Below are 57671 nucleotides of genomic sequence, written 5' to 3'. Positions count from 1 at the left end.
CCCAGTCTTATAGGCAGGTTGCCCACGTGTTACTCACCCGTCCGCCGCTAATCTCAGGGAGCAAGCTCCCATCGATTCGCTCGACTTGCATGTATTAGGCACGCCGCCAGCGTTCGTCCTGAGCCAGGATCAAACTCTCCGAAGAAATGTTTGACTTGCTCATTTGCTTTTTTGATAGTGTGTGCTCACTTAAAATTTAACGTTGGCGCTTTGTTTTGTTCAGTTTTCAAAGAGCAATGTCTTTCGGAACAGCTTATTTATAATAACATTTTCATTACTGCAAGTCAACAACTTTTTTAAAACTTTTTAAAGTTTGTAATCTGTTTGCAACTCGTTCGTAACGACAGATATAAATATAACACCATTACGTTAACTGTGCAATACCTTTTATAAAGTTTTTTTGAGATAATGTTGTTTTTCTTTTAAACCCTAGAATCCACTCTATTGAAAGGCATGAAATTATAATTAAAAAACAAAAACCGAATTGGACTCACCAGGATCAGGAGCTACGCCCATGATCCCAGCCATCCGAATTCGGCCCTGCAATCAAAACTCATTTTGCTTATATTTAGCGATGTCTCATTAAAGGGAATAACAGGACGTCACGTATGGAAGGAGAATTGGTCAATAGCATAACCAAACGGTCAACACCAATTCCAAGTCCGCCAGTCGGCGGCATTCCGTATTCTAACGCCTCCAAGAAATCTTCATCCATTTCATGAGCTTCATCATTACCTTGCTCTCGTTCTTTCAATTGAGCTTCAAAGCGTTGACGTTGATCAATAGGATCATTAAGTTCAGTGAAGGCATTTGCGTGCTCCCTACCTACTATGAATAACTCAAAACGATCTGTGAAACGGGAATCTTCCGGATTTTTCTTTGCTAAAGGAGAGATTTCCACTGGATGCCCATAGATGAATGTAGGTTGAATTAACTTATCTTCGACCTTTTGTTCAAAGAATTCATTTACGATATGGCCGAACTCCATGGATTCCTTAACTTCAATCCCATTTTCTTTAGCAAGCTGCTGGGCTTCTTCTTTACTCATTTCAGTCCAGAAATCCACACCGGTATATTCTTTTACAGCGTCAACCATGTGAAGTCGTTTCCATTCCGGTTTTAACTCTATCTCATACTCCCCATACTGGATGGTAGTCGTCCCAAGAACTTCTTGAGCTATATGGGCAATCAAGTTTTCCGTTAAGCTCATGATATCTTGGTAATCCGCATAAGCTTCATACAATTCGATCAATGTGAATTCAGGATTATGCCTTGTGGACACCCCTTCATTTCTGAAAACCCGGCCAATTTCATAAACTTTCTCCAATCCGCCAACGATCAAGCGTTTTAGATGAAGTTCAATGGCAATCCTTAAATTCAAAGGCATATCCAAAGCATTATGGTGAGTAAGGAAAGGTCGAGCAGCTGCTCCACCAGCAACAGAGTGCAATAGCGGCGTCTCCACTTCAAGGTATCCATGATCATCCAAATACCTTCTCATGGCTTGTACAATGCGACTGCGCATGATCAACGTATTTTTGCTTTCTTCATTTGTAATTAAATCGACATAGCGTTTCCTGTAACGCTCTTCAACATCCTTCAAGCCATGAAATTTATCAGGCAACGGGCGAAGCGCTTTAGCAAGGAACACATATTCTTTAGCTTTAATGGAAAGTTCCCCGACTTTCGTTTTGAAGATAACGCCAGTTACCCCTACAAGATCACCAAGATCCGTTTGGTTGAAAATTTGGTAAGAATCTTCCCCTATGTTATCCAAACGGACGTAGATTTGGATTTGGCCGCTAATATCCTGGATATGGGCAAATCCCGCTTTTCCTTTTCCGCGCTTCGTCATGACACGGCCAGCGATCGTAACTTCAATTTCTTTTTCTTCAAGATCTTCTTTTTCTAATTCACCATAAGCACTGATTAACTCTTGCGTGTTATGTGTGCGCTCGAATCTGCTCCCGAAAGGGTCTAGTCCATTATCCATCATCGCTTGCATTTTATCGCGTCTTACCTGCAGTTGGTCATTCAATTCTTCATGACTCACGAAAATCATCTCCATCTTTATTAATAAATGCCTTATATAATTAATCAGAAATTCTTTTGCATACATATTTATTCTTACATAAAGTAAAGGAATTCAACAGCTTTTTATCATAAAACATTGTTTATGTACATATAAAAACTGCCAGGATTACTGGCAGTTTAAGATAAGCGTATTATAGGAAAATAGGAAGGTAATGTCAAACATCAGACCATTTGGATATTTTGTTGCTTCGCTTCAATATCATCAACAAGTCCATAGAGAAGCTTCACAACATCTTCCCTTGTTTCACAATCATTAATTCCTTTGCGTGCCGTAGCATTCCCTTTAACACCCTTTAAATACCAAGAAGCATGCTTACGCATTTCACGAACGGCGACATTTTCATTTTTCAACGCAATCAGACGATCCATATGAAGCACGCAAACATCCATCTTTTCACGAACTGAAGGCTCATCCATCAGTTGACCGGTTTCAAGATATTTTACAGTCCGGTAAATCATCCACGGGTTACCTAGAGCTGCACGGCCGATCATGACTCCATCAACACCCGTTTCCTTCAGCATTCTTTCCGCATCCTGTGGAGTTTCCACATCACCGTTACCGATAAGGGGAATATTAATTGATTTCTTCACTTCACGGATGATGTCCCAGTTAGCTTTTCCTTCATACATTTGAACACGTGTTCTGCCATGCATGGAAACAGCTTTACCACCTGCGCGTTCAACAGCCTGAGCATTTTGAATCGCAAAAACGTGTTCATCATCCCAGCCTATGCGCATTTTTACCGTTACCGGCTTTTCAACAGCATCAACCACCGCTGAAACCATCTCATAAATTTTGTTTGGATCGAGAAGCCACTTCGCACCCGCATCACATTTAGTGATTTTAGGGACAGGGCAGCCCATGTTGATATCAATGATGTCAGCAGTTGTATTTTTATCTACAAATTGCGCAGCTTCAACCAAAGATTTCTTCTCACCGCCAAAGATTTGCAAACTTAACGGCTTTTCTCTTTCATCTATATAAAGCATATTCATCGTTCTAGCATTTTTAAGAACGATTCCCTTGTCACTGACCATCTCCGCACAAACAAGACCAGCACCAAATTCCTTGACGGTCAAGCGGAATGCCGAGTTACAGACTCCCGCCATCGGGGCCAGCACTACCTGGTTCTTCATTTCTATATCGCCTATTCTTAACACGTTGTGCCCCCCTATAACATTCTTTCATTTATCCTCAGGTGGCTGAAGCTCCTCAATGGAAATATGAAGAATTTCCGCCACTTCCAGTAAAAATGCTTCTGAAGGGTTACGGTTCCCTCGTTCAACTTCTCCCAGCAAGGAAACGGAAACACCTATCTCCCTCGCAAACCCTTCCTGGGTATAACCCTTTAACTTTCGAAAAGCGCGAATACGCCTTCCCCATTTTTCACCTTCCATAATCGAACTCCTTCTTTATCCGAAATCTGTCCAAGCAGGTCGCTCAAAGGTGCACGCATTTGCGGAAGTGATATATCTGGGTCCACTTCCATTAAAGGCACGATAACAAAAGCCCTCTCGCGCATACGAGGGTGCGGGACTGAAAGAATCTCTGTCTCAATATTTTCATGATTATATAACAAAATGTCAAGGTCTAAAGTACGAGGACCCCACCTGATTTCCCTTTTTCTCCCTAAATCCTGTTCAATTTTCATACAAGCGTGAAGTAATTGTTCGGGTTCTAAATCGGTTTTCACTTTAAGGACAGCATTTAAAAAACAGTCCTGGTCTTCATATCCTATCGGGTCCGTTTCATATAAAGAGGAGCATGACACCAATTTGATATGCGGACTTTCAGACAATAATTGGAAAGCCTTTCGGAATGTTTCAAGGCGATCACCTAAGTTCGACCCTATTGAAAGGTAAGCAATATTTCTCACAATCAGCGTCCCCTTACAATCTCTATAGCAACCGAATCATAGTGACCTGCTATTGGAGGATCTGGTTTATAAACCTTGACGGTGCATGTCTCGATGGAAGAATATTTATTAAGCAATTCAGAGGCGATTTTTTCAGCAACAGCTTCCACTAACTTAAAAGGTTCTCCCTCAACAACATTTTTACACACTTCATATAACTCGCCATAGTTGATTGAATCTTCAAGTTTGTCACTCTTTCCTGCCTTGGCTAAATCAGTCTGGACGATTAAATCCACTTTAAATCGCTGACCAAGCTTCGTTTCTTCCGGAAAAACTCCATGATAACCGTAAAACTCCATTTTATTCACATATATCTTATCCATATCATTCACCTTTTCCTAATAGAGCATCCATCATCTTTGCAGTCCGTGCCATTTCCTTCACATCATGTACGCGAACCATTTGACAGCCTTGTTGAATGCCATGACAGATTGTGGCGGCCGTTCCTTCCATTCGCTCACTAGGCGGCAGGTCCAGAACATGTCCAATCATGGACTTTCTTGATGTGGCTAACAGAACTGGATAACCTAACGATACCAGCTTATCAAGATTCCTCATCATTTCTAAATTTAACTTTAAATCTTTCGCAAAGCCAATTCCTGGATCGAGTATGATGTTTTCATCCTTGACACCTGCATCCTTCACCAACATGATGCTTTCGAATAAATCTTGAAGTACATCCCGAACAAAATGTCCATATTCCATATTCCCCCTGTTATGCATCAAGATGATCGGCACCTTATATTCCGCAGCAACCTTCGACATCAATGAATCGGCTTTACCTCCCCAAATGTCATTTAATATATGGGCTCCTGCTTTTACCGCCGCTTCCGCCACTCTTGATTTATACGTATCGACCGATATTGGAACCTCAATATTACGGGATATGGCCTCTATAATCGGGGCGACTCTCTCTATTTCCTCTTCCTCCGATATCCTCTCATAATTAGGTCGGGTGGACTCTCCGCCTACATCCAATATATCCGCTCCATCGTTGACCATCCGTTCGGCATGCTTCAAAGCAGCATCTATCCGATTATATTTCCCGCCATCCGAAAAGGAGTCCGGCGTAACATTCAAAATCCCCATAATTAAGGTTTTATTGCTGTAATCCAAATCAAATGAACCGCATTTTATTTTTGACGCTCCAGCTAATGACATCCAACGTTCTCCTTCACTTAAAGAAATCTATATATACGAGTTTACCCATTTACACAGGCATAGTGCAAGCTCCTGAAGATTCGGAACACTTCTGCAAACATTACTGCAAAAAGAAAAGCAAAGCCCCTAAGGAACTTCGCTTCTCATTTTTAGCGTCTTGTCTTACTCAAAGTTATATAATGGCGTACTTAAGTACCGTTCACCATTACTTGGTATGATGGCAAGTACCTTTTTGCCTTTTCCCAGTTTGTCAGCCACTTTGACGGCAGCTGCGATTGCACCTCCAGAAGAAATTCCGCCAAGGATTCCTTCTTCTTTTGCTGCGCGGCGTGCATAATCAAAGGATTCCTCTGTATTGACTTGAATGATTTCGTCATAGAGATCTGTATTCAATATAGTTGGAATGAAGCCTGCTCCGATTCCTTGGATTTTATGAGGTCCCGGAGTCCCTCCCGATAATACTGGGGAATCCGCAGGTTCAACAGCATAAATTTTAATGTCAGGGAATTTCTCACGCAGGACTTCACCGGCACCTGTAATGGTTCCGCCAGTACCGATTCCGGCAACGAATGCATCCAGGCCTTCATCTTCAAAGGCTTCCACGATTTCAGGGCCTGTAGTGTTCCGATGTACTTCAGGGTTGGCTTCGTTTTCAAACTGCTGTGGAATGAAGTAACCTTTTTCTTTAGAAAGCTCAGTCGCCTTTGCAATTGCACCCTTCATTCCTTCAGGCCCAGGAGTAAGAACTAATTCTGCGCCATAAGCACGAAGCAAGTTACGGCGTTCCAAGCTCATCGTCTCCGGCATAACCAGAATTGATTTATAGCCCTTTGCCGCAGCTACCATCGCCAGGCCTATTCCAGTATTTCCGCTTGTAGGTTCAATGATCGTATCACCTGGCTTAAGGGTACCATTTTTTTCTGCCGCTTCGATCATCGCAAGGGCGATACGGTCTTTTACACTGCTGCCTGGGTTAAAATACTCAAGTTTCAAATAAATATCTGCACTGTTTTCATTTTGAAGCTTGTTTAACTTAACAATAGGTGTTTGTCCAATTAAATCGATTACAGAATTAGCTATACGTGCCATTTTCTCCACTCCCTTATCATTTCAATGCCGAGTATGTTTATTGGTTTTATAATTTTAAAGTTACCAGTTTTAATAGTTCATTGTCAATGATTATATACTATATTCTAAATTTTCTCACACAACCATTGACCTACTTTTCTTCCTTCAATCCATAAAACCATTCTACATCAAATTCGTCCCAGAAAATTTTCCCTGAGACCGGTGCCTGAATCTGTTCAAGAGCTATTTGGCGGCGAATCTTGTCTTTAACTTCGTCATATTCATATTGCTTGCCCTCTATTCTTTCATGCAGGTAGAGAACGGCCCAGCCATCCTCCGTTTGGATTGCATCACTCCACTTTTTAACCTTTAATTTCTCGGCAGCGGTAATGTATTCCTTGGATACTTGCTCGTTATCCTGTGATATATAACCCATGTCGCCCCCTTGATTGGCAGTAAATTCATCAAGGGACTTTTCCATCGCCAAGACTTCAAAGGAGACACCTTTCTCCAGTTCACGTATGACTTGGTCTGCCTGCTTTTTTGTAGACGTGGTAATATGGGAAATATGGAAAGCAGTAGGGATTCTATAGATATCCTTATTATTATCATAATAATTCCGCATTGCCGTTTTGGAAACCGAAACGTCCTTGGTGAGGAGCTTCTCGAGGAGGAGACTCGACTGAATTTCCTGCCTCAATTGATCGTTACTTTTATTAAGGTTCTGACCTGCAGTCCCATACATCGTTTTCATCATTTTAAGTTCACGATCTAGCTCTTCATCCGAAATTTTCACTTTGTATTTTTCAGCTGCCTGTTTCACTACCTCTTTATCGACCATTTCCTCAAGTACATCTTCCCCATATCTTTTTTCGAGCTCATTCATCCATGCGTCCCGGGAAATATCCTTCGACCCGACCTTCGCGGCCGTTTCTTCCCCAATGACGGTTTTTGAAATGATTAGTGGTTTTATGACAAAGATAATGATAGTCAATAGGTTCAACAAGGCAAGGCCAGCAATAATCGCCCGAAGCTTGTGTTTTGGCAAACCCTTATCCCCCGTACATTATTTTTTGGTTTCCGCTTCCAGTTCCTCAAGTTCTTCCTTAGAGAATTGGTAGGTCTGATTACAAAAATGACAATGCGCCTCCGCTTGTCCGTCTGTATCAATAATATCCCGAATCTCAGCCTGCCCCAGGCTGATCAATGCAGTCGCAATTCTTTCCCTTGAACATTGACAGGAGAATTGGACATCCATTTTTTCTAATATATTCACATTGCCCTCACCTAAAATTTCGGTTAGGATTTCTTCAGGAGTCATGCCGTTTTGAATCATCTTGGAAACAGGAGTAATCGTGCTTAGTCTTTTTTCGATTTTCGAAATCGTATCTTCGGATGTACCCGGCATCAACTGAATGATAAATCCGCCCGCTGCAAGGATTGAATTATCCGGATTCACCAGGACCCCAACCCCCACTGATGAAGGCACCTGTTCGGAAGTAACAAAGTAATAAGTGAAATCTTCACCCAGTTCTCCCGATACAAGCGGTACTTGCCCTGAAAAGTAATCACGAAGACCAATATCTTTCACAACAGTCAACAAACCATCGGTACCCACCGCTTTCCTGACATCCAGCTTACCTTGCTCATTCAAATCAAAATGGGTTTGCGGATGAGTGACATATCCGCGGACTTCCCCCTTTGCATTGCTGTCGACCAGGATGGACCCAATCGGACCACCGCCCTCGATTTTAATCGTCAGCTTTTCTTCACCTTTTAACATTCCACCCATCATAACGCCTGCCGTCATAGCCCGTCCAAGGGCAGCCGAAGCAGTGGGCCATGTATAATGGCGTCGCTGAGCTTCTCCTACGGTGTCTGTTGTTGAAACAGCATATGCACGAACCTGTCCTTCATAACCTAATGCCTTTATTAGATAATCCTTCATTTATATTGCTCCTTTCATGCTTTGTGTTACTTCTTCACTTGCTCACGATTACGTTTATAAATCAGCTGCAAACCCTTCAAGGTCAAAAATGGCTCCACAACGTCAATAACTGTAGACTCATTAGCAATTAAGGTAGCCAGTCCGCCTGTCGCTATTACCGTTGGTTCTAGATTACTTTGCGCTTTAATTCGATTAACGATTCCTTCTACCTGCCCAACATACCCATACAAAATGCCAGCCTGCATGGCGGACACCGTATTTTTCCCAATAATCCCTTCCGGACGGCTGATTTCTATTCTCGGAAGTTTGGCTGCCTTTGAATAAAGTGCCTCGGTAGAAATATTTATACCCGGGGCAATGGCTCCGCCCATGTATTGTTTATCCTCATTTATGTAGCAATATGTAGTTGCCGTACCAAAATCCACGATAATGAGAGGGCTTCCATATTCCTGAATGCCAGCAACAGCATTAACGATTCGGTCCGCTCCCACCTCACGGGGATTTTCGTATTTAATATTCAATCCAGTTTTTATTCCAGGCCCAACTATAACCGGTTTAATTCCAAAGTATTTTTTGCACATGCGTTCAAGCGCAAACATAATTGGCGGAACTACCGAAGAAATAATGATTCCATCAAATTGATCAAACGCAAGACTTTCATGCTGCAGCAAAGACTTTATGATCATTCCATACTCATCTTCTGTCTTGTGACGGTTAGTCTCAATTCGCCAATGATATTTTAAAATATCTTGATCGTATACGCCTAATACGGTATTCGTATTCCCAACATCCAATACAAAAATCATCGTTTCATCACTCCGGTAAATTATTCTCCAACATCATACCACACTGTTATTTCCCACGCTATTAGTCGCACTTTTCGGAAGGTATCCCAGGAACTTTATCATAATTAATTTAAGAGTTAAGAAAAGGGTATTTCCGAGGCGGAAATACCCTTTTGAATTTAGTCGATTAAGACTTTTTATTGTCGTCTTCGTTCGGGAAGGAAAGCGGCTGATCTTGAGGTGCACCTTCTTTGATTGGAGGAGTATTCAAACCTTCCTCCGTTATTTCAAGGTCCTCAGGTCCTCTTTTATCCAATGGATCTAATAGGGCCTCTTTTTCTTCCTTCTTCTTATTGATGTTCACCTTGACATTCTCATCAGTGGTTAAATTCCCATTCAGTGCCGTATAATCACGTTCTGGCAATTTACCATTTTGGAATAAACTTTTGATTTGTTCCGCATCAAGTGTTTCCACTTCAAGCAGGGTTTTTGCAACCAAATCAAGTTTTTCACGATTTTCAGTAAGGATCTTCTTACATCTTTCGTAAGCTTCCTTGATGATACGTTGAATTTCAAGATCGATTTCATATGCTATTGCATCTGAATAGTTTTGATCATTGTTGAAATCGCGGCCTAGGAAGACCTGACCTTGAGAATTACCGAATTGAAGCGGTCCAAGCTTACTCATACCATATTCCATAACCATGCTCCGAGCTATGCCCGTTGCACGCTGGAAGTCGTTATGCGCACCGGTACTCGCTTCTCCGAATGTAACTTCTTCGGCAACACGGCCACCCAGTAGTCCTACGATTTTATCTTTAAGCTCAGGTTCCGTCATGAAGAAACGATCTTCTTTCGGCAGCATAACTGCATAACCGCCAGCTTGACCACGAGGGACAATCGTTACTTTATGAACGACCTCGGCATCATCCAGAACCAATCCAATAATGGTATGGCCCGCTTCATGCCACGCTACGATATTTCTTTCCTTTTTGGAAATGACACGGTTTTTCTTGGCAGGTCCGGCGATAACACGATCCGAAGCTTCATCCAAATCGGACATGTCGATCTTCTTCTTATCTTGACGGGCAGCAACAAGCGCCGCTTCATTCAGTAAGTTTTCAAGATCTGCACCAGAAAATCCTGGAGTACGCTGAGCGATCGCTTTCAAATCGACGGTTTCTGCTAATGGTTTATTGCGTGCATGTACTTTCAGCACTTCTTCACGGCCCTTGACATCAGGGCGGCCTACCGTTATTTGACGGTCAAAACGTCCCGGACGCAATAATGCCGGATCCAATACATCAGCACGGTTAGTCGCAGCGATGATTATGATTCCTTCATTACCGCCGAAACCATCCATTTCCACCAGTAGTTGGTTCAATGTCTGTTCACGTTCATCGTGACCGCCACCAAGACCTGCGCCACGTTGACGACCGACTGCATCAATTTCATCGATGAAGATGATACAAGGTGCATTCTTCTTAGCATTTTCAAACAAATCACGAACACGGGATGCACCGACACCCACAAACATTTCAACAAAATCAGAACCACTGATTGAGAAGAAAGGAGTTCCGGCTTCACCAGCTACTGCTCGTGCAAGTAAAGTTTTACCTGTACCAGGAGGACCGACTAAAAGTACCCCTTTAGGAATACGGGCTCCAAGCTCGGCATATTTGCGAGGATCTTTCAAGAATTCAACGACCTCGACAAGTTCCTGCTTTTCTTCGTCCGCTCCGGCAACATCATTGAAGCGAACTTTTTTCTTATCATCATTATACAATTTCGCCTTACTTTTCCCGAAGTTCATGACGCGGCCACCACCGCCGCCCTGAGCTTGGTTAAGTAAAAAGAAGAAGAGGATAAAAATGATTACAAATGGAATGATGGAAGTGAAAAATGTCACCCAGCCACTTGTTTTTTCTGGAGGTTCCACAGTGATGATGTCCTTATCCAACTTGGTTACGGCATCATTTATCCGACTTTGCGAATATTCACTGAAAGGCACGTACGTCACAAAGAATTTGTTTTCCTCATAACCTTTGAGCTTTCCTGTGATTTCAAAAACACTGCTTTCGGGCTGCATCGTCAGTGCAGTAACGTCCCCATTCTCCAAATGCGTATAGAATTCATCTTGGGTCATTTTCTCCGTTGGTTCATTGTTATTATTAAAAATGCTTACAATCCCAATGATGACCAAAAAGATCAGTAAATAAAATATCGTATTACGGAAGATCCGATTCATCCCTTACCTCCTCCCACGGGTAAACAAACTATAGTAAATACTATCATACAAAATTAATGAATTACAATAATTTAACACCGCTGTTTTTATCTGGTCTTCCCTTTCAAACAGGTACGATTAATTCGAGTAAATTTCAGGCTTCAATATGCCAATATACGGGAGATTACGATACTTTTCCGCAAAATCAAGACCATATCCGACAACAAATGCATCCGGAACGATGAACCCGGCATAGTCCGGAGTGATATCCGCTTTCCTGCCTGTTGGTTTATCCAATAAGGTAACGATTTTAATTGATTTTGCTTTTCGATAACGGAAAAGTTCCGCAAGATAGCTTAGAGTCAAACCGCTGTCGATAATATCTTCGATGATTAAAATATCCCGGCCTTCAACTGATGTATCAAGATCCTTGATGATTTTCACTTCACCGGAAGATACAGTGGAGTTACCATAGCTCGAAACATCCATAAAGTCCATTTCAAGATGTGTATCCACACGTTTAAGTAAATCTGACATAAATGGCATGGCGCCTTTCAGCACTCCGATGGCCAATGGGAACTTACCTTGGTAATCAGCTTCAATCTGCGCACCCAATTCCCTGATTTTCAATTGAAGTTCTTCCTCTGTTATTAAAACCTTTTCAATGTCGTTTTGCATGGTCATTGTAATTAATTGCCCCCCATGAAGAATTAAGCTTTTTTATATTCTAAGTAAATTAAAGATTTTTCATCAGAAATTATATCCGGCTCAACATTCGACTTCTTTAAACCGGGCAGCCAAATCGCCGTACCCGTTTGATCGATGATGACCGGCCATACATTTCTTTCTAGCATCGGGATCTTTTCATTAATAAAAATATCCTTTAACTTTTTAGTTCCACCTAATCCCTTGACGGCCATCCGTTCGCCTTCATTCCTGGTTCGGACAGTAAGCGGAAACTGAACAGCTGATTCGGGAAGAATAAAAGAATGATTTCCCCTAAGTACCGGAATTTCTTCTTTTATATAGTGCGCTTTAATCTTATATCCATTCGGAAGAATAGTCTCACCGGGAATTTGTAATTTTAGGGAATATTCACGGCTTTTTTGCCGAAAAAATCTAAACGTGCAAGTTTGATATGATTTTTCCGCAATAAGGCCCTCCGGAAGATGCAATTCTGCAGATGGTTGAGGATTCAAAAACAAAACTAAAAGTTGGTCAATATGTAATGCCGAAAGCGATGAAGGTCTCTCCAAATAAAGATAGTTTAATATTAGTTGAATCGCCCTTCTTTGTAAAGGTTTAGGCATCGCGAGAACCTTATCAATCTGAATAACCGCTTGATCTTTATCCTGCTGGATCCAAACCTCGGACATTTTGCTTGAAACCAGGTTCAAAAAAAACTCTTCATCTTCATATAGCTCTTCACTGAATCGTTGAAAATGCTCATGAACTTTTCTATTTTCTTTCTTTAAAAACGGAAGAACTTCATGTCTAAAACGATTTCTTGCATAGACACCCGTTTCATTGCTCGGATCAAACCTTGGTTCAATATCATGAAGGCCCGCATATTCGATTATTTGGCTTTTCGTGATTTCAAGAAAAGGCCTGATCAGATCCCCTGTATGAAAACGTCTCTTTATAGGAATACCCGCTCTTGCCTTGCCTGTCGCCCCTCTTGTTAAACGCATGAGCATCGTTTCTATTTGATCATCTCCATGATGCCCCAGGACAAGCGTGGAGGCTTGATGCTTATCCATCACTTCCTCATAGAAAGCAAAACGCAGCTTTCTTGACGTTATTTGTGAACTTTCCCCCGTCTGTTCCATCCGGGCAGGAACATCGATCCTTTTTCCTTCAAATGTAATGCCCCACCGTTCACAAATATGCTCGACATATTTATAATCCCCATAGGATTCTTCACCACGAAACATATGGTCAACACTTGCTACGATCATCTCGTAATGAAAAAGAGGTTGAATTTCCTTAAGGATATGGAGAAGCACCAGCGAGTCCGGTCCTCCGGAAACGCCTATTAGCAACTTCGAGTTTTCCTTAATCAATTCGTTTCTATAAATGGTGCTCAGAACTTTTTCCTTTAACATACAATCTTCCTTCTTTATGGACAGGCATTAGTTTTATACGATTGAATCCTGAAATGGTTTCAACCATTTCATGGCATTCACCTAATAACTATATCATAACAACTGTTCATATATGTAAAGAACATAGAGCATCGATATGATGGCAACCAGCAAAAACGTTTCAAAAAAACCGCCGCTTTTCTTTTTTGATTGGTTTTGGGACCTTCTTGCTTGTCTTGTTGAAGGCTGCACGGTTTGCTGCTGACCCGTCGCTGTCTGGTTCGGGCCCTTTTTCATCGAATGATTTTGCTTACTTAGCACCGTTACCAGATCCTCCCGCATTTGGATGGCTGAGTCATACTGTCCGCGGAGCGCCTTATCCAACATCTTCCTGTATGGATGCAATTCCTTTTTCTGCTTAATTAAGTCGTTAAGCTGTTTATACCCCTCCCCTTTCTTCTGGAAACGTCCGGGATAGGCAGAATTGATTATAATCATTGCTACAGCGAACAAGTCATATTGCGGTTCGGCCTTTCTTGATCCAAGTCCCCAGTACCCCCTGTCAAAAAACTCGGTGAATTCTTTAACAGACCGCCCGATCAAGGTGGTTCCGCCAACATCCACGCACCGTACCTTATAGGCTGGTGATGTCACGATCAAATTCTCGGGTTTCAAATCACCGAACACCCAGCCATTTGAATGTAAGGAAGACAAGCTTGTTAAGAGCTGAAGCATCAAGACTCCAATCCATGACGACCCTTTCTTATCAATGAAACGCAAAAAATCGTGTCCATGGATATATTCCATGACATAAAAAGGGAGCTGCTTTCCTGTTTTCATGAAATCATCCGCTTCCAAAAAGGAAGGTCCAAGGGTAGACCCCTGGACCTTTGAAAAGGATTTTAGAATATTCATCTCCGAAATAATGGACGTCCCATTATCACTGAGCTTTAAAGCATAATGACGATTTCCGCTTTCAACCAAATAAACGATCCCGTTCGCTCCACACCCCAATTCCTTAATTATTTTGTACTGGTTTTTATTCCATTTTCCAGTGACCAAACTGCCAGGCAGAAGTTTACATTGATTCCTCAAAGTATTGTTCATCATCATGTGATAACAATCCCCTCAATGAACGTTTTTTATTGAAATGAGTTAAAGCTTCACGAATGGCTGGACCTGTCGGAGTGAGTCCCCCTGTACTGAGCTTAGGAAAAGTTGCCGTCAAGGCTTCGAGGTTCGGGGTCCAATCCAGTAACTTTTCAACGTCATTTCTTTTCCCAGGAAATACGAATACGGAAAAACGGCTGTCACCCATCCTTGCATTCATACTAAGGGAAAGATCTAATAAGGAATCTTTTACTGTAGGCAGTTTATGTTTCATGCTTGCACTGGTATCAACAAGAATCAGTACTTCGAGCTTGCTTGTTTCCCCAAGCTCATCGACCACCTCCATCACTTCTCCCCGTTTATCCGGCGGAAGATCCTCCATCGTTTTTGAATCTCCGAGTATTTGTTGAAGTTCACGATTGATAACTCCCTGTATCGTTTGAGTCATCGCCTTTTGTGTCACCATCTGGACGGTTTGGGACAACTGCTGCGAATAGACTACTTGACTTACGCCACCTCCTGAACCAGCAATCTTCTCGATTTCCTTAAGTCCCTTTTCATCTATCACATCATTTTCCATTACACCTATGACATTGATGGTTATGCCTTGCTCCCTTGCTAATTCAGCCATGGCAGACGGCTCCTCACCATGATTTGAACATCCGTCGGTTATAAGCAAAATCTGTCTTAATGTTCCTGCTTTCATGTTTTGCTCTCCCTTCCTATCAATTTGTTACCATAATTGACTAAAAAAGGGGAAATTATACGCAAAAGACATTACATCAAGTCATATCATGGAGCGGAATGATTGAAAAGAGTTCATCCCTTTACCTTTTATCCTTCTTCCATTTACACCACCTCATTTTGGGTTTTATTTATTTTATATATAAACGGCCCCTACTGGGCCTTTTTGCGTTTTGGGGAAACGGGAATGGATGCCCATTTCGGTGTGTTATGCTTAATTTTCGATGTCACCACTGTCATGTCATCATCTATGATGCCTTTCGTTCGGATGACCTCTTCCAATATTAAATCAGAGATTTCCTGCGGATCGTCAGTTTCCATTTCCTTGATTTTTCGTTTTAGCCAGAACTCGATATTTTCGACATGTGAAGGGCCATCGAACACTCCATCGCTCATCATGATTAATATATCCCCTGCCTTCAGCTCTTCTGATACTACATCAACATCGAAATCCTGGATGATCCCCATGGGGAGGTTACTTGATTCAATTTTTATTATCCTATCCCCCCTTTTAATGAAACTCGGTATCGAACAGATTTTTAAAAACTTAGCCCTTGCGTCCTGAAGATCAATCATTGCCAAATCAAGAGTCGAAAATATTTCATCGGTAGTGCGTAGAGATAATACGGAGTTTACGGATTTAATGGCTATTTTTTCTTCTATTCCCGATTGTAAAAATTTTTGTAGCAGCTTCAATGTTTCTGTACTTTCAAAATGGGCCCTTTCCCCATTTCCCATTCCATCACTAATGGCTATCGCGAATTTGCCGCAGCCAATTTCCATGGTCGTAAAACTATCTCCTGATACAAGCCCTCCCCCCTTGGCAGCATGAGCCACACCCGTTTCGACCGTGAATTTTTTTGCTGACCTAAATATCACCTCACATTGCCCGCTTGGATACGTTGCACACTCTTCTGAATGTACGACTATCGTTTCCCCTAAAATGTCTGACAGCATAGGTGCAATCAACTTTTCACATTCCCCTCTGCCCTGGCAGTATGGGACACTCATCTCTATATCAACATTTCCCTGTTCTAGACTGTATATTTCCACATGGCCTATGTGCAGGCCAAAATCCTGGATGGCTTCCAAAATGGATTCTTCATGTACATGATGATTCTTCCTTTCCCTTTGAATTTCTTTTGCAAAATCATCCATTACTGCCGAAACGCCCCGCAGTTGATCCGCCACTAGCTTCCGACTTTCCTTCACCTGCCTTTTTAATTTTTGGTTAGCTTCAAAATAAGTGAGCTCCTGTGATATCGCCCCAATCACCTGAGGCCCGCGACTGCAATATTTCCCCCATTCTTTCGAAGTTTTTTGGGGGAGCTGACCATTATTTTCACTTAATTGAAGCATAATTTCCTGCATGCCGTCATAGGTTGTATTAAAGTTCTTGGACCAGCATTGTTCCTTTTTAAAACAAAGCTGGCACGTCTTTTCCGTTACATTACTTAAGAAGTAGTCGAATTCTTTCTCATCTTCCTCCAATCTTCCCCTTTCATCCACTTGGGAAAAGCTATTAGAGAGCGCCTCAAATACATGTGAGAATTGCTCCACCCTTTGAGCGGTGACATCCCTCACTTTTCGGGCATACTGCTGCTGTTCATCAGAATTCTCGACTGTTCCCGGTATATGTTTCGCTATTTTGTTGATGATGGATGACGGTGTCAATATAAATAGGGCCACAGCTATAAGTGATTCATAAAGGGTCACCATAATATTATTGGTGCCCTCACCATATAAACCTATCAGTAATGTAGCAATCAAGAGGCCGCTAGCAACCCCTATCTTCCTTCCCTCCTTCAACAGTCCGCCCAGAAGCCCTGAAAATGCGAGAAGGCTCATCTGATATAGACTGGCAATACTCGCCAAGCTGAATATCAATCCAGTAACTACACCTACAGTGGAGCCTATGGCGGCCCCTCCCGCCAGCCCGAAGAGGAGGACCAGGTATCGCGAGAATATATGGTCGAGTGATAAATCGTATATCATCCAGCCGATGGTTCCGGTCATCACCGAAGCAAGCAAGATGATGATGCTGACAATTTCCTCCGTCTTTAATGACTGGGACTTTGTCCTAACGGTCAGCATCGGGATGGACTGTATGAAGATTAAAGTTAAAATCATCGCGAGTCCCGCCTCTACTCCTATCATCATCAAGTCGTACAGCTGAATCGTTCGAAATACCAGATATTGCTCGGCCAGGTTGACCAGGAATAGTGAAGCGAAGACGTACATCGACATCGTCTTGAATTGTCCTTCCACGGCGGGCTTCTTGATCTTATGAAATAACAGGAGCAGGAACGCCGATGCAAAGATGACTAAACTATTCGAATAGTGAACGGTCAGCCCACCTGCAATCAATCCGAATAAAGCCAGTGGAGCCCTATCACGTCTCATGAGAAAAACGGCTGCGAAAAACGGAAGTCCAAACGGTGCCAGCTGCGAAAGTATTAAAGCCCTTCCTAATAAAAAACCGATGATTGCTAAAGAGATACCTTTTTTTATGAATATGTCTTCACTCTTCATTTGCAGTTGTTGGATCCAATTGATGGCCCCTGCCTTCGCTTCTTTTAACTGAACATCTCCAAGAGGTTCCATCATAGGTCTTTCCACTTTTTCCATTTCAACACCCCATTCGTATTAGTGATTTTTATTATAAAGAGGGCTTGTCTATTTTTTTGTCAGAATTTTATAAGCGGATAAGAAAAACGTTCGACGAAATTCTTCTTGAATAATCATTTGTATACAGGTTTTTGTGCCGTTTTTCCCAATACAGAAACGGGTGTTCTTTTTTTTTTGAAGAAAAGCAAAGTTTTTAGGTTATTTTTGCGGAAAATAACCCGAATAAATAATCAGGAAATGGAAACCGACAAACTTTAATATTTTTATTGACATTTTTTCTTCACGAATGTAAGATATAACTTGTGCTTCAGTAGCACTTACCATTATGGCGGCGTAGCTCAGCTGGCTAGAGCGTACGGTTCATACCCGTGAGGTCGGGGGTTCGATCCCCTCTGCCGCTATCTTTTATCATGAAACTTTTGGCCCGTTGGTCAAGCGGTTAAGACACCGCCCTTTCACGGCGGTAACACGGGTTCGAATCCCGTACGGGTCATCAAATACCAAAAGCGCCTCTGCACACTTATATCAGTAAGTGTACAGAGGCGCTTTTTTCATGTCGTACTATAATAAAAGAAGACAAGCCGGCAAGCTTGCCTTTATCTACACTATGAATAATTTCACAGGAAAAGTTGCTAAACTATTATTTTTCAGCAGCAGTTTTATCCGCGTCTTCCTCCTCGACCTCCCCGTTTCGTTTCGGTGCTACGTTTTAGGGTCGTTAAGCGGTCTTCGCTATCTTTTAAGAATTTAGCCATTTTTTGCTCAAAGTTTTCTTTCGGTTGGAAACCATTGCCTTTCGAGCGGAAGTCTTTGGAACGGCTGTCATTCCCTCTACCTTGGCGCGGACGTGGTGTGTATGCAGGTTTTTGCTCAACTTCAGGACGGTCTATCGCTTTTTTTATGGACAAGCCAATCTTGCCATCTTTAACGTTGATGACTTTCACCTCAACTGTATCGCCCACTTTTAAATGATCATTGATATCCTTGACATAGTTATCAGCCACTTCACTGATATGGACAAGACCGGTTGAACCTTGAGGTAGCTCTACAAATGCACCAAAATTAGTTATGCCTGTTACTTTACCTTGTAACTTGCTGCCTACTTCGATTGACATAAAAAAAATGTTCCTCCTTAGAAATGTTAAAAAAATCTCTTCACCCTATATTATAACGAAAGTAAAAAAACAGTGTCAATATTAGTCACTATCTTCCTTCCCTTTTGGAAGGGTAAAAATGATTTCACCTTTTTCAGACAAGAAATAATCCCGTCTTGCTATTTTTGCTATATAGTCGTCATCATTAAGCTTTACGATTTCTTCTTTAAGAAGGGTCTCGTCTTTTTTCAATTCAGCTAACTTTCCCTTCAATTCTTGCTTTTGCTGAACTTTCTCATCCAGTGCAACATTTTGCGTTATGAGGGTGGAAACGGCAAAAATCAAAAAGACAGCGGCGAAAACTGAGTAAAGGGTTAATCTACGCATTAGACCACGCTTCTTTTTTTCTACGGTTTGTACTTTTTTCTCTTGTTGAGCGACGTAGGGATTTTCTATTTTTGCCACTTTCCTTTTACGCAGGCTACTCATTTTTTATCGCTCCTCATTTCTTTTTATTTCTCCATCCATTTAGCGTTCTAAATATAGAATTCTTTATTTTCAATAAAATCCCTTTTCCTTTATTATAAAACTTCCCGACGTTTTTCGTAACAAAAACCGGCAATAAATTCCATATATAAGTCAGAATCCATTTTAATGGTCTCCAGAATATATTCAAAATAAAGAGAAGTATTTTCCCCGCCCATTTTAATAAGGACAAAACGAACTTACCTATCCCGATGATGATGGCCAATATGGATACTATTACCCATTTTATCGGTAGAAATATCAGCATGTGAACCGAATTCGCTATAAATCTCGCCAACTTTATCACAAGTATTATCAAAAACTCCAAAAAACGTTGATAGAATCCTTTGAAAAGTGCTTGATAAGCTGAAAAACCGCATAATAAGGCCAAAAATAAATAGAGGCGAAACTCTCCCTCATTCACTAAAAACAAAACATAAAAAATAAGGAGACCCTGAATGATCCAGAAAAGGAAGTCATGGATGAATACAATCCACCTTTTCCTTTCTGAACGATTCAGGAACCGGCTATACGTATCCAGGGCAGCTCCAAAGCCACTGCCCATGCCTATCATCGCAAGCAACGTATAAAATTGGATCGTTAAGCTCATTTGAACAACTTGCCAAAGAATCCTTTAGCTTTCTCCCCTGATTGCTCATCTAAATAAACAAGGTCGAAAATCTTTCCCTTAATGGAAACGATGCCTTTATCAACATCCAAATTCTTCATTTGCAAGTTTTGGCCCCGGATAGATAAGAATCCCATTGACGTTTCGAGCAGAAACTCTTCATTATCAAAGCTTTCGACTTGTTTGACACCAGTAATATCAAGTAAACGGCGGCCTTTCATCGTTACATCATGCTCTTGGGTCGTTCCCTTTGTGTAACCAGCATTCGGATCAATATATTGGCTCATTTTATCATCCCTCACAGTACCACTGATTTTGTACAAGTGTATGTCCGTAAGAGTGGAATTAGAACCAAGCCTGTCCTTACTCCTCCGCTAGCTTTTCTTCCTTTACGATGGTATACATATCTGCAGCCGCTTCCTTTTTCGTCGTTTCTTGAATTTTATCGACACGTACCGTAACAAGCTTTTGACCGAATCTTACTGTCAGCTCATCGCCATCTTTCACATTCGAACTTGCTTTGGCCTGTTGTCCGTTAATCGTGATTCTCCCTTTATCCGCAACTTCTTTAGCAAGTGTGCGGCGCTTGATCAATCTTGAAACCTTTAGGAATTTATCCAATCTCATCGACATTCAAATCTCTCCCTTAATTAAAGTCCTTTTGCTTTTGCTTCATCCCAATATGAATCCAATTCTTCCAATGTATAATCCTCAAATTTTTTGTCTGCCCTTTGAATGCACTCTTCTATATATGTAAAACGCTGGTGGAATTTCTGGTTTGCTTTGTAGACGGCTTCTTCCGCTTGTATGTCATAATAACGTGAAATGTTGACAAGCGCAAAAAAGAGGTCGCCCAGCTCTGATTTTATTCTTTCGGCATCCCTGTTCGGACTTAATATTTCCTCTTCCAATTCCTGCACTTCTTCCCTGACCTTCTTCCAGGCTTCGGAAACCTCATCCCAATCAAATCCAACCTTCGCAGCCCTTTTTTGATACTCTTCGGCCCGAAGTAAGTTTGGCAGCGATTTCTCAATACCATCCAGTATGGATTTCAGAGCTTTTGATTCGCCCCCCTTTTCACCTTCTTTGATTTTTTGCCAGTTCACCAATACATCTTCCTCACCGTTCACTTCAACATCTCCGAATACATGAGGGTGGCGCCGAATCATTTTTGCCGTAATGCCTTCAATCACATCATCTATCGTGAACATGCCCTCATCTTCACCGATTTGTGAATGAAGCATCACCTGAAGCAGGACATCCCCAAGTTCACCAACCATACCCTCATCGTCACCTTCATCGATGGAATCAATCAGCTCATATGCTTCTTCTATTAGATATTTCTTCAAGCTTTCATGAGTTTGTTTCTTATCCCACGGACATCCGTCAGGACCTCTAAGTTCTGCGATGACCTGCCGCAGCTTAGAAAACTCCCTATACCGTAAAGCTTCATCTTTAACGGGCGGAACATAAACACTCGTCAAGTTACTTAACTCCATCTGACGGTCGAGTTCGAAGAGGGCGCATTTTGTCACTTTTTCCTGACTGCTGCCTGCCGCAGTTACGATATATACCTCGTAGTCATCCGGTAGCTTTTCCATCAAAGTCAGCTTCACATCGGATGCACTGAATGCGTCATACACCTGACCGATTATCATATGCTGGGTAATGTGTAAATCATCCGGTGAAAGATCTGTTCCATCCAATAGCTGAAACCCTTCAATCGGATCGATCCTAACAGCCTGAAACAATGGGTCAAGGAAACTTTGCCCGCCTTCGAGCTTAATGGCTATTCCAAGAGCCGGACCCTTTTCAAGCAAAAGCTGTACCGTTTTTTCCGCAACCATCGGATGCCCCGGAACTGCGTATAAAACGGAACGGTTCGAGGCCTCGTCTAATAATGTTTCGGCAATTTCTTCATATACGTCTTCAAATTGGTCGTGCTTTTCATATATCCCGTCAAACGCCGTGAAATTTATTCCTTCCCTTTTCAAATCCCCGATTACCGGATGATCAGCCGTTCTGACATAGCATTGTCCCGTTTGAATCAATTTTTTATAAATCCCTAGTGGAAGCTGCTCTAAATCCCCAGCACCAAGGCCTATTATCGTAATCTCATTCATGATTTCGTATACTCCTATTCGTTATTATTAATCGTTTAAGTTTTGAACCTGCAGGTATAAGTGAAAGTTCTTCTTCACCAAATAAGCCTGCACGAATGGCGGTCATCACAAACACGGCTGCACCGATCCCTACACCGGTCAAAGCTTGGACCGTAGCTAACAACCGGCTCTCGCCTGAGGTCATCCATTCGAATAAACAATTGAATAAAACAACCGCCGTACCCATGTACACCGTACTCTTCAAGATTATTAGCACATGTCGCTTTTCAATTAATGTCTTTTTGATATGTACTCTCAATACCACATAAAATAATACCGTCATGATCATATACGCAAGTACTGTTGCCGAGGCTGCCCCCGCGATTTTGTAATGCGGCACCAGGACAAGGTTAAAAGCCCACTTGCTGCCCACCCCCACAATCGTGATGATCACCGGCACGAACGAATGGCCTAAACTTTGAATCACTGCCGCTTCCGCCATTATGAGGGATGTGAATAAAATCGATAAAGAGAAAATTGCTAAAGTAATCGTCCCTTTAACATCAGTGAACAGCATATGATTGACAGGCTTCATCGTCACCACCAGCCCGATCGCAGCAGCGACCCCGATCGTCGCACTTACACGAAGCGCCAATTTGATCTTATTCAATAATTCAAATTGACTTTTACTCTGAACGAATCCGGATATGACAGGTACCAGCGCCAATGCAAAAGAATTAGCCACGACTGTACCTAGCTGAAGCAATGGCTGTCCTCGATCATATACCCCTTTCCATTCTTTGGCTTCCCTTTCCCCCATCCCCGTTTCCCTTAGCAGGGAGTACAGGTGCAGTGAATCGACAAACTGAAACAAGATAAGGATCAAACCCGTAATGCAAAAGGCCAACCCTTGGAAAACCAGGGCTTTGGAAATTTTGATGAAATTCAACGGTTTGATTCTCATTCGTAAAAAAAGCTTCCATTCTTCTCTTAAAATAACGAAAGCAATAAGCAGTACCAGGCCAGTTATGCCGCCTGTTATCGAACCGAGGACCGCCCCCTTGCCGACAATATAATCAGAGTAGCCCTGATGCACGAATATTGTGGAAAGGACCAGTATCGTCAATACCCGGATGCATTGCTCAGCTACCTGCGAACTTGCCGACGGTAACATATCGTTTATTCCTTGAAAATAACCTCTTAATAGAGAAGAAATGGGCATTAATAAATAGGAATAGGCAACGATTCTCAGCAGACCGGCTAAATGCGGATCCTTCATCCAGCCTGCAATCCAATCGGCGCCTAGGAATAGTACAGCAAACATCATGACACTTATCGAACTTAAGACGACGAATGATGTCACCAATATATCCTTGACCGCAAAGTTATTTTTGGAAGACTCCCGTTCTGCAATAAGTTTGGATATGACTACCGGAAAGCCGATTGTCGATAATGTAAAAGCAACACCGTAGAAGGGATAAACCTGTTGATAGATATAAAACCCGATGTCACCCGCAATGTTTTGATATGGTATGCGATAGGCCGCGCTCAAAACTTTTACGATAATCGCTGCAACGCTCAAAATCAGCGCACCTCGAAAAAGTTCATTTGATGTTTTATTAGGCTTTTCAGCCATTCTTTTTCCCCTTTTCACTCATATGTGGTAGTTATTATAGCATAATTCTAATGGTTATTTTTCAATCCCATCCATACTGTTAATTATTTTCCATTTCCGTTTCTTTTTTAGAAAGTGCAAAAAGGACAGCGCGAATGCTGCCCTTTCCATCTTTTAAGATATAAATGCATGTCCAAGGTTACTGTTCCATTTGTCTAGCTAGGAAGCTTGCTGCTGTTTCAACCGATTTCTGTTCCACTTCACCAATGGTGCTGTCTTTAGAGAAAATCAAGACGGCACCAATCGGGTCGCCACTCGCAATGATCGGAGCTGCAGTATAAGATTGGACCTCTTCATCGTTGGAATCAACGAATGAGACTTGTCCGTTCGGAGACTCCAAAACAGGATTTCTTTCTTCCATGATTTTTTCCACTAGTTCACTAACACTTTTGTTTAAGTATTCTTTTTTGGAGCCGCCTGCCACCGCAATGTAAGTATCCCTGTCACAAATCATAACTGGGTTTCCAAGGCTATCATATAGCGCTTCTGCATATTCCCTTGCAAAATCGCCTAATTCACTAATTGGAGAGTATTTCTTTAGGATGACTTCACCATCTCTATCCACGAATATTTCCAGTGGATCTCCTTCACGAATACGGAGTGTCCTGCGAATTTCCTTCGGGATGACGACTCTTCCTAAATCATCAATTCGGCGAACGATACCAGTTGCTTTCATCTAATGTTGCCTCACTTTCATCTAATTGATTTGATAAATCCTCATTTTGTAGCAAAATCATCACCAGCTATTGTACTTAGTATTTTTCTAATGGTAAGTTCTATGCACTTTGAAAAAATTTTTCTTTTTGTTGCATTTTTTTACCATGGTACCTAAAAAAATTTCTTCAAGAGGACAATCATCAATTCTAGTTTTTAGTGGCTTGCGTCTCTTTTTTTACATACTGTAACCCCTTGGCCATCTCAAATAAGATATTGAGCCATTTGCTTTGTTCCACGCCTTTTATGTGCAGGACCAGCTTCATTCGATTGCCGTCCATGCCGAAGCCCACCATACGGCCATACTTCGATCCCAGCTCGAACACTTTTTGTCCATCCACATCGCTGCTGACCTTTTCCCTAAGGAGAATGCTGATTTCCTGCTTTAATTGTTTAATGCTTTCAATTCCGGCCTTTTCAGCATATACCTTCATTTCGGCAATCATGAATAAGTAGGAAACCTCTTCTGGATACTCTCCGAAACGATCGATCATTTCATCCTGTAATTCTTCCACTTCTTCAAGTGAAGCGACACCTCTGAACCTTTTATACATTTCTATTTTCTGATGTCCATCCATTATGTAGGCATCAGGGATATAAGCATCCACTTCAACGTCAATTTCCAGTGTGTTCTTTTCTTCAGCTGGTTGGTCATTACGTTTCGCATCCACCGCTTCTTTCAGCATTTGTGAATACAGATCAAAACCAACCGAATCGATGAAGCCATGTTGTTGAGCCCCTAGAATGTTTCCAGCTCCCCTGATGGATAAATCACGCATCGCGATTTTGAACCCTGAACCCAATTCTGTAAACTCCTTAATGGATTGAAGACGCTTTTCTGCCACTTCCGTCAACACTTTATCTTTCCTATAAGTGAAGAATGCATATGCCACCCGATTGGATCGACCTACACGGCCACGCAGCTGATAGAGCTGTGAAAGTCCCATTCTATCCGCTTCATTCACGATAAGCGTATTTACATTCGGGATATCAACACCCGTTTCTATAATGGTTGTACTTACTAAAACATCATATTCGCCTTCCAAAAAGCCGAACATGACGGCTTCCAATTCTTGCTCTGTCATTTGCCCATGAGCATAGGTAACACGGGCATCGGGCACAAGCATGGAAATTTCTTCTGCTTTTCTTGCTATATCCTCTACCCGATTGTAAAGGAAATAAACCTGACCGCCCCTGGCCAATTCCCGTTCTATCGCTTCCGTTACCAATGAGCCATTATACTCCATGACATAAGTTTGGATCGGAAACCGGTTCTCAGGCGGTGTTTCGATGACAGACAAATCCCTCACGCCCAACATGGACATATGAAGGGTTCTTGGAATCGGCGTCGCAGTCAAAGTCAGTACATCCACATTGGTTTTTAACCGTTTGATCTTTTCCTTATGTGTAACGCCAAAGCGCTGTTCTTCATCAATGATTAGCAATCCCAAATCGCGGTACACCATATCTTTGGATAAAATCCTATGCGTGCCAACCACGATATCCACCGTGCCGGCCTTCAATCCTTTAATCGTCTCGGTTTGCTGCTTTTTAGTCCGGAAGCGGCTCATATGGCCAATCGAAATCGGATAATCCTGAAAACGCTCCCTTAATGTTTCATAATGCTGTTGGGCAAGGATTGTGGTCGGAACTAGAAACGCAACCTGCTTCCCATCCATTATGGCTTTAAAAGCGGCCCGGATGGCCACCTCTGTCTTCCCATATCCAACATCGCCGCATAATAAACGATCCATCGGCCGTTCCCGTTCCATATCCTTTTTGATTTCGACTATGGAACGTAATTGATCTTCCGTTTCGTTATAAGCGAATGATGTTTCGAATTCTCTCTGCATATCACCATCAGGTGAAAAGGCATAGCCCTTTGCCGCTTCTCTTTCTGCGTATAACTTGATTAAATCATCGGCAATGTTCTCAACGGATGATTGAACCTTGCTTTTGACACGTTTCCATTCCGTACCGCCTAGCTTATAAAGCTTCGGCTCTTTTCCTTCAGAACCGACATATTTTTGGACAAGATCAATTTGGTCGACAGGAACATACAATTTGTCATCCGCTTGATAACGAATATTCAGGTAATCTTTATGGACCCCATTTATTGTAAGGGTTTCAATACCCAAGTATTTACCGATACCGTGGTTAACATGAACGACATAGTCACCGATCTTCAGTTCGGAATAACTCTTGATTCGTTCAGCATTCGATAGTTTCTGTCTCCGTACCGATTTCTTTGACTTCTTATTAAACAATTCCGTTTCCGTGATGATACTGAATTTTTGCATAGGCAATTCAAAGCCGCTATTCAGACTGCCGCGTAAAATCTGTACTTTACCTGGAAGGATGCTGTCAGCATTAAACAGTTCTGCTGCCTCTATATCATAATCGGCTAAAACCGAATGCAGCTTTTTTACCCGTTCTTCATCCTGTCCAAGTATGACGACTGTGTATTTGCCCTTTTTCCAACGTTCCAGTTCAGCTTTGAACACATTCATCTGTCCATGGAAATTTTGCATTTGTTTACTGGCAAAATTCAGGATATTCTGAGGATTCGTATGCGGTACATGCCGTAAAAACAATGAAAGGTATACAAACGGCCTGCTGGATTTCATTATTAATTCCTGCATGGGATGAGCCAATTTTATATCATGGATAATTTGTCCCTGACTTAAAAGGTCCGTGTACCAACCAGCCTCTTCCTTTTCCAAAGAATCATTGATTTCCTGGATTCTACTGATTTCATCTAAGAAAACCAAACCATTTACCGGTAAATAATCTATTAAACTAGCTGGATCTTCATACGCTAAACTTAAGTATTTAAAGATTTTGTCGGGTATATTTCCCATTTTAAGCTGTTCAAGTTCATAACTGATCGTTTGGACCATCTGTTCCTTGGTTTTCTCGTCTTTAAGTTTCTTCAAGCTTTTACTTAATCCGCTCTCGAGCTTAGTTATGATTCTTTCGATATGCTCCGTCTCTAGCAAAGCCTCACTGACGGGACCAATCGTCACTTTCTTGAGTTTTTCGATGGAGCGCTGATCTTCACTTGAAAAAGTCCTTATTGAATCTATTTCTGTATCGAATAATTCAATTCGTATTGGATTAGGTTCGGTGATCGGGTAAATATCGATGATACCGCCCCTGATACTGAATTCACCTGGAGAAGCGACCATTTCAGACCGGTTATAACCCATGGCAATGAATTTATTAAGCGTTGGTTCAAGCTCGATGTCTTCCCCTAGATTAAACGCTAGCTGATGTCTCTTCCAAATATCCTTTGGAGGAAGCACACGACGCACCCCAGGAATCGGGGCAATGACAATCCCTTTCTTTCCGTCTGCCCAAAAGTTCAATGCCTCAACACGTTGAGCCCTTAATTCCGGGCTGGCAACACTCAAATCAGCCGCAATCAATTCATTGGCTGGATATATATATAATTCTTCTTCGGGAATGAAACTGGATAAGTCCTCATGGAATTTTTGTGCTTGCAATAAATTATGGGTAACTAATAAAATAGGCCTATTCGTCTTTTCATATACGGAAGCCAGCAGTAGCGATCTCGAGGAACCTGTGAGACCAGAGACGATTTGCTCCTTAAGCCCTTCATCGATGCCGGCTATTAACGAATGAACATCATCTTGTTTGGAGAACAAGTTCTGCAATCCATTCATTTTCTTTCCCCCCTCTCTTTAACGTGCGAAAAACCATTTGCTGTATTTGAACTTGGCCATCACCAAGATCCTCTTTATTAACGGCAACTTTTATGTGCCCTGGTATTCCAGACAAACGGAAAAATGCTTTGGATTTTGTCCAAAGCCCTCTTCCGCTAATGAATAATATAATCGTTTTCATATAAATCAGGGTTTCTTTGCAGCGATTCATGGCAATCTTCACATATCGCCCTTACATGCATATCCCCTTCAGAATCATAAACGATCATCTCTTGTCGCTCTTCATCGGTAAGTTGATTAAAACCTAACTGCTCCGTACTCAGTGAGTGTGCCTCGATTGAGCCCAGCTTAGTTCCGCAATGTCGGCATCGATAATGGAGAGCCATTTGGTAACCCCCTATTTTTGTAATAGTGTTAGTATGTACAAAAGTAGAGGGTTTTTATTCAGCGAAACAGGAAGATATTATTCTTTACTTATATCTACTCTCTGCTTATTGGTTATATTCGTTCATGACCTGTATAAATGGTTTTTCCAACCAGGCTTCACATGATGCTGCGCTTTTTTCGATCGTTGCTCCGACATGATCCCATTCTTCAGGCGAAAAACGCCCTAATACATAGTCAGATACCGGAATGCGGCCAATCGGGCGGCCAATGCCTATTCTGATTCGATTGAATTCCTGTGTACCCAAATGGGCAATTGAAGATTTTATCCCGTTATGACCGCCTGCACTTCCTTTTTGACGAAGGCGAAGCTTTCCTGGAGGCAAATCAAGGTCATCATATATTATGACCACATCCGCGATATCCACCTTAAAGAAATGCATGACAGCCGAAATGGATTCTCCTGACAAATTCATATAGGTTAAAGGTTTAAGCAATAAAACTTTTTCTCCCTTTACCATTCCTGAACCATATATCCCCTTATGTTTTGCTTGATCAAGAGGGATCGACCATCTCCTGGATAACTCATCTATTACTTCAAAACCGACGTTATGCCGGGTTTTTTCATATTGTTTACCGGGGTTCCCTAACCCTACAATAATTTTCATGATTCACACTCCGTCATTACGGTTATTTAAGGAGTTACACTGGGACGAAGTTTTTCCAAGATCCATTGACCTTAGAAAAATAGTACCCTAATTTCAAGCTGGACTGCAAGCGACCGGAGAACTAATTAGGTAAAATCCAAATTAAAGGATTCCATTTCGAAAAAAATCTGTCCGATTTAAATGGATGCATCCAGAGATTGAAAAGACGTAACTCGTTAAGAGCTACGCCTATTATAACACGATTCACTTGTTTAATCCCGGCATCATGACTCTGGTGATGCCTTGGTTTCCCTGCCTTCTTCATTTTCAGGGATACCGCCATCCTGCTGTTCACCTGTACTTATTTCCTCTTCCTGGCGAGGAGCCAAAACAGATGCAACAACTTCTTCACCATCGTTGCCGATTGTAACTTGCTTATTCGTTTGGATATCCGATATGTAGATTGTATCCCCTACCTGAAGTTCGGTAACGTCAACATCGATGGAGTCAGGAATGTCATTAGGTTTAGCCGTGACCGTCACTTCATGAAGAGACTGCTGGAGGACCCCACCGTCTTTCACGCCTTTACACACACCGACAAGATTGATGCGAACTTGTGCCTGTAATTGAGCGGACATATCCACAATTAAAAAGTCTGCATGATAAATGGAGTTTTTTAGTGGATCCTTTTGATAATCGGAGAGCATGACTTCATAACTCTTACCTTCCAAGTCCAAAGAAATGATCCCATTACGGCCTATTTCCTTGATTGTCTTTTGAAGCTCGATATTATTGACGGAAATGGCCGTACTGTCATTTTTATTGCCATATACTATCGCTGGGATTTCGCCGCTTTCCCTCAAATTCCTTAAATTAGAGTGTTTTGAATCCGTACGTTCTTTTGCAGCTAATATATTACTCATACATCCTCCGCCTTCCTAATATGAATTACAAGTTTCTCTATATTTAACATTTCCCTAAATGGTGAATCATTAAACATGAAAGGTAAAATCCGACGGGAGCAAGAAGGCGATAAACATATGGTAAACTTAGGAATTCCCTGTAAAATCTTTTTTCATTCTTTTTCTCTAATTCAAGCGTGAATCGCTTTTTTTTCCATTTCCCCCTCAACTTGCATCACTCGGTCAAGGATTTGGGCTGCTAGTGATGAGTATTGAATACTATCCTTTTTCCGTGGTCTCGGCAGATTGATTTCCTTATTCATGACGACTTTGCCTTCTTCGATTAATATGACACGGTCGGCAAGCATTACAGCTTCTTCAACATCATGTGTAACGAGTAAGGCAGTAAAGCCCCTTTTTCTCCATAGTTCTTCAATCAGCCTTTGCATGCCAATCCTCGTTAAAGCATCCAATGCCCCTAGCGGCTCATCCAAGAGGAGAATGTCAGGTTGGTTCACCAATGCCCTCGCTAATGCAACCCTTTGTTTTTGCCCCCCAGATAAAACGGACGGCCAATCATTTGCTCGATCTGCAAGGCCCACTTGCTCCAGTAATTCCATAGCGTTTGATTTCCAATCCCCTTTCAAGCCTACGCCAATATTTTGAAGGATTTTTTTCCAAGGAAAAAGCCTGCCATCCTGAAACATCGTACGTGATGATTTATTTAGCCCATTCAATGGTTTTCCATTCACCAGTATCTGCCCGCCCGTCGGCCTTTCCAGTCCTGCCACAAGACGAAGCAAGGTGCTCTTTCCACATCCACTCTTACCGACAATGGCTATGAATTCTCCCTTTTTAAATGTCAGGTCCAGCCCCTTTAATACTTCAAACTCCCCAAAATCCTTTCTTACACCCTGCAACTCCAACGAATTTCCATTTTTCATGTTAATGACCTCCTCATTGGTATGACGGATGCCATTTTAAGCATCTTTTTTCAATTAATTTGGCCGCAACGTCCGATATTTTGCCTAATAAGGCATATAAGAGAATACTAAGAACAACAATATCCATCCTCATGAATTCACGGGCATTCATAGCCATATATCCAATTCCGGAATTAGCGGATATTGTTTCTGCGACGATTAATGTGACCCACATGATTCCAAGGGAGAAGCGGATACCCACCAAAATGGATGGAAAGGCCGCAGGGAGAATCACATTCCAGAATAAAGAAAAACCACTTAACCCATAAACCCTCGCCGCTTCGATTAATCCCTTATCCACCGATTTCACACCATGAAATGTATTTAAATAGATAGGAAATAGAACCCCTAAAGCGACAAGGAAGATTTTCGCTTCTTCTTCTATACCAAACCATAGAATCACAAGCGGTATTAAAGCTAAATGCGGAATATTACGCAACATCTGAAGCGAGGTATCGAATAAGGTTTCAGCAATGGATGATAATCCATTTAATAAACCTAGTACAAAACCAATGATTCCACCTATTAAAAAGCCGATGAAGGCTCGCTGAGCACTGATACCGATATAATCAATAAGTTCCCCCGTCCCCAATAAAGCGACACCTGCTTGAAACACTTCAGTCGGGGCAGGCAATATCCGATCCGATAAAATTCCCCACAAGGACAGCAGCTGCCAAGTTACCAAAAGGAGAATGGGCACAATCCATGATATGAGGTACAAACTATTGAACTTTTTGTTTAACTTCATCTTCAATTTCACTTCCTTTTGTAGGGTAGTGGTCATTAGCCAATATTTCCCCGAATGGGCTCGTAGCTTTTGAAACGGGTCCTTGCAGCCTTTCAACAGGGAGTAAGGGGAATAATAATTCCGCAACTCTATACGCTTCTTCAAGATGAGGGTATCCAGATAAAACAAAGGATTCTATTCCGATTTTTTCATATTCCTTCATTCTGGCAGCAACATTTTCTGCACTCCCTACTAGTGCCGTACCGGCGCCCCCGCGCACTAGACCAACACCCGCCCATAAGTTTGGACTGATTTCGAGTGAATCCCTGCTTCCTTTATGAAGTTGCGACATCCTCTTCTGACCCACTGAATCAAATCGTTCAAAAATCTTTTGTGAATTTTCAATCATTTCATCATCCACATATTTAATGAGTTCGTCCGCTGCCTGCCAAGCTTCTTCTTCCGTTTCTCTTACAATGACATGCATTCGTATGCCAAATCTGACCTCACGTCCATATTCTGCTGCCTTTTTACGCACCTTTTCAATTTTCTCAGCCACTTGCACCACGGGCTCACCCCAAGTCAAGTACACATCAATATGCTTTCCTGATATATCAATGGCCGGGTCGGAAGAACCTCCGAAATAGAGTGGTGGATACGGTTTTTGTACAGGCGGCAACAGGATATTCCCGCCCTCAACCTTTAGGTGCTTCCCTTCAAAGTCCACTTTATCCCCGGACATTTCCTTTCTCCAGATATCAAGGAATTCATCTGTTTGCCCATACCGTTCCTTATGATTCAGAAATACGCCATCACCTGCCAATTCGACCGGGTCCCCCCCAGTTACAACATTGATCAAAAGACGGCCATTCGACAACCTGTCGAAGCTTGAAGCCATACGCGCAGCCAAGGTTGGCGACATTAAACCTGGACGGATAGCAACTAAAAATTTCATTCTTTCCGTTGCAGAAATCAATGAAGAACCAACTACCCAAGCATCCTCACAGGATCGTCCCGTTGGAAGCAAAGCCCCTTCAAATCCCAAATGATCAACCGCCTGTGCAATTTGTTTTAAATAAGGAAGTGTAATCGCTCTCCCTCCCTTTGTCGATCCTAAATAGCGACTTTCCCCATGTGATGGCAAAAACCAAAATACTTTCATTTTATTTCCCCCTTAATTTTTATTAACATCTGCAGATGCATCTAGAACATTAATTTTGCTTGGAATTAATTTAAGATTGTAAAATGTATCGGCAATCTTTTGTTGATCATCCAAAACCGTACTGGAAATCTCCTCAAGTCCGTATTCTTTTCTATTTAATGTTTTTTCCAATGCCTCCACACTCATTCCAATTTCCGGAGATAAAAACTCAGCGACATCGCTTGGGTTTTCTTCAATCCATTTATCAACTTTTATCAGTTCTTCTTTGATGATCTTCAACGCCTCTTCATTCCCGGCAAATGAATCAGTTGCCAAGAAGAATTCCCGATTCGCAACCAGTCCTTCTCCATCCCGGATCGTTTTCGTTTCAAGCTCCAATTCCGCCGCTGATAAAAATGGATCCCATATTACCCAGGCATCGATTTGGTTTCCTTCAAAAGCAGCCCTCGCATCAGCCGGTGGCAAGTAGACGGGCTGAATGTCATCAAGAGTAAGACCTGCTTCCTCTAACGCTTTGACCAATAGGTAATGAACATTTGAACCTTTATTCAAGCCAACCTTCTTTCCCTTTAACTCTTTCACATTTTTAATGGGTGAATCCTTTTGTACGACTATAGCCTCTCCTGATGGGTTTGACGGTTGATTGGCAATATAGACAAGCGGTGCCTTGGCTGCTTGTGCAAATATCGGCGGCGCCTCCCCTGTGTGCCCAAAATCAATGCTGCCGACATTCAAGGCTTCAAGCAGCTGAGGTCCTGCAGGGAATTCAGTCCAATCGACGGTATATCCCACTTCTTTTAACCGTGTTTCCAGATTCCCTTTTGATTTTAAAATATTTAATGTCCCGAATTTTTGATAACCGATTTGGATGGTTTTCTCTGATTCTTTTGCGTCAGCACCTGTGGAGCTGTTCTTTTCCTGCCCACATGCACTCACTATCAGCATGAAGATGCTGAAGATGGACAGCAGCCATATCTTTCGTTTTTTCTTCATATTCTGCACACCCTTCTTAAACTTTTTATATAAAAATAAAAGGCTCCTTTCCTTCACCAATTGGACAATAGGGCAAAATGATGCCTAATGTTCAATGGTAAGTGAAAAGGAGCCTTCGGTAGTCCGATCGGCATTAACCAGTATGCACTTGCATAGTACAGTTTTTCATTCCATGAAGATGAATTGTATTTTGTATGGTTATTTTATTATTACTATTCTCATCTGTCAACTAAGAATTAAATATTTTCTGAAACTTTTAAACGAAAACACGGCGAGCCCGAAAGGCCCGCCGTGTTTCATTTTTTTATTTGGTTATCAATCGAATAATGTACTGACTGATTGTTCCTCATGCACACGAATGATTGCCTCTGCAATCAAAGGTGCTACAGAAAGACCGACAATTTTATCGATTTTCTTATCTTCAGATAGGGCAATCGAGTTAGTCACGACCAATTCCTTGATCGTTGAATTTTGAATCCTTTCGATGGCAGGACCTGAAAGGACTGGGTGTGTACAACAAGCGTACACTGCTTTAGCACCATTCTCCACAAGGGCATTGGCCGCTAATGTAATCGTTCCTGCAGTATCGATGATGTCATCAATCAGTATTGCTGTCTTCCCTTCAATATTACCAATGATGTTCATGACTTCAGCCACGTTCGGTCTTGGGCGGCGTTTATCGATAATGGCGATCGGTGCTTTTAGGCGATCGGCCATTTTACGGGCACGTGTTACACCACCATGATCCGGGGAAACGATGACGATATCACTTAAATCTTTTTCCTTGAAGAAATCAGCTAAAATCGGAACGGCAACAAGGTGATCGATCAGAATATCGAAGAAACCTTGAATTTGAGGTGCATGAAGATCTAATGTGATTACACGGTGGGCACCAGCCGTTTCTAAAAGATTTGCGACAAGTTTAGCTGTAATTGGTTCACGCGCACGCGCTTTACGATCTTGGCGGGCATAACCGTAATATGGCATTACAATATTGATCGTTTTAGCTGAAGCACGTTTAAGAGCATCGATCATAATTAAAAGTTCCATTAAATTTTCATTGACTGGTTGGCTTGTTGATTGGATTACGAATACATCACAGCCACGGATACTTTCTTCAATATTAATTTGAACTTCACCGTCACTGAAACTTGTTACACTACATTTTCCAAGTTCAACACCGATTGCTGCAGCAATTTCCTGAGCTAAATCGAAGTTTGAATTTAAAGAGAATACTTTTAAATTAGGATCTAAATACTGATTTGACATGATGACCTCCGTCGGTTATTTATTAAATTTCAAATTCTTGACATAATCTTCTTTGTTAACTTGACGAGCCCGGGCAACGGATAGGGCTTGCTGCGGTACATCTTGCGTGATGGTTGAACCAGCAGCTACATATGCCCCTTCTCCTACTGTCACAGGTGCAACCAGATTAGAATTGCAGCCTATGAAGACATTGTCTTCAATCTTCGTCAAATATTTATTTTTCCCGTCGTAATTCACGGTAATAGATCCACAGCCTATATTAACATTCTCCCCAACCTCTGCATCACCAATATAACTCAAATGTGAGGCCTTGCTTCCTTTGCCAAAAACGGTTTTTTTGATTTCGACAAAATTACCGATCTTAACGGAATCCTTAATATCTGATTGAGGTCTAACATGTGCGAATGGACCGATTTTAACAAAACTTCCAATACTGCTTTCATGCACAACCGATTGGAGGACTTCCGTTCCATCACCAATTTCACAATCACTGATTTCCGTATTCGGGCCAATCAAGCAGTCCTGCCCGATGATACTTTTTCCTTTAATGAATGACCCAGGGTTAATGACTGTATCCTGTCCGATTTGCACATCCGCTTCAATGAAAGTTGTAAGCGGGTCGATGATCGTTACACCGTTCCTCATATGCTTTTCATTGATGCGTTTCCGTAAAATTTGCTCAGCCTGCGATAAAGCCACGCGATCATTCACACCCAATGTCTCCTCGAATTCACTGGATTGGAAAGCCGTCACCACTTCGCCTTCTTCTTTTAAGATTTCAATAACATCCGGCAAGTAATATTCTCCCTGGACATTTTCATTCGAAACCTTTTTCAGCGCGCTGAATAATGCTTGGTTGTCGAAGCAATATGTACCGGTATTTATTTCCTTAACATATCTTTCTTCTTCCGAAGCATCCTTATGCTCGACGATCTTTTCTACAAGTCCGCCTTCACCGCGAAGGACCCTTCCATAGCCAGCAGGGTTATCTGCATATGCTGTTAAGATTGTTGCTTTCGCCTGACTTTGCTCATGCAAGGCTATAAGCTCTTTCATTGTTTCCGCTTTAATCAGAGGCGTATCACCGCAAATAACAAGGGTCGTGCCACTTCTTGCGGATAAAACGCTTTCCGCTTGCATTACAGCATGTGCCGTACCTAATTGCTGTTCTTGTAAGGCATACTTGCATGAATCACCAAGTTGCTCTTGAACCTTTTCAGCACCATGGCCGATGACTGTTACAATATCTTCTATTTGAAGTTGATTGACTTGATCGATAACATGTTGTACCATTGGTTTCCCGCAAACAGGGTGCAAAACCTTATAAAGCTTAGATTTCATCCTAGTACCTTGCCCAGCGGCCAATATTATTGCATAGCGATTACTCATAACAGGCCTCCATTTTCACCTTTTTATCCACTAAAAATATTATCTCAAATAGTGATTCTTTTCAAGGTAACAATTAAAAGTACATATAATTGTCAACCAATCGGGTGAAAAATTTCCGTTATCCGACAGCTTACAAATGCCAGCATTGGACCTTGGGGCATTATTTGGCATCATGAAATGAATGATATATGCCCGGTCAATGTACAGAAACATGTTTCCTCCCCTTTATCCCAAAATACCGCCACGACCGCGCCATGCCTATGTACAAGCCATCTGGCAGCACTGCACCCGTTATCTACTCCCATTCCGATATCAAGTTACCGATTCAGGTCATTAGAGAGATCCCCTTACAGGAATTTCAATTTCCGTTGAACAAAAAGGTTTTAAAAATAAAAAGGATGGGTACTTAAACTTTAGATAACACGTAAGTTTTACAATCCATTTAAGCAAATGTGCATGATGAGCGGATAAGTTCTAAACTTATCTGTTTTTGAATAAATAAAAAAGAGCACTACTTATGAAGTAGGCTCTAGATGCACGACTTATAAATTTAAAGTTTAAAAGTAAGGTTATTTTAAGAAGCACCTGCTCCAGCTTCCTCTAATTCAGTTTCAAGTTCTCCCAATCGATGATATTCTGTCAAGACAGCTTCTTGAATTTTCCCGCGTGTCGAGGAATTGATTGGATGAGCGATATCCCGGAATTCTCCATCTGGAGTTCGTTTACTTGGCATTGCTACAAATAAACCATTGTTTCCGTCGATCACACGAATATCATGAACCACAAATTCATTATCCAGTGTAATTGATGCGATAGCTCTCATACGACCATCCGTATTCACACGGCGTAATCTTACGTCAGTTACTTCCATTTAAGCTCACCATCCCTTTTTGTTGTTGTTAAAACTTAAAGTACATATTCAACAAAAAAACGTGAACTCCTTCTATTATCTGTAATTTTTTTAGAAAATTCAGCCTAGTTTTTAAAAATATTAAAAATCACCCATATATTGCAGGATAATTACCCATTACGAATGCCCTGAAAAATAAAAAAAACGCCCGTTTATTTAACGAGCGCTACCACTTCTATTTCCACTAGTGCATCTTTAGGAAGGCGAGCAACCTCAACACAAGAGCGGGCAGGTTTGTGAGCAGAAAAGTATTCTCCGTATATTTCATTAATCGAACCGAAATCGTCCATACTTTTAATGAATACTGTAGCCTTAATGACAGTTTCCAATGAAGCCCCGGCTTCTTTCAATACAGCTTGGAGATTCTTAAAGACCTGGTGTGTTTGTTCCTTGACATCCCCTGTCACCATCTCACCAGAAGCAGTAAGCGGGATCTGTCCCGAACTGAAAAATAACGTATCCACGATCACGCCTTGTGAATATGGTCCGATCGCTGCCGGTGCTTCATCCGTATGTATCGTTTTCATGAAATGATTCCCCCTATTCCTTTTTCGTAAAATAATTCCCACGGCTGACCTTGATTTCCTTGTCTCTTTCGACCACCTGTGTCAACTTGATTAAAGAAACATAGTCCTCGACAAGGCACTCCTCCGTATGTTCGGATTCGACCAGCACCGCAATTCCGGCAACTGTTGCCTTGAATTCATCCAATAGACTGACCATACCGTTAATGGTACCCCCAGCCTTCATGAAATCGTCTACAATCAATACATTCGAACCCTCAACCAAGCTTCTCTTAGAGAGTACCATAGTCTGGATCCTCTTTGAAGAGCCTGAAACATAATTGATGCTCACTGTAGAACCTTCCGTTACTTTATTATTCCTGCTTACAATGACAACTGGAACATTCAAATAATTTGCCACGGCGTATGCCAATGATATCCCTTTGGTTGCCATTGTCATGATGACTGAGACATTTTTCTTGGCATACATTGAGGCGATTATCCTTCCAACCTTATTCACGGTTTGCGGATGTCCTAAGATGTCTGTCATATATAGATAACCGCCAGGAAGTAGCCTTTCGGGACTAGCGATCGTATCGCATAATCCGTCAATGAAGGCATTGACTTCTTCTTCCTTGATGGAGACAATATATTTCACTCCACCGGCCGCACCTGGAACGGTTGTCAAAGAACCTATACCGCGTTGTTCAAAGGTATCTTTGATGATTGTCAAATCTTCACTGATCGAGGACTTTGCCGAACTATATCTTTCCGCAAAATAAGTCAGCGAAACAAGTTCCCCTGGATGTTCTAATAAATAATTGGTCATATCGACTAGCCTCTCGCTGCGACGAAATTTCATTGAGACACCCCCTTTGTGAATTCCGAATATTATATAGCAACTATACCATTAATGTACGTTTCTATTCAAGATTGTTTCGATCACCTAACAAACGGACCGCATAGACTTGATCACAAAATCCGCGAAGACCATTGTAAATCCTCTGCATTCGCGAATCATGTTCCACCAAACCAAAAACGGTCGGACCGCTTCCGCTCATCAAGACCGAATCTGCTCCAAATGTCTTCATTTGATCTTTAATGTTCGCAACCTCCGGGTATAACTGCAATGTCACTTGTTCAAGAACATTCCCCAACCCTTCACATACATCGTGATAATTGTTTTCCATAATAGCCGAAATCATTCCAGGTACATCCGGATGCTCCATTCTTGAAGTTTGGAGCCTTTTGTATATATCGGCAGTCGAAACGCCGATCGTCGGTTTTGCCAAGATGACCCAGCACTTTGGCGGTGCAGGAAGATGCGTGATTTTTTCCCCGCGCCCTCTGGCCAATGCCGTACCTCCATATACACAAAATGAAACATCAGAGCCAATTTCAGCTCCGATTTCCGCAAGTTCATCCATGGAAAGACCAAGCTTCCACAGTCTATTTAAGCCTCTTAAGGTTGCTGCGGCATCACTGCTGCCACCAGCAAGTCCTGCGGCTACAGGTATATTTTTCTCTATAGTTATGGAAACACCTTTACTGATCCCAAAACGTTCCTTTAGAATAAATGCAGCTTGATAAGCCAAATTCCGATGATCATCCGGAACAAATCGATTATGGGATAGAATTTGAATATGATTTCCCGTTATTTCCTTTAGTTCAATTCTATCGGCAAGGTCGACTGTCGTCATGATCATTTCCACCTCATGATACCCATCAGGCCGTTTGAAAAGCACATCCAAAGCCAAATTAATTTTAGCCGGGGCTTTTTCCATAAGCTTCAATATGTCCACCTACTTTAACGTTCTTAAAAGTTCTTGTCCTATTCTATCATATTTGTTTATATTCTAAAGGTTTTTTCATCGTAATTTCAATGTATTGAAACTAAGATTGGCCCTTAGAGGAGAATAGACACATGTAGGCACATTGGGGAGCAGCCACTTCCTGCATCCCAAAAGACTTGCTACATATCCATATGGCATTCACCGATACATAAAAAAACCAGACTCCTTAACTACAATGTAAGCAAAAATGAATAGAGCTATACATTGTATAAAGAGTCCGGCTTCCATCAACATGACGGCATGATACAATTAAGTGTTTTATCTTACTCTTTGTTCACCAATTGACGTTGTGCTTTTTCGATCGCAAGTTTTACCATGTTTCCTGCATCCCTGGCCCGGATTCCTCCCCAGCCTTCTTTCTGGACAACATCGTAAAATCCAAGTTCCTTAGCCAATTCCTCTTTAAGATCATTTGACATAATCCCTTTTTTCCTGCTCAAGCGAAGCAACCCCTTTCACATGCCGTCACATGCCTAGTGTTTGCAACATACTCTATTTCATTACATCCTTTTTAAGCCTTTATTGGGACTCACAGGATATTTTATACAAAACAAAAAGCAGCAAACAAAATTGTTAGCTGCCTCGTCTAAGTTACATCTCTTGTTGTTTGTTTAAAAATGTTAGTTCTACGGTTTCCGTTAAAACATCCGCATAGCTGTAAGATACTCTTTCAAACGCATTTTCATCTTGGTCGAGCTCAATTACAAAAACAGCCGGATAAGTTTCCGCCAAAGTTCCAAATCGTTCTACAGTCTTTCTTCTTCCACCGTTTGCTTTTAAGAGCAATCTTTTACCCAGGTTTGAATCAAGTGCAGTTTTAATATCAGCTAGAGTTTTTGGCATTTTCGGTCCACCTCACTAAGTTAAGTATATCACAATTTAGAAATATACGCAAACAAAATAATAAATTATATCAGCACTTAAAAATGTAGTCAATATATTTTTATCCGAAATTCGGCAAAATCGCGAACAATTTTATTATATCCTGGGAAATGAAAAATTATGTAAACGAACTATTCCATTATTTATTAAGCCGAATTTTCGTAATTAAATCATTGCCTACGAACATCGCTCCACAAATAACCCATTTTTTCGTGAGGATATCCGAATTCTCCCCCTACCAAAAGCAAGCTGCATTCTTTCAAAATGCAGCTCGTTCATTCTTCCTGAAATGGCTTGAAAGGCAACCCGGTCCGTAACACCCCTTTTGTCTCAATTCCCCCCAGCCCCTTCTCTCCCGTTAATGTATTCCGAAGGACATCCCATACATGAATATGATCGGAAAAAGACGTAAAGCTTATCTTTCCGACGATATATACCGGATCGAGAGCATGTATATTAACACGGGAAGGAGAACTTGCGAAATTTGCACCCGCTTGGATCAGCGATTCAAAATGCAACTGACAAGCCCCGGCAAATATAATCAGTTGGTCTAAATGAGAAACCCTCCTTCTCGCTTCTCTAACTGTCTGTACAAAATCCTTTGAGTGACGGTAGGCATTAATATCGGACATCGGTCCTTTTGATTTTGAATAGGCATCATGACCGGTGACAACAAGAATGTCCGGCCGATAATGATCCAGCAACCCCCCGATCCTTTGGGGCATTTCCTTTTCATTGCAATAGATGCCATTGACCGGAATACCGAATTTCTGATATAGATCCATGCATTTCCTTAAGTAAGATGCATCCCCATCAACATGGAGCACCCTCCCTGGTATTTGGAAATATTCACCGCTATACCGATAGCCATTACTGGATTGATAGCCGTTTTTTTGTTGTTGCAGCTCTAGATCTTGCGTTAATAAGCGGTCAGATTGTTCTTGTAGTACCTCATTCGACCTTTGTCGATCATTTCTTTCATTATCATTAATAATCATTAAATCTTGAAAAGGTGCATCTGCAATCAGTCGGATATCTTCCCCATAAAGAATAGCTTCACGCCTTCCGTCAATATCACGGATATCAATTACCCGGAACAACACGTCGCATTTATAAGAAACCCGACCAACAATATCGTTTATTTGAATATTCATGGCCCCACCCCATGAGAAGACTTATTTTCAGCCCGCCCTAGTTTATTTTCATTCTTAAGTTATGCGAATCAATCTTGAATGGTGAAAGGTGGAGATTGGTTACATTTTCGGGTATGTTCCATCATGATGGAGCAATTTCAAAACAAAAAAAGCCGGAAGCTGGGCGTGACCCCATTCCGACTTGAATCTTTCACATTTTCTTTATTTGAAGTTCGGCAATAACGCATCACTTAAGCGGCCAAATTCTTTGATGCTCAATGTTTCGCCCCGTCTGGAAGGATCCACTTCCGCGGCTTCGAGAGCGGCAAGTATGTGTTCCTTTTTTGATTTACCATCTGGCATCTGACTGGTCAAGTTATTTAAAATCGTTTTCCGACGCTGTGCAAAGCACGCCCGGGTCACAGTGAATAAGAAATCCTCATCCAGGACCTCGACGATTGGCTTCACACGCCTAGTAAGGCGGATTACAGCTGAATCAACATTAGGCTGAGGCATGAATACCGTTTTTGGTACGATCATCACTGTTTCGGCTTCTGTATAATATTGAATGGCAATGGATAAAGAACCATATTCCTTTGTCCCAGGTTTTGCGGCAATTCGGTCAGCCACTTCTTTTTGCAGCATGCACACGATGCCTCTAATGGGCAAGTCCTCGGACAATAGCTTTAAAATGATCGGTGTCGTGACATAGTATGGCAGGTTTGCAACAACCATCAAGTCCGAGAATCCAGCAAATTCATCCTCGATGACCTTCTTGACATCAGCCTTAAGAACATCCCCGTGAATGATGTTTACATTGTTATAGGGAGACAGTGTATCCGATAAAATGGGCAGTAGACGCTGATCAATCTCAAAGGCCGCAACCTTTTTGCTGCTTTTCGCCAGTTGTTCCGTCAATGCCCCGATTCCCGGCCCAATTTCGATGGCGCCGCTTTCCTCTGTCAAATTGGCATGTTCGACAATACGTTTCAAGATATTCGTATCGATTAAAAAGTTTTGGCCTAAGCTTTTTTTAAAGGAGAATCCGTACTTCTTTAATATTTCTTTCGTTCTGACAGGGGTTGCAATATCCTTATTCATTTTTTTCCTCCTGAATTATCTGTACCATCGCTTTTTCAAAAGCCTCAGTTGATATTTGGAACATTTTTAGTCTCTTATATAACTGTTTACCATTGGTAAACCCGATTTTTAATATAGATCCAAGTTTTTCCCTTCGTTCCTTGGCACCGGATCCCCCGATTAAACCTGCATCTATTAAATCCTGCTGTGAAATCTCTTCTGAAGCCTCTTCATCCATTATTTGGGCATCCTTTAAAGCATTACGAATTGCCTCAGGAGAAGCATGTTCCACACCAATTCCTCTACCTGACTTAGGAAGGGCTTCCTTCTTCGTTAAAAAGGCGTGTTTACACCCTTTTACTTGTTCTGAAATGATATTCCTGATTTTTTGACCAGGAAAATCAGGGTCAGTGAAAATGATGGCTCCACGTGTCTTTTGTGCAAGCCTCACCTGTTCAATACAGGACTCATTCACCGCTGATCCGTTGGTTTCTATTGTATCAGCATTAACAGCCCTTTTTATCGCCACCGTATCGTCTTTTCCTTCTACAATAATAATTTCTTTAATCTTTTTCATGGTTTCCTCCATACAGAAAAGCGCAAGCGCTTTGATTAGCTCTTGGATAAACGTAACCGGTCCCCCGTAAAAAGCTTTTTTGGGTAGAGAAGATCATTTATGAAAGTTTACACGCATATATTGAAATCTTATGGAATGGTGAGACGTCTATCTTATTAAAACAGTTTTACATGGGGTTTTTCAACAAATGGAAAATAAAACGCAAAAAACAGGAGACGAATTCATCTCCTGCGAGAGAAACCTTATTAGTCCAATACGCGAATCTTTACTCTCTTTACACCCCAGCGATAGGCATCATTTTTTGAAGAAAAGAAGACGTCAATCCTATTTCCCTTTATTGCTCCGCCTTTATCAGCTGCTACAGCATAACCATATCCCTCTACATATACTTTCGACCCCATGGGAATTACGCTTGGATCGACAGCAATGATTTTCGCACCAGGATTACTCTTTAGATCTACTCCTGTAGACGTGACTCCGGAACAGCCCTTACAACTGGCAGTATAAGCTGTTGAAGATACGTATATTTCTTTTCCACTTGAAGAACTAACGTTAGTTACTCCCCGTGATGCCTGCGCAACCGTCGTTCGAGTTCCGACCGTTACAACTTTATCCTGCTTTTTATTAACTACTTTTTCTGAAAGTAATTCTCTTTTGACCTCTTTGCCATTTTCTTTAACAACTTCATATTTCTTGGAAACGAGTCCATCTTTTCCTTCTTTTACAATTTTCTCTTTCCCTTTTGATAAAGAGTCATCTTTTTTAGTTATGACAGCAAAGTCAACTGGTTCTTCCACTACATCGGTGACTTTTTCAATTCGAACTACGTTTACCGTATTCTCAGCTTTAACTTTTTCGGTTAATTCTGGCTCAACTCGATCCAAATCATTGAGTTTTACTCCTTGTTGCTTTAAAAAGTCAGCGACAGTAGTCGAAGTTGACCATACCTGCTTTTCGTCTCCACCCACCACTAATTTCAGTGAAAAGGCTTTGTCTATGGCAACTTCCATATTCGCTTTCAGCTTCGTACTTTTTGAAGGGGTGATCTTATCCTGTTCCTTCACACTTAAATTTTGGTCTTTTAAAAGTTCATCTACCGTATCTGCGGTGGACCAGACTTCCTTCTTCTTACCATCCTGTACCATGACGATTTTTTGTGCAGGCTTCCAAACCACCGCCAAATCATCATCAACCTTTGTGGCTCTTGATGGGTGGACATAATCTGCGGCTTGAACCTTAATCTCTAAATCTTCCAACATATCATTTACAGTAGCCGCGTGTGTACGCACTACCTCTTTTTTTCCATCTAGCATGATTGTTACTGTATCCTTTGTTCCTTGATATATAAGTATTCCCAATGCTGTAGAAACAAGAATAGCACTGCAAATGGCCATTGCCATTCTCTTCTTCCCAAAAGGTTTGGGAATAAGGTTTTTCATAGTTTTTAATAGAATGAAAAACTCCTCCTTCCTCCCGGTGATTATATAGACTTAGTTATCAAGCTGTCAACCCATTCACTTCTCATTCAGGAAATTACTACCTATTATGCATATTCCATATTGAAAAGGAAAGGGCGACTTCTCGACATAATAAGCCTATAGTTGGAGTGAAATTTGTTGAAACCTTAAAAAAATCGATTTTAGCTAGCAAACCCCGGGAGATATTGTAAAAAAAAATGTCAGTTAATGCCGAATAATTTCTTGGCATTTTCCGTTGTTGCCTGGGAAACTTCCTCTATTGTAAGTTGTTTGATTTCTGCAATTTGTTCAGCGACAAGTTTCACATATGATGGTTCATTACGCTTCCCTCTATATGGATGTGGAGCCAAGTATGGACAATCGGTCTCAATCAGTAAACGGTCTAAAGGTACTGCTGCTGCCACTTCCTTAGGTTTTTTTGCATTCTTGAAGGTCACAGGGCCTCCCAATGAAATATAAAAATTCATATTGATGCACTCCAAAGCCGTTTCTGCACTTCCGCTAAAGCAATGCATGATGCCCCCAACCCTTGATGCCTCTTCTTCCTTCAGTATGTTCACGATATCCGCGGTCGCTTCCCGATTATGGATGATAATGGGCAGCCCCACCTTTTTGGCCAATCGAATCTGCTTCCTGAACACCTCCATTTGAACATCTTTCGGAGATTTATCCCAATGATAATCCAGGCCCATCTCCCCAATGGCTACAACCTTTGGATGATTGGATAATTCCTCGATCCATTGTAAGTCGTCTTCTGTCATATCTATAGCATCCACAGGATGCCATCCGACTGCGGCATACATGAAATCATAAGTTTCTATTAATTCCATTGCCCTTATAATGGTAGGCCGGTCAAAACCAACGACTACCATATTATCGACCCCTGCTTCCTTAGCTCTTTCTATTACGTCTTCGAGATCCTCGTTGAATTGTTCCGCATTAACATGTACATGTGTGTCAAATAACATTATTTTTCTTCCTTTCTAGCACTATTTTATAAAAAAATGAAAGTTTTATGTTTCACATTTAGGTAACAAACAGATTACAAAAGAGGCAGTATGCCCAATTAATAAATGTAGAACCAAAAACTGAACCTATATTACGTTACTTTTTCCAAAAGCATAAAGAAAAAAACATAAAAATGTTTCATATGAAACACCTTTATGTTTTCATCCGTTTATTTCACCTTTGAACCATTTGGAATCGATGAATCTATTGTAGCGACTGAGAGCACATCATCCTGGCTTCCCGCCAAAATCATTCCTTGAGAGAGCTCGCCACGAAGTTTAACAGGTTTCAAATTCGTGACACATATCACTTTTTTGCCTACTAAATCTTCTGGTTTATAGTGCTGTGCAATGCCTGATACGACTTGCCGTTTCTCATAACCCAAATCAAGCTGAAGTTTAAGAAGCTTATCCGCCTTCTTTACAGGCTCAACTGCCATTACCTCAGCAACACGCAGCTCCACTTTTGTAAAGTCATCAATAGTGATTTCATCAACCTCGGGAATCGTCTCTTCCACTTTTTCCTCGGCCTTAGGGGCATTCCCCTGCATTTGTTCTTTAATATATAAAACTTCCTCTTCCATATCCAAACGAGGGAAGATCGGGTCTCCCTTCAAGACTTTTGTTTCAGCAGGAATTTGACCGAACTCTGCTAAACTGTCCCAGGATTTCAACACATCATCTTTGATGCTAAGCTGAGCAAAGATCTTTTCCGGTGTTTGCGTCAAGAATGGTTTCAAAAGGATTGCCGTCCTGCGTAATGATTCCGCCAAATGAACCATGACACTGGCAAGGTCTTGTTTCTTTGATTCATCTTTAGCAAGAGTCCATGGCTGGGTCTCATCAATGAATTTATTTGTTCTGCTCACGAGTTGCCAAATGGATGTCAGTGCAACTGAAAATTCCATGTTTTCCATTGCTTCCTCATACTTGCCAACCGTTTCTTGGTTCATTTCAAGCAAAGTTTTTTCGAATTCGCCATTGGATCCTTCGTAATTTGGAATCACACCATCAAAATATTTATTGACCATTGCAACTGTTCGATTTAATAAATTCCCTAAATCATTGGCCAGGTCAAAATTGATCCGTTCCACAAACCCTTCCGGTGTAAATACCCCATCGGAACCAAATGGTACTTCACGCAATAAATAGTAGCGTAAAGAATCCAAACCGTAACGATCGATCAATGTAACGGGATCCACTACATTTCCTTTTGATTTGGACATTTTACCATCTTTCATGAGAAGCCATCCGTGGGCGAAGACTTTCTTTGGAAGCGGCACGTCAAGAGCCATTAACATGATCGGCCAATAAATTGTATGGAAACGAACGATTTCCTTTCCGACCAGATGTACATCTGCCGGCCAATAATTCAAGTATTTAGAGTCATTGTCCGTTCCATACCCTAATGCCGTTATATAATTGGTCAAAGCATCAATCCATACATAAATGACATGCTTTGGATCTCCCGGCACCTTGATGCCCCAATCGAAAGTAGTACGTGAAACGGCCAGATCTTCCAATCCAGGCTTGATGAAGTTATTGATCATTTCGTTTTTGCGGGATTCCGGCTGAATGAAATCCGGGTTTTCCTCATAAAACTTAAGTAACCGATCCGCATATTTACTCATCTTAAAGAAATAAGATTCCTCTTTCACCTTTTCAACAGGCCTGCCGCAATCAGGACAGTTTCCATTGCTCTCTTCGACTTGACGTTCCGTGAAGAAAGATTCGCAAGGTGTACAATATAATCCTTCATATTGGTCTAAATATATATCACCCTGGTCCAATAACCTTTTGAAAATCTTGGCTACGACCTCTTTATGGCGATCTTCCGTCGTCCTGATGAAATCATCATATGAAATATCAAGCTTTTCCCAGAGTTCTTTGATCCCTGAAACGATATTATCTACATATTGCTGTGGAGTGATTCCTTCCTCAGCCGCTTTACGCTGGATTTTTTGACCATGTTCATCAGTTCCTGTTAAATACATGACATCGAACCCACGCATCCTTTTATAACGAGCCATGGCATCCCCTGCCACTGTCGTATACGCGTGCCCTATATGTAAATTGCCACTCGGATAATATATGGGTGTCGTGATATAGAATGTTTTTAATTTATCTTGCACTTCGTTCCCTCCTCATCATTTGAAAAACCGGCTATGGGACTGGCCCAAGCCATAAGAATATATTTAAGCTATTATCTCTATTTTAACGCTATATACAATTCTGTGCGACAATAATCACTAATCTAATCATCATGTTAATAGAATAAAAAAATAATAAGTAGACTCAACTTAAAAATAAGGATACTTCCCTTCTGTCAGCATTACCTCTTACCTTAACAAAATATACCTAAATTTCTTTTTTTGTGCAACAACTCACATATTCGCAAACTTTTTCAGAAAATTATCCTTAATTCAGAACTTTTGTTTTGAAACTAAAATATATTTAATCATATAATAGGGAAGTATGTTTTTCATATGCATACTTTGTCGAAATGTGGTGAAGGGAGCAGTTCTTTGTATCCTGCATTTCTTTACTTTAAAGGCATAACCGGTTTTTTCTCTTTAAAAGCCATTTTGTCACACGAAATGGCCCCTGCTATTTCTTACAAAAAAATGAAAATAAATCATTGACGAATTTGGGAATGGCTGGTATTATAAATTTATAAAAAAATTTGTCGAATAATGGCGAAAAAAATAGAAATAGGGTACTAGATTGTAACTGAGAGGAGAATTTTTTAAATGAAATCTACAGGTATTGTTCGTAAAGTTGATGAGTTAGGCCGGGTGGTTATTCCAATCGAACTTCGTCGTACATTGGGTATCGCTGAGAAGGACGCTCTTGAAATCTATGTGGATGATGAGCGCATCATCTTGAAAAAATACAAACCAAACATGACTTGCCAAGTTACAGGTGAAGTTTCCGATAACAACCTTACACTTGCTAATGGTAAATTGATTCTTAGTCGTGAAGGTGCAGAATTACTTATTCAAGAAATTCAACAAAGCTTCACTGCTTCTAAATAAATGATAAAAAAACTTCCGTTCTTCGGAAGTTTTTTTATGCTTATTATTATTGTATATCAATGTGAAACGCTTGATATACATCGCGTTTTTGCATATTGCGATCTTTTGCGACCTGCTTGATTGCGTCCTTTGAAGTGAACTGCTTGGATTCTATATAATGATTAACATGACCGACGATATCTAGGGCCATCCACCAAGCTTCTTCCGATTCATCCTCCGACCATTGCCCGCCTTCTATTATTAGACAGAACTCACCGCGAATTTCGGACTCCACCGCCCATGTCAAGGCCTCACTCACAGTCCCTCGAATGAACTCTTCAAATTTCTTGGTTAACTCCCGGCATAATACTATACGACGGTCACCTAAAATTTCATGCATATGTTTCAATGTTTCTTTCAATCGATGTGGCGATTCATAAACGATCCAAGTTGATTCCAATTTTTTTAATTTTTCCAGTTCCTGCTTTTTTTCTTTTGCTCCCCTTTGTAAAAATCCATAGAAGTAAAAAGGCTGGGGAACCAGTCCAGATGCGATCAATGCAGTTAATGCAGCATTTGCCCCCGGCAACGGAATGACTTTAAACTGCTCGGCAATGGCATCTTTGACGAGTTCATATCCCGGGTCGGATATCGTAGGCAAGCCAGCATCACTTACTAATGCGATGACCTCTCCAGATCGAAGCCTCTCAAGCATTTGCTTCCCGCTATATTCCTTATTATGTTCATGGTAGCTGACGACAGGTGTCGAAATTTCAAAGTAGTTGCATAATTTCTTCGTATTTCGCGTGTCCTCAGCAGCAATGACATCCGCTTCCTTTAAGATTCTTAAAGCCCGGAAACTCATATCCTCAAGGTTTCCTATCGGTGTAGGAACCAGATATAGAGCCGGCTCCAATCCTTCTTTTTCAAAACTCTTTTGCTGCCACATATCATGTATCCTCCTTTGCCATCCACTTTTCCTTTTGTTTTCTTGTTAATTGCTTAAATTTATATTCAGCTTGCATGGCCAATGTCCGTGTTTCGAATATTTCATGATAAATCAGTTCAACCGGTGTCCGGCCTCGTGTATACTTAGCGCCCCTGCCTTGATTATGAACATCAATCCTGCGGTTCAAATCATTGGTATACCCAGCATAATAACTGCCGTCCCTGCACTTTAAAACATAAAAATAATGCTTATTCCTCTCCATATAGAATCCTTCTGATTTCGGGATTATACTCATTTTGATCATTATATACAACAAGCGGGGGAAGAATCTTCAAATCAGGGTTGCCGTCCTTTATCCCTTCTATAAGTATCGTATTCGCTTCTTTTGAACTCTTAGGATAAACGAATTGCAGTCGCTTCGGTTCAATTCTGTACATCCTCATGAAATGCAGGATATCCATAAGACGGCCCGGTCTATGAACGAATGCGGCTTTCCCACCTTGACGCAGCAATTGGCTTGAAACCCGCATGACATCCTCAAGATTACACATGATTTCATGTCGGGCAATTGCAAAGTGCTCATTTTTGTTAATTTCCTCGATGGATGGCGTCGGGAAATAGGGTGGATTGCAAGTAACGACATCATATTTGCTATACCCTATCTGCTTTGGAATTTCTTTTATATCTCCATGAATCATCTCGATTTGGGAGGTCACGCCATTATAGTCCATGCTCCTCTGGGCCATGTCATATAACCGCTCTTGAATTTCAACACCGGTAATTGTCCCTTTTGTTCTTGTACTCAGCAGCAAAGGTATGACCCCATTGCCTGAGCAAAGATCGACGATTTTCCCTTTTTGAATCGGTACATTCACGAACCTTGATAATAAAACGGCATCTAATGAAAAAGAGAACACCGATGGGCTCTGGATGATCCTTAAATTCTCAGCCAAAAGATAATCCAGGCGCTCATCTCCATTAAGTTCTACCATTGCTGTTACCCTCCTAATCATGTATGGAAAAAGCATGTTTAGGGACCATGCTTCTAAGTTACTGTCGTACAAAAAGGGGCCTGACTCATAGTATGCGTCAGACCCCGAATCACTATATATTGTAAACGGTCTATCTATCACGTAAAAGAGATGGAACATCTTTTATATTATCCATTATCACTTCTTGTTTAAAAAAGATAAACAGAACAGGCAATCCCCTTCTTTTCGTAAACTGCCAAAATGCAGATTGCAAATATGAAAGCCTTCTTGATAGATACGGGCTAAGTTATCATAGCCTTCCCCGATATCCATAACCTTTTCCGCACTTGGAGTACGGTTTTTCACTTTTTGTTTGACCTTAACTGCAGCAGGCGCACTTTCGACTTCCACAAGGCCCAACCGATGGCGCAAATGCTCGTTTTCCAGCTTGACCGACTGATTTTCCTCAAGGATTTCAGCTAAGTTCTGCTTCAATTCACCAAGCTGCTTATATAATTGGCCTATCTGGGTTTCCATATTGGTCACCGAATCAAAAATATTTTTCTTATCCACGCTCTCCCACCACCTTAATAATCTGTGGCTTGAATAGAAACGGCTCCCTCTTTTAGAATCTCATCTAGAGTATACTCTAATACTCTTTCTTGCCCGATTAGTTCAATCTGAAGTACGCGTTCTAGAATATTAAGCCCCACTACCTTGCCTTTGCCACCAGGCGTATTAATCATTTCACCTAAATCAGGAAGCATTTCCTTCGCACTTTCATACTCATCATTTTCATATTTCAGACAGCACATCAATCGACCGCATAAACCTGAGATTTTTGTAGGGTTTAATGATAAATTCTGATCCTTCGCCATTTTGATGGAAACCGGTTCAAAATCTCCAAGAAATGTGGAGCAACAAAGCATTCTGCCACAAGGTCCGATGCCACCAAGCATCTTTGCCTCATCCCTTACCCCGATTTGGCGCAGTTCTATGCGAGTTCTGAATATGGCAGCTAAATCTTTGACTAAATCACGGAAATCCACGCGACCATCCGCTGTAAAATAAAATACGACTTTATTTCTGTCGAAAGTATATGACACATCAACCAGCTTCATATCCAGCTTATGTTCCACAACCTTTTGACAACATATAGTGTAAGCCTCTTCTGCAGCCGCCTTATTCTCGTCTACAATCAGCTTATCTTTTGCATCAGCGACCCGAAGTACTTTTTTCAATGGCAGGACAACATCGTTTTCATCTACTTGTTTACGGGCTGTAACGACTTTACCGAATTCAACACCGCGGACAGTCTCCACTATTACAAAATCGTCCTTAGGAATTGCGAATTCACCCGGATCGAAGTAGTATATTTTGCCCGCCTTTTTAAAACGGACACCTACAACATCATACAAATCATGATCCCTCCTGCAAATTCAGCACAAGCTGTTCCATCAACAGCTGTGGATTCGTGTTGGACATCAGCTTCCTTTTTGCTTCCAAAATGCAACCCATATGTTCAGCAAGGCGTCTTGGGGAAAGATGAAGAGCGTGAGTTTCAAATTCCTTCAGTTTATTTTGGAACACAACGAAGTCCTTTTTGTCCAACTGAATGTATAATAAATCCTTATATATAAGAAGTAACAAATCAAGACCTCTGTCAACCTGTTCTCTTTCTTTAAAGTGTGTGAACCAATCCGTCTGAAGGTACAGCATTGCCTTCAAGGAATTAAGTTTTAACACTTCATATAATTTTACCACTATTTTTTGAGCTTGTACAAACCATTCATCATGGCTAAGCTCGATTCCAGCTTCCACATTCTGTGTGATGTGGGCAATAACTGAGGCCAGCTGTGGTTCTAACTCCTGTTCTATCAGCTTCCGTTTCACATTCTCCGGAGATAATGGCTTGAACGAAATCACTTGGCACCTTGATAAAATAGTCGGCAGAATCCTCTGAAGCTGTTCGGTCATCAATATTGCTACAGTATCAGCCGAAGGTTCTTCTAAAAATTTCAATAGACTGTTGGCTGCCCCCACCGACATTTTGTCAGCATCGGCAATCATATAAACCTTCCGATCTGCCTCTACGCTCTTTTTTGAAAATTCTTCCTGAAGCCCCTTGATTTGCTCTTTCTTTATTGAGAGACCGTCTTTTTCTATCAAATGGACATCTGGATGATTCCCACTTGAAATCCGTTTGCAATTCCGACAAAGTTCGCATGGCTCATAACCTGCTGTCGGGGCTTCACATAGTAAGCTTTTGGCAAAGGCATAGCTTATCTCTTGCTTGCCTGTCCCTTTTTCTCCTTCAAATAAATACGCATGAGCCACCCTGTTCTTCGTTATGCTATTTTGCAGCATCGTCATTACCTGTGGCTGAATTTCACTCATGTCCTGCCATGTTTTCTCCAAAACCATCAACTCACTTAGGTATATAAATTAATCAGAAGACCTTTAATCTCACCAATCATTTCCAATATTTCAAGCGAACTTTTCTCTTTATTAAGAATTTCCTCGCTTAACTCAACTAATTTTGCATCTATCGTTTCCACGGTTTTCAATGGCCGGCTCTGTCCATATTCATTCCAGCTCGTTGATTGCTTCAGTTCCAGTCCATATTCAACCGCTTCTTTAACAAATCGTTTCACCAATGCTTTATATTTTGCCAGTTCCCTAAAAGTACGTGACCTTACTAAACGCTGACCCGCCCCTTCAATATCACCTATCAAACGGTTTAATGTTTGGATTTGCATCTTTTGATCCTGTGTCTGGACCATTTGTTGAAACCTTCCATTTCCGGTTTGAAATTGTTTGGCATCCTGACGCGATTTATCCGGCTTAATAGGGATATCATGGTTGATTTTCATAATGAACCTCCCTGAAACTAACCGTTAAAATTGTAAAAAGTTTTCAACCGGCAGAACAAAAATGGTCGCACCGCCCACTTGAATCTCCACTGGGTAAGGTACATATGACTCGGCATTCCCGCCCATCGGTGAAACCGGTGAAACTAATTGGGATCGTGACTGACAATTCTGTTTGATTATCTGGATGGCTTGGTCAACCCGTTCGTCCTCTGTTCCAATCATAAAAGTCGTATTACCTGATTTTAAAAACCCGCCAGTGCTGGCTAGCTTGGTCGTTCCGAAATTATTTTCCACTAATTGATTCAGCAGGCGATGACTATCCTTGTCTTGAACGACAGCAATGATCATTTTCATTCTCATCATCCTCCGGTTACTCTGAATTTTTACTAACTACATTATATCAAATAGTATTGGTTGAATAATATGGAAACCTATATAATCAGTTTCCCGCCTTCGCTAAAAAATCCAATAGGCCGGCTTTCGTTTCCTCAAAGACTTCATCTATTGACCGGCCTGCATCCACGATAATGAAACGTTCTTTCCATCTATTTATAATGAACTGATACCCTTCACAAACTTTTTTATGAAAATCGAGGGCTTCAAGATCCAGCCGGTTCACTTCCCGTTCCCCATTGGACTGGATGCGTCTCAATCCCTCTTCTGGGTCGATATCAAAAAAGAGCGTGGCATCTGGCATCATATCTCCAATTGCAAATTTATTGATATTGTAAACTTCTTCTATATCCAAACCTCTTGCATGACCCTGATAGGCTAACGAGCTATCTATAAACCGGTCACAGAGGACAATTCCCCCTCGTTCCAGCTCAGGCATGACCACTTCCACTAAATGCTGACGCCTTGCTGCTGCGTATAATAAAGCCTCTGTCCTCGAGTCCATGGCTGTATTATCTTTATTAAGGATCACTTCCCTAATTTGCTCCGAAATGGGAACTCCCCCTGGCTCACGGGTTAATAGAACTTGATAGCCTTCTTGCTGCAGAGCCTTGCCAAGCATTTGGGTAATGGTTGTTTTCCCGGCACCCTCTGGCCCTTCCATTGTTATAAAAATACCACGTTTCATCGATGTACCTCCAAGGTTCTTTGTATGTAGTATATCATTTTAACCCGTCTGCCCGCTTTCATAAACGATTAATTCTCCATTTGAAAGGGAGGAACCACCATGAAACCTTGATCCCATTTCCAGCAGTCTTCGCAAATTGGATATATGTTCAGGAGTAATCATTTCCCCGGACATAATTAAAGGGATGCCCGGCGGATAAGGAATGACCATCTCGGCGGATACCTCTCCGACTGCTTTCCGTAATGCGACAGGTCTTGCTTTGCGATGCTTCATGACGGAGTAGGGCATTTCAAGCCCTGCCATTGACCTTCCATCAGGCCAGAGGACCCGAAGAACTGCTTCCTTGTTTCCAATTCTGTCTTGAGTGGCACTTTTTATAGTTTGTATGATTTCATGAAAAGGAAAATCGGTACCCCTTTTTAATAAGGGTAAAATCATTAATAAATTATCAGGATCAGCCAACTCCGTAAAAATGCCTTTGGCTTCACATAGCTGCTGTAACTCAAATCCACTTAAACCATTTGTTGATTGAATGACTACTTTTAGCGGGTCTGCCAAGGTGCCTGGCGGCGTCTCCAACACCCTTACTGTCTGCAGGGCACCCAGTTTTCCTCTGAAGTCCGATATCTTTTCAATAAGGAATTTTTTATCTTCTGATGTATAAGCGGCTAAATAGGCCCTGGCCAAGTCGAGCGAACCCATAATTGGGTAAGATGGACTGCTGGACTGAAGCATTTGTAAATAGAATGATGCTTGGTCAACATCAATTAAGGATGAATTCACATGAAGAAATGACCCCATCGTCATGGCCGGCAGTGTTTTATGCGCTGAATGGACAACGGCGTCTGCCCCTGCCAAAATAGCCGACTTGGGAAACGGACTTCCTAACTGAAAATGAGCGCCATGTGCCTCGTCCACCAGCACTGGGATCCCCCTTTGATGTGCGAGTCTTACCATTTCCGTCAAGTCTTCACCAATTCCATAATAATTAGGATAGGTAATAATGATGGCTTTTGCATCTGGATGTACACTCAAGGCTTCTTCAATTAAATTTGATCCCACACCGCCGGCAATGCCCCATTTCTCATAATAATCCGGTTGCAAAAAAATGGGTTGTACATTCGCTAACATCAATCCATGTAAAATTGATTTATGGCAGTTTCTTTGGACAAGGACTTTATCACCTTCCCGGCAAGCAGCAAGAATCATGGCAATGTTGCCTACTGTGGACCCATTAACGAGAAAATAACTCCGCTTTACCCCATATAGATCAGCGAGTAGTTGCTCGGACTTTAGAATGGCCCCCTCTGGAGCATGCAGGTCATCTAAGCCGCTTATTTCCGTGGCATCAATACCAAGCAGGGGGTTGTATAAGGCTTGGCCCTTTTTATTAAACACCCGTCCATTTTTATGCCCTGGGACATGCAGGGATATGGAGCTTTTTTTATGAAAAGCACTCATTGCATCGAACAATGGTGTCTGTGATTGATTCATTTTTCTCTTCCCTCATATCATAGTATTTTTTCATTTTATCAAATAAGTATAATTTTATCTCATATTGCGTCGACAGAAAGGTAATTATGCATCTCTGAACAGTCTGTTTGGAGGGAACTTACAGAAACATGGGAGCATGTTGCCAAGCATTCTTCTAAAGTACCAAAAAAAGAATCAGAGACTAAAGAAACACACATTTCTTTTATCTCTGATTCTTTAACTTTCCACAAACTATTTTTTCATGATAATATTTCAGGATTAGTGACTTTTCTTAATTTCTTTAAGTAATATTGGTACTTGGGATCGTTCGTATCCGTCCCGATCATATCCCTTTCGCATTCCTCACAAATAAAAGTCGTATATAGATGTATACCCATCCCTTTTACTTGTTCACAAACCGCGCACGTTTCCCCTGCCGTTGTTTTGGTTGTTGTTGTCCCCAACATCTCCACCTCCATACCTGCATTCTCCCCAAAAACCATTGTTCGCATACATTGATTTAAATAGTTTAAGAGAACCCGGGGATGCTTTTAACAATGTATGATGAAGAATTTCAATACGTGTATGTCTTCATAAAAGTTTCCATAATTGATAATCCCTTTATATCCAATGATTTTTCTTTGCATTAAGCAAAAAAAAGACCAGCCGGATGGCTGATCTTTTTAAATGGCTTGGCGGCGTCCTACTCTCACAGGGGGAAACCCCCAACTACCATCGGCGCTGAAGAGCTTAACTGCCGTGTTCGGAATGGGAACGGGTGTGACCTCTTCGCTATCGCCACCAAACATAAAAGGAACGTTGTTCCTTCAAAACTAGATAATAAGAAGGTATTTCATTTTTTAAAAAGCGTTGGTTAAGTCCTCGATCTATTAGTATCAGTCAGCTCCACATGTCACCATGCTTCCACCTCTGACCTATCAACCTGATCATCTTTCAGGGATCTTACTAGCTTGCGCCATGGGAAATCTCATCTTGAGGGGGGCTTCATGCTTAGATGCTTTCAGCACTTATCCCGTCCGCACGTAGCTACCCAGCTATGCCTTTGGCAAGACAACTGGTACACCAGCGGTGCGTCCATCCCGGTCCTCTCGTACTAAGGACAGCTCCTCTCAAATTTCCTGCGCCCGCGACGGATAGGGACCGAACTGTCTCACGACGTTCTGAACCCAGCTCGCGTACCGCTTTAATGGGCGAACAGCCCAACCCTTGGGACCGACTACA

The 57671-nt window shown here is 41.5% G+C and carries 58 protein-coding genes, 2 tRNA genes and 3 rRNA genes (2 of these 63 running past the window's edge); 3 read left to right on the top strand and 60 right to left on the bottom strand.

Annotated elements, in window-relative coordinates:
* The 17 genes from AC0VX1_RS00465 to spoIIE all read right to left on the bottom strand — a co-directional run.
* Positions 1-145 (bottom strand): 16S ribosomal RNA (locus AC0VX1_RS00465) (it extends 1406 nt beyond the left edge of the window).
* 423 nt (positions 146-568) lie between these two features.
* Positions 569-2068 (bottom strand): lysine--tRNA ligase, encoded by a 1500-nt coding sequence (gene lysS, locus AC0VX1_RS00460; RefSeq protein ID WP_170946992.1) that lies wholly within the window; start codon positions 2066-2068, stop codon positions 569-571.
* A gap of 188 nt (positions 2069-2256) precedes the next feature.
* Entirely contained in the window at positions 2257-3255 is a 999-nt protein-coding gene (gene dusB / locus AC0VX1_RS00455; RefSeq protein ID WP_034316281.1) for a tRNA dihydrouridine synthase DusB, read from the bottom strand.
* A gap of 24 nt (positions 3256-3279) precedes the next feature.
* Entirely contained in the window at positions 3280-3492 is a 213-nt protein-coding gene (locus tag AC0VX1_RS00450) for a helix-turn-helix domain-containing protein (RefSeq protein ID WP_034316283.1), read from the bottom strand.
* Positions 3444-3971, bottom strand: coding sequence for a 2-amino-4-hydroxy-6-hydroxymethyldihydropteridine diphosphokinase (folK, locus tag AC0VX1_RS00445; protein ID WP_475469609.1), 528 nt, complete (start codon positions 3969-3971; stop codon positions 3444-3446). The genes AC0VX1_RS00450 and folK overlap by 49 nt, the downstream gene beginning before the upstream one ends.
* Before the next feature lie 2 nt (positions 3972-3973).
* Complete coding sequence (gene folB / locus AC0VX1_RS00440; protein ID WP_230134828.1) at positions 3974-4333, bottom strand: dihydroneopterin aldolase; 360 nt, start codon at positions 4331-4333, stop codon at positions 3974-3976.
* A gap of 1 nt (position 4334) precedes the next feature.
* Positions 4335-5171, bottom strand: coding sequence for a dihydropteroate synthase (folP, locus tag AC0VX1_RS00435; RefSeq protein WP_034316288.1), 837 nt, complete (start codon positions 5169-5171; stop codon positions 4335-4337).
* A gap of 162 nt (positions 5172-5333) precedes the next feature.
* Positions 5334-6260, bottom strand: coding sequence for a cysteine synthase A (gene cysK / locus AC0VX1_RS00430; protein ID WP_475469608.1), 927 nt, complete (start codon positions 6258-6260; stop codon positions 5334-5336).
* A gap of 130 nt (positions 6261-6390) precedes the next feature.
* Positions 6391-7287, bottom strand: a complete 897-nt coding sequence (locus tag AC0VX1_RS00425; RefSeq protein ID WP_095679959.1) for a peptidyl-prolyl cis-trans isomerase — start codon at positions 7285-7287, stop codon at positions 6391-6393.
* Between the two features lie 18 nt (positions 7288-7305).
* Positions 7306-8187: an Hsp33 family molecular chaperone HslO gene (hslO, locus tag AC0VX1_RS00420; protein ID WP_057276509.1), complete on the bottom strand. Its 882-nt coding sequence runs from the start codon at positions 8185-8187 to the stop codon at positions 7306-7308.
* A 26-nt stretch (positions 8188-8213) separates the two neighbouring features.
* Entirely contained in the window at positions 8214-8993 is a 780-nt protein-coding gene (locus AC0VX1_RS00415) for a type III pantothenate kinase (RefSeq protein ID WP_413011237.1), read from the bottom strand.
* Positions 8994-9159: 166 nt separating this feature from the next.
* The gene (gene ftsH / locus AC0VX1_RS00410; protein WP_413011235.1) at positions 9160-11220 is read right to left on the bottom strand and encodes an ATP-dependent zinc metalloprotease FtsH; all 2061 of its coding nucleotides are present in this window, start codon (positions 11218-11220) and stop codon (positions 9160-9162) included.
* A gap of 117 nt (positions 11221-11337) precedes the next feature.
* Positions 11338-11877, bottom strand: coding sequence for a hypoxanthine phosphoribosyltransferase (gene hpt / locus AC0VX1_RS00405; RefSeq protein WP_413011243.1), 540 nt, complete (start codon positions 11875-11877; stop codon positions 11338-11340).
* A gap of 32 nt (positions 11878-11909) precedes the next feature.
* On the bottom strand, positions 11910-13304 hold the full coding sequence (gene tilS / locus AC0VX1_RS00400) for a tRNA lysidine(34) synthetase TilS (RefSeq protein WP_034316299.1): 1395 nt from the start codon (positions 13302-13304) through the stop codon (positions 11910-11912).
* Positions 13305-13397: 93 nt separating this feature from the next.
* The gene (locus AC0VX1_RS00395) at positions 13398-14396 is read right to left on the bottom strand and encodes a protein kinase domain-containing protein (RefSeq protein WP_413011232.1); all 999 of its coding nucleotides are present in this window, start codon (positions 14394-14396) and stop codon (positions 13398-13400) included.
* Entirely contained in the window at positions 14362-15099 is a 738-nt protein-coding gene (locus tag AC0VX1_RS00390; protein WP_034316300.1) for a VWA domain-containing protein, read from the bottom strand. The genes AC0VX1_RS00395 and AC0VX1_RS00390 overlap by 35 nt, the downstream gene beginning before the upstream one ends.
* A gap of 191 nt (positions 15100-15290) precedes the next feature.
* Positions 15291-17765, bottom strand: a complete 2475-nt coding sequence (gene spoIIE / locus AC0VX1_RS00385) for a stage II sporulation protein E (protein WP_034316302.1) — start codon at positions 17763-17765, stop codon at positions 15291-15293.
* A 327-nt stretch (positions 17766-18092) separates the two neighbouring features.
* On the opposite strand from spoIIE, the gene AC0VX1_RS00380 reads away from it, so the two are divergent.
* Together AC0VX1_RS00380 and AC0VX1_RS00375 are read left to right on the top strand one after the other, a co-directional pair.
* A tRNA-Met gene (locus AC0VX1_RS00380) sits at positions 18093-18166 on the top strand.
* 20 nt (positions 18167-18186) lie between these two features.
* Positions 18187-18258 (top strand) — tRNA-Glu (locus AC0VX1_RS00375).
* Positions 18259-18424: 166 nt separating this feature from the next.
* Here AC0VX1_RS00375 and AC0VX1_RS00370 read toward each other — a convergent pair.
* The 30 genes from AC0VX1_RS00370 to metG all read right to left on the bottom strand — a co-directional run bounded on the left by AC0VX1_RS00370 (position 18425) and on the right by metG (position 48200).
* Positions 18425-18880 carry a S1 domain-containing RNA-binding protein gene (locus AC0VX1_RS00370; RefSeq protein ID WP_034316303.1) on the bottom strand — a complete coding sequence of 152 codons (456 nt, stop codon included), beginning with the start codon at positions 18878-18880 and terminating at the stop codon, positions 18425-18427.
* An 81-nt stretch (positions 18881-18961) separates the two neighbouring features.
* Positions 18962-19348: an FtsB family cell division protein gene (locus AC0VX1_RS00365; RefSeq protein WP_034316305.1), complete on the bottom strand. Its 387-nt coding sequence runs from the start codon at positions 19346-19348 to the stop codon at positions 18962-18964.
* A gap of 13 nt (positions 19349-19361) precedes the next feature.
* Positions 19362-19994 carry a spore cortex biosynthesis protein YabQ gene (gene yabQ, locus AC0VX1_RS00360; RefSeq protein WP_475469607.1) on the bottom strand — a complete coding sequence of 211 codons (633 nt, stop codon included), beginning with the start codon at positions 19992-19994 and terminating at the stop codon, positions 19362-19364.
* Positions 19991-20299, bottom strand: a complete 309-nt coding sequence (gene yabP, locus AC0VX1_RS00355) for a sporulation protein YabP (protein ID WP_034316308.1) — start codon at positions 20297-20299, stop codon at positions 19991-19993. The genes yabQ and yabP overlap by 4 nt, the downstream gene beginning before the upstream one ends.
* Before the next feature lie 76 nt (positions 20300-20375).
* A complete protein-coding gene (locus AC0VX1_RS00350; RefSeq protein ID WP_034316386.1) occupies positions 20376-20639 on the bottom strand; it encodes an RNA-binding S4 domain-containing protein in 264 nt (87 codons plus the stop codon).
* A 23-nt stretch (positions 20640-20662) separates the two neighbouring features.
* Positions 20663-22135 (bottom strand): bifunctional methyltransferase/pyrophosphohydrolase YabN, encoded by a 1473-nt coding sequence (yabN, locus tag AC0VX1_RS00345; protein WP_330501938.1) that lies wholly within the window; start codon positions 22133-22135, stop codon positions 20663-20665.
* Positions 22128-23750: a putative polysaccharide biosynthesis protein gene (locus tag AC0VX1_RS00340; RefSeq protein WP_475469606.1), complete on the bottom strand. Its 1623-nt coding sequence runs from the start codon at positions 23748-23750 to the stop codon at positions 22128-22130. The genes yabN and AC0VX1_RS00340 overlap by 8 nt, the downstream gene beginning before the upstream one ends.
* A 178-nt stretch (positions 23751-23928) precedes the next feature.
* A complete protein-coding gene (gene spoVT, locus AC0VX1_RS00335) occupies positions 23929-24465 on the bottom strand; it encodes a stage V sporulation protein T (protein ID WP_063574550.1) in 537 nt (178 codons plus the stop codon).
* Positions 24466-24652: 187 nt separating this feature from the next.
* Positions 24653-28189: a transcription-repair coupling factor gene (gene mfd / locus AC0VX1_RS00330; RefSeq protein WP_413011224.1), complete on the bottom strand. Its 3537-nt coding sequence runs from the start codon at positions 28187-28189 to the stop codon at positions 24653-24655.
* Between the two features lie 155 nt (positions 28190-28344).
* Entirely contained in the window at positions 28345-28575 is a 231-nt protein-coding gene (locus AC0VX1_RS00325; protein ID WP_034316319.1) for an anti-sigma-F factor Fin family protein, read from the bottom strand.
* A gap of 105 nt (positions 28576-28680) precedes the next feature.
* Entirely contained in the window at positions 28681-29241 is a 561-nt protein-coding gene (gene pth / locus AC0VX1_RS00320; RefSeq protein WP_034316321.1) for an aminoacyl-tRNA hydrolase, read from the bottom strand.
* Between the two features lie 263 nt (positions 29242-29504).
* On the bottom strand, positions 29505-30143 hold the full coding sequence (locus AC0VX1_RS00315) for a 50S ribosomal protein L25/general stress protein Ctc (protein WP_475469605.1): 639 nt from the start codon (positions 30141-30143) through the stop codon (positions 29505-29507).
* Positions 30144-30313: 170 nt separating this feature from the next.
* Positions 30314-31066, bottom strand: a complete 753-nt coding sequence (locus AC0VX1_RS00310; protein ID WP_475469604.1) for an ATP-binding cassette domain-containing protein — start codon at positions 31064-31066, stop codon at positions 30314-30316.
* A gap of 13 nt (positions 31067-31079) precedes the next feature.
* Entirely contained in the window at positions 31080-31853 is a 774-nt protein-coding gene (ssuC, locus tag AC0VX1_RS00305) for an aliphatic sulfonate ABC transporter permease SsuC (RefSeq protein WP_082854482.1), read from the bottom strand.
* Positions 31828-32994, bottom strand: coding sequence for an FMNH2-dependent alkanesulfonate monooxygenase (gene ssuD, locus AC0VX1_RS00300; protein WP_475469603.1), 1167 nt, complete (start codon positions 32992-32994; stop codon positions 31828-31830). Before ssuD ends, ssuC begins: the two co-directional genes overlap by 26 nt.
* Before the next feature lie 12 nt (positions 32995-33006).
* Entirely contained in the window at positions 33007-33987 is a 981-nt protein-coding gene (locus tag AC0VX1_RS00295; RefSeq protein WP_475469602.1) for a sulfonate ABC transporter substrate-binding protein, read from the bottom strand.
* Positions 33988-34302: 315 nt separating this feature from the next.
* On the bottom strand, positions 34303-35256 hold the full coding sequence (locus AC0VX1_RS00290; RefSeq protein WP_034316329.1) for a ribose-phosphate diphosphokinase: 954 nt from the start codon (positions 35254-35256) through the stop codon (positions 34303-34305).
* Positions 35257-35271: 15 nt separating this feature from the next.
* Positions 35272-36645, bottom strand: a complete 1374-nt coding sequence (gene glmU, locus AC0VX1_RS00285) for a bifunctional UDP-N-acetylglucosamine diphosphorylase/glucosamine-1-phosphate N-acetyltransferase GlmU (protein ID WP_413023893.1) — start codon at positions 36643-36645, stop codon at positions 35272-35274.
* A gap of 574 nt (positions 36646-37219) precedes the next feature.
* Complete coding sequence (gene spoVG / locus AC0VX1_RS00280; RefSeq protein ID WP_034316332.1) at positions 37220-37516, bottom strand: septation regulator SpoVG; 297 nt, start codon at positions 37514-37516, stop codon at positions 37220-37222.
* Between the two features lie 191 nt (positions 37517-37707).
* Entirely contained in the window at positions 37708-38082 is a 375-nt protein-coding gene (locus AC0VX1_RS00275; protein WP_034316334.1) for a RidA family protein, read from the bottom strand.
* A gap of 13 nt (positions 38083-38095) precedes the next feature.
* Positions 38096-38920 carry a pur operon repressor gene (purR, locus tag AC0VX1_RS00270; RefSeq protein WP_057276492.1) on the bottom strand — a complete coding sequence of 275 codons (825 nt, stop codon included), beginning with the start codon at positions 38918-38920 and terminating at the stop codon, positions 38096-38098.
* Between the two features lie 61 nt (positions 38921-38981).
* Positions 38982-39851, bottom strand: a complete 870-nt coding sequence (gene ispE, locus AC0VX1_RS00265) for a 4-(cytidine 5'-diphospho)-2-C-methyl-D-erythritol kinase (RefSeq protein WP_413023894.1) — start codon at positions 39849-39851, stop codon at positions 38982-38984.
* A 323-nt stretch (positions 39852-40174) separates the two neighbouring features.
* On the bottom strand, positions 40175-40351 hold the full coding sequence (locus tag AC0VX1_RS00260) for a small, acid-soluble spore protein, alpha/beta type (RefSeq protein WP_034316340.1): 177 nt from the start codon (positions 40349-40351) through the stop codon (positions 40175-40177).
* Between the two features lie 151 nt (positions 40352-40502).
* Entirely contained in the window at positions 40503-40754 is a 252-nt protein-coding gene (veg, locus tag AC0VX1_RS00255; RefSeq protein WP_034316343.1) for a biofilm formation stimulator Veg, read from the bottom strand.
* Between the two features lie 314 nt (positions 40755-41068).
* The gene (yabG, locus tag AC0VX1_RS00250; protein WP_475469601.1) at positions 41069-41947 is read right to left on the bottom strand and encodes a sporulation peptidase YabG; all 879 of its coding nucleotides are present in this window, start codon (positions 41945-41947) and stop codon (positions 41069-41071) included.
* Between the two features lie 201 nt (positions 41948-42148).
* The gene (rsmA, locus tag AC0VX1_RS00245) at positions 42149-43027 is read right to left on the bottom strand and encodes a 16S rRNA (adenine(1518)-N(6)/adenine(1519)-N(6))-dimethyltransferase RsmA (RefSeq protein ID WP_034316346.1); all 879 of its coding nucleotides are present in this window, start codon (positions 43025-43027) and stop codon (positions 42149-42151) included.
* A complete protein-coding gene (gene rnmV, locus AC0VX1_RS00240) occupies positions 43020-43583 on the bottom strand; it encodes a ribonuclease M5 (protein WP_034316348.1) in 564 nt (187 codons plus the stop codon). The genes rsmA and rnmV overlap by 8 nt, the downstream gene beginning before the upstream one ends.
* A gap of 245 nt (positions 43584-43828) precedes the next feature.
* Complete coding sequence (locus AC0VX1_RS00235) at positions 43829-44983, bottom strand: ubiquitin-like domain-containing protein (RefSeq protein ID WP_475469600.1); 1155 nt, start codon at positions 44981-44983, stop codon at positions 43829-43831.
* Positions 44984-45261: 278 nt separating this feature from the next.
* Positions 45262-46029, bottom strand: a complete 768-nt coding sequence (locus tag AC0VX1_RS00230; protein ID WP_034316352.1) for a TatD family hydrolase — start codon at positions 46027-46029, stop codon at positions 45262-45264.
* Between the two features lie 209 nt (positions 46030-46238).
* Complete coding sequence (gene metG / locus AC0VX1_RS00225) at positions 46239-48200, bottom strand: methionine--tRNA ligase (RefSeq protein WP_413011213.1); 1962 nt, start codon at positions 48198-48200, stop codon at positions 46239-46241.
* 618 nt (positions 48201-48818) lie between these two features.
* Between metG and AC0VX1_RS00220 the strand changes: the two genes are divergently transcribed.
* Positions 48819-49103, top strand: a complete 285-nt coding sequence (locus tag AC0VX1_RS00220; protein ID WP_034316356.1) for an AbrB/MazE/SpoVT family DNA-binding domain-containing protein — start codon at positions 48819-48821, stop codon at positions 49101-49103.
* Positions 49104-49149: 46 nt separating this feature from the next.
* Here the strand turns inward: AC0VX1_RS00220 and rsmI are convergent, their stop codons facing one another.
* From rsmI to AC0VX1_RS00155, 13 genes are all read right to left on the bottom strand, one after another.
* Complete coding sequence (gene rsmI, locus AC0VX1_RS00215) at positions 49150-50031, bottom strand: 16S rRNA (cytidine(1402)-2'-O)-methyltransferase (protein ID WP_413011211.1); 882 nt, start codon at positions 50029-50031, stop codon at positions 49150-49152.
* A 1-nt stretch (position 50032) separates the two neighbouring features.
* Positions 50033-50293 (bottom strand): GIY-YIG nuclease family protein, encoded by a 261-nt coding sequence (locus AC0VX1_RS00210; RefSeq protein WP_413011209.1) that lies wholly within the window; start codon positions 50291-50293, stop codon positions 50033-50035.
* Entirely contained in the window at positions 50280-51023 is a 744-nt protein-coding gene (locus AC0VX1_RS00205; RefSeq protein ID WP_034316362.1) for a tRNA1(Val) (adenine(37)-N6)-methyltransferase, read from the bottom strand. Before AC0VX1_RS00205 ends, AC0VX1_RS00210 begins: the two co-directional genes overlap by 14 nt.
* 177 nt (positions 51024-51200) lie before the next feature.
* Positions 51201-51575, bottom strand: a complete 375-nt coding sequence (yabA, locus tag AC0VX1_RS00200; RefSeq protein ID WP_034316364.1) for a DNA replication initiation control protein YabA — start codon at positions 51573-51575, stop codon at positions 51201-51203.
* 14 nt (positions 51576-51589) lie between these two features.
* Positions 51590-52420: a PSP1 domain-containing protein gene (locus tag AC0VX1_RS00195; RefSeq protein WP_048689969.1), complete on the bottom strand. Its 831-nt coding sequence runs from the start codon at positions 52418-52420 to the stop codon at positions 51590-51592.
* A 1-nt stretch (position 52421) separates the two neighbouring features.
* The gene (gene holB / locus AC0VX1_RS00190) at positions 52422-53426 is read right to left on the bottom strand and encodes a DNA polymerase III subunit delta' (protein ID WP_413011207.1); all 1005 of its coding nucleotides are present in this window, start codon (positions 53424-53426) and stop codon (positions 52422-52424) included.
* Between the two features lie 8 nt (positions 53427-53434).
* Positions 53435-53875 (bottom strand): YaaR family protein, encoded by a 441-nt coding sequence (locus AC0VX1_RS00185; protein ID WP_057276486.1) that lies wholly within the window; start codon positions 53873-53875, stop codon positions 53435-53437.
* A 24-nt stretch (positions 53876-53899) separates the two neighbouring features.
* Positions 53900-54229: a cyclic-di-AMP receptor gene (locus tag AC0VX1_RS00180; RefSeq protein WP_034316369.1), complete on the bottom strand. Its 330-nt coding sequence runs from the start codon at positions 54227-54229 to the stop codon at positions 53900-53902.
* Between the two features lie 85 nt (positions 54230-54314).
* The gene (tmk, locus tag AC0VX1_RS00175) at positions 54315-54956 is read right to left on the bottom strand and encodes a dTMP kinase (protein ID WP_034316371.1); all 642 of its coding nucleotides are present in this window, start codon (positions 54954-54956) and stop codon (positions 54315-54317) included.
* Between the two features lie 39 nt (positions 54957-54995).
* Positions 54996-56450: an aminotransferase class I/II-fold pyridoxal phosphate-dependent enzyme gene (locus tag AC0VX1_RS00170; protein WP_475469599.1), complete on the bottom strand. Its 1455-nt coding sequence runs from the start codon at positions 56448-56450 to the stop codon at positions 54996-54998.
* Positions 56451-56689: 239 nt separating this feature from the next.
* Positions 56690-56908: a sigma factor G inhibitor Gin gene (locus AC0VX1_RS00165; RefSeq protein ID WP_082609258.1), complete on the bottom strand. Its 219-nt coding sequence runs from the start codon at positions 56906-56908 to the stop codon at positions 56690-56692.
* Between the two features lie 211 nt (positions 56909-57119).
* Positions 57120-57235, bottom strand: a 5S ribosomal RNA gene (rrf, locus tag AC0VX1_RS00160).
* 64 nt (positions 57236-57299) lie between these two features.
* Positions 57300-57671 (bottom strand): 23S ribosomal RNA (locus AC0VX1_RS00155) (it continues 2561 nt past the right edge of the window).

The organism is Peribacillus sp. QJM3NY_7 (assembly GCF_056173225.1).
Note: the sequence above shows the minus strand (reverse complement) of the source record. Positions and strands in the feature narration are given on the sequence as shown.

Bases quoted from the DNA above. Each gene is read 5' to 3' on its own strand.
- AC0VX1_RS00235 (WP_475469600.1), bottom strand. From the start codon at position 44,983: ATGGCAATGGCCATTTGCAGTGCTATTCTTGTTTCTACAGCATTGGGA.
- AC0VX1_RS00390 (WP_034316300.1), bottom strand. From the start codon at position 15,099: ATGAAAGCAGGAACATTAAGACAGATTTTGCTTATAACCGACGGATGT.
- AC0VX1_RS00165 (WP_082609258.1), bottom strand. From the start codon at position 56,908: ATGGAGGTGGAGATGTTGGGGACAACAACAACCAAAACAACGGCAGGG.
- AC0VX1_RS00275 (WP_034316334.1), bottom strand. From the start codon at position 38,082: ATGAAAACGATACATACGGATGAAGCACCGGCAGCGATCGGACCATAT.
- lysS (WP_170946992.1), bottom strand. From the start codon at position 2,068: ATGGAGATGATTTTCGTGAGTCATGAAGAATTGAATGACCAACTGCAG.
- AC0VX1_RS00185 (WP_057276486.1), bottom strand. From the start codon at position 53,875: ATGAAAATCAACCATGATATCCCTATTAAGCCGGATAAATCGCGTCAG.
- AC0VX1_RS00315 (WP_475469605.1), bottom strand. From the start codon at position 30,143: ATGAGTAATATATTAGCTGCAAAAGAACGTACGGATTCAAAACACTCT.
- AC0VX1_RS00180 (WP_034316369.1), bottom strand. From the start codon at position 54,229: ATGAAAATGATCATTGCTGTCGTTCAAGACAAGGATAGTCATCGCCTG.
- AC0VX1_RS00370 (WP_034316303.1), bottom strand. From the start codon at position 18,880: ATGTCAATCGAAGTAGGCAGCAAGTTACAAGGTAAAGTAACAGGCATA.
- purR (WP_057276492.1), bottom strand. From the start codon at position 38,920: ATGAAATTTCGTCGCAGCGAGAGGCTAGTCGATATGACCAATTATTTA.
- ssuC (WP_082854482.1), bottom strand. From the start codon at position 31,853: ATGAAGTTAAACAAAAAGTTCAATAGTTTGTACCTCATATCATGGATT.
- hpt (WP_413011243.1), bottom strand. From the start codon at position 11,877: ATGCAAAACGACATTGAAAAGGTTTTAATAACAGAGGAAGAACTTCAA.
- hslO (WP_057276509.1), bottom strand. From the start codon at position 8,187: ATGAAGGATTATCTAATAAAGGCATTAGGTTATGAAGGACAGGTTCGT.
- tmk (WP_034316371.1), bottom strand. From the start codon at position 54,956: ATGAAACGTGGTATTTTTATAACAATGGAAGGGCCAGAGGGTGCCGGG.
- spoVG (WP_034316332.1), bottom strand. From the start codon at position 37,516: ATGGAAGTAACTGACGTAAGATTACGCCGTGTGAATACGGATGGTCGT.
- rsmI (WP_413011211.1), bottom strand. From the start codon at position 50,031: ATGTGGCAGCAAAAGAGTTTTGAAAAAGAAGGATTGGAGCCGGCTCTA.
- AC0VX1_RS00350 (WP_034316386.1), bottom strand. From the start codon at position 20,639: ATGAGATTGGATAAATTCCTAAAGGTTTCAAGATTGATCAAGCGCCGC.
- mfd (WP_413011224.1), bottom strand. From the start codon at position 28,189: ATGAATGGATTGCAGAACTTGTTCTCCAAACAAGATGATGTTCATTCG.
- tilS (WP_034316299.1), bottom strand. From the start codon at position 13,304: ATGTTAAAGGAAAAAGTTCTGAGCACCATTTATAGAAACGAATTGATT.
- yabQ (WP_475469607.1), bottom strand. From the start codon at position 19,994: ATGAGCTTAACGATCCAATTTTATACGTTGCTTGCGATGATAGGCATG.
- spoIIE (WP_034316302.1), bottom strand. From the start codon at position 17,765: ATGGAAAAAGTGGAAAGACCTATGATGGAACCTCTTGGAGATGTTCAG.
- cysK (WP_475469608.1), bottom strand. From the start codon at position 6,260: ATGGCACGTATAGCTAATTCTGTAATCGATTTAATTGGACAAACACCT.
- pth (WP_034316321.1), bottom strand. From the start codon at position 29,241: ATGAAAATTATTGTAGGGTTAGGGAACCCCGGTAAACAATATGAAAAA.
- ftsH (WP_413011235.1), bottom strand. From the start codon at position 11,220: ATGAATCGGATCTTCCGTAATACGATATTTTATTTACTGATCTTTTTG.
- yabN (WP_330501938.1), bottom strand. From the start codon at position 22,135: ATGAATGAGATTACGATAATAGGCCTTGGTGCTGGGGATTTAGAGCAG.
- rsmA (WP_034316346.1), bottom strand. From the start codon at position 43,027: ATGAATAAGGATATTGCAACCCCTGTCAGAACGAAAGAAATATTAAAG.
- AC0VX1_RS00365 (WP_034316305.1), bottom strand. From the start codon at position 19,348: ATGAGTAGCCTGCGTAAAAGGAAAGTGGCAAAAATAGAAAATCCCTAC.
- folP (WP_034316288.1), bottom strand. From the start codon at position 5,171: ATGTCATTAGCTGGAGCGTCAAAAATAAAATGCGGTTCATTTGATTTG.
- yabP (WP_034316308.1), bottom strand. From the start codon at position 20,299: ATGAGCCAATATATTGATCCGAATGCTGGTTACACAAAGGGAACGACC.
- AC0VX1_RS00395 (WP_413011232.1), bottom strand. From the start codon at position 14,396: ATGATGATGAACAATACTTTGAGGAATCAATGTAAACTTCTGCCTGGC.
- AC0VX1_RS00450 (WP_034316283.1), bottom strand. From the start codon at position 3,492: ATGGAAGGTGAAAAATGGGGAAGGCGTATTCGCGCTTTTCGAAAGTTA.
- AC0VX1_RS00310 (WP_475469604.1), bottom strand. From the start codon at position 31,066: ATGAAAAATGGAAATTCGTTGGAGTTGCAGGGTGTAAGAAAGGATTTT.
- AC0VX1_RS00340 (WP_475469606.1), bottom strand. From the start codon at position 23,750: ATGGCTGAAAAGCCTAATAAAACATCAAATGAACTTTTTCGAGGTGCG.
- AC0VX1_RS00415 (WP_413011237.1), bottom strand. From the start codon at position 8,993: ATGATTTTTGTATTGGATGTTGGGAATACGAATACCGTATTAGGCGTA.
- AC0VX1_RS00220 (WP_034316356.1), top strand. From the start codon at position 48,819: ATGAAATCTACAGGTATTGTTCGTAAAGTTGATGAGTTAGGCCGGGTG.
- AC0VX1_RS00210 (WP_413011209.1), bottom strand. From the start codon at position 50,293: ATGGAGAGGAATAAGCATTATTTTTATGTTTTAAAGTGCAGGGACGGC.
- AC0VX1_RS00230 (WP_034316352.1), bottom strand. From the start codon at position 46,029: ATGTTATTTGACACACATGTACATGTTAATGCGGAACAATTCAACGAG.
- AC0VX1_RS00205 (WP_034316362.1), bottom strand. From the start codon at position 51,023: ATGGTAGAACTTAATGGAGATGAGCGCCTGGATTATCTTTTGGCTGAG.
- glmU (WP_413023893.1), bottom strand. From the start codon at position 36,645: ATGAGTAATCGCTATGCAATAATATTGGCCGCTGGGCAAGGTACTAGG.
- yabG (WP_475469601.1), bottom strand. From the start codon at position 41,947: ATGAATATTCAAATAAACGATATTGTTGGTCGGGTTTCTTATAAATGC.
- spoVT (WP_063574550.1), bottom strand. From the start codon at position 24,465: ATGAAAGCAACTGGTATCGTTCGCCGAATTGATGATTTAGGAAGAGTC.
- AC0VX1_RS00170 (WP_475469599.1), bottom strand. From the start codon at position 56,450: ATGAATCAATCACAGACACCATTGTTCGATGCAATGAGTGCTTTTCAT.
- AC0VX1_RS00325 (WP_034316319.1), bottom strand. From the start codon at position 28,575: ATGGCTCTCCATTATCGATGCCGACATTGCGGAACTAAGCTGGGCTCA.
- ssuD (WP_475469603.1), bottom strand. From the start codon at position 32,994: ATGAAAGTATTTTGGTTTTTGCCATCACATGGGGAAAGTCGCTATTTA.
- rnmV (WP_034316348.1), bottom strand. From the start codon at position 43,583: ATGAAAAAGATTAAAGAAATTATTATTGTAGAAGGAAAAGACGATACG.
- veg (WP_034316343.1), bottom strand. From the start codon at position 40,754: ATGCCAAAAACTCTAGCTGATATTAAAACTGCACTTGATTCAAACCTG.
- holB (WP_413011207.1), bottom strand. From the start codon at position 53,426: ATGGTTTTGGAGAAAACATGGCAGGACATGAGTGAAATTCAGCCACAG.
- AC0VX1_RS00295 (WP_475469602.1), bottom strand. From the start codon at position 33,987: ATGAAGAAAAAACGAAAGATATGGCTGCTGTCCATCTTCAGCATCTTC.
- folB (WP_230134828.1), bottom strand. From the start codon at position 4,333: ATGGATAAGATATATGTGAATAAAATGGAGTTTTACGGTTATCATGGA.
- AC0VX1_RS00290 (WP_034316329.1), bottom strand. From the start codon at position 35,256: ATGTCAAATCAGTATTTAGATCCTAATTTAAAAGTATTCTCTTTAAAT.